Source organism: uncultured Amnibacterium sp. (genome assembly GCF_964245895.1).
In the GTDB taxonomy this organism is placed as follows: Bacteria; Actinomycetota; Actinomycetes; order Actinomycetales; family Microbacteriaceae; genus Amnibacterium.
The window spans coordinates 1-51847 of the sequence record NZ_CAXTOQ010000007.1; the positions used below are offsets into that span (position 1 = coordinate 1).

Below are 51847 nucleotides of genomic sequence, written 5' to 3' on the forward strand. Positions count from 1 at the left end.
CGTTCCGACGAACACACGGCCGCGATAGCCCCCCTTGGTGATCTACCCGGATCACGCCCGGCCGTGAAGAGGCCCCCGTGCAGCACACCCGTACCCATCTCACGTTCGGCGTCCCCGCGTGAGCCGCGTCTCCAGCGGTGCCGAGATCGTCCGGCTGCCGTCGTGGACGGACGCCGTTCCGAGCACCGCGCCGCAGGCACCCGTCGGGCGGACCGACGCGCTCGTCGGCCGAGCCGGCGAGCTGTCCGACCTGCAGCGCTTCATCGACGACCGCAGCGAGCCGGTGCTGCTCCTCGCCGGCCCGCGCGGCAGCGGCCGCACGAGCCTCATCCGCGGCCTGCACGAGCTGCGCCCCGAGCAGACCGTGCTCGTGCGCAGCCGGACCGTCGCGACCAGCCACCCGTGGACCGGGTTCGCGACCGTGCTCTCGGCGATCGACGAGTCCTCCGCGGATCTGCTGAGCGACGACGCTCCGCAGCCGGAGATCGGATCCCGCGAGCACCTGCTCCGCACGCTCGGCCTGATCGCGGCGGTCAAGCAGGCCGCCGTCGACCCGGTCGTCGTCCTGATCGACGACCTCGACCTGCAGGACGAGGAGAGCCAGGACGCGATCGCCATGCTCGCGGTGCGGCTGGCCGGCAGCCTCGTCCGCGTCCTCGCGGGCATCACCTGGCCCGCCGTGCACGAGCGCTACGCCGACCTGCCGACGCTGCGCCTCGACCCGCTCTCGGAGGAGGATCTGCGGTCGATCGCCGGCGCCCTGCCCGACCGCCGCATCGACCCCGTGACGACCGACCTGGTCGCCCGCCTGAGCGGCGGCGTCCCCGGCGTGCTCACGCAGCACCTCGAGCGCCTCACCCCCGCGCAGCGCTCGGGCGGTGCGCCGCTGACCGTGCCGCTGCCGGCCGCCTACCCCCGCGAGACCGCGATCGCCCAGGTGCGCCTCGGGCTCGAGGCGGAGGAGTGGCAGCAGCTGCAGCGCATCGCCACCGCGCCGATCGTGTCCATGCAGGCGGTGCCCGAGCTGCTGCAGCCCGAGCCGGAGCACCTCGAGCACCTGATCGCCCGCGGCCTCGTGACGCGGGAGAGCGGGTTCGTCTCCATCCCGCTGCCCGAGCTGCGGTCGCAGCTGTACTGGGAGATGACGTCCGCCACCCGGCGCGCCGCGCACGCGGCTGCCGCCGACGCGGAGGCGAGCGGCGATCCCGACCTGCGCGACTGGCATCGCAGCCACCTCGTGCTGGACGCGACGACCTCCTCCTCCCTGTACGCCGCCGCGGCCTCGATGCTGCGCAAGGGCCAGACGGCCGGTGCGCTGGAGGTCGCGGAGCGCGCCCTGGGGCTCGCCGGCGTCGTCAGCCCGGTGCAGCAGCAGCTGGAGTTCGCACGCGAGCTGCTGCTCCACGGCTGCGCGGAGCTGACGAGCCGGCACCTGCCCTCCGACCGCGCCGTGATGACCCGCCGCCAGGCGTTCCAGCGGGCGCGCCTCGAGCTCGTGGTCCGCGCCTCCATCCACGAGGACCTCGCGATGGAGGCGGTCGACGCCCTCGTCGGGCGGTACCGCATCGACCTGCCCGAGGAGTGCGCCGACCTGCTCTCCCTCGCGGGCCTGCTGCTGCTCATGGACGGCGCGCTCGAGGAGGGGGTCCAGCGCGTCCACGCCGCGGGCCTGCTCTCGACCCCGGATCCCGACGGACGATCGCTGCACCACTGGGTCGAGCGGCTCAGCACCGCGCTGCGGAGCGGCAGCCGCGGCGACCGGCCGGTGCGGCACGAGCGCGTGCCCGCCGACGCCGACGTGGAGATCCGCGTCGCCGCCGCGCTGGCGCTGATGTGGGAGGAGCGCAACGCGGCTGCGCGCGAGCACCTCGCGATCCTGATGAGCGGCTGGCACGGCGCACGATCGCTGTGGTCGGTCCGGGCGCAGGTCCTCGCCGTCGAGAACGAGCTGCGCGCCGGCGAGATCGGCCGGGCCATCGAGCTCGCCGACCGGCTCGAGCGCTCCCCCGGGCCGCGCTCCTTCATCGAGCGGACGACCCTCGCGTGGATCGCGCTGCAGCAGCAGCGCTTCGACGACGCCGAGGCGCTGATCCGCTCGTGCGAGGACGACAGCGACCTGCGGCGCCGTCGGACCGGGCTGCAGTCGATCGCCCGCCTGCGCGGCACCGCCGCGCTGCTGCAGGGCGACCCGGCGGGCGCCGCGGCCCGCCTCCGCTCGGTGGTGGAGGCGCGATCGGACGTCAACCCGGCGCTGCTCTGGGTCCACCCGGACCTGGTCGAGGCGCTCTGGCGCACCGGTGACCGTGACGGCGCGGTCGCGATCGCGGACCGCCTGGCTCAGGGCGTGGCGCGGGCGCCGTCCCGCTGGGGCACCGTGGTGCTCGCCCGCTGCCGCGCGATGGTGGCGGACGACGTCGAGGCCGCGTTCACGGAGGCGCTGCTCGCCTTCGACGGGGCCGAGCTGCCGTTCGAGCGCGCCCGGACGCACGGGATCGCCGGGCTCGCGGCCGCCAGGGCGGGGATCACCGACATGGCGCGCGAGGAGCAGCAGGCGTCGGCGGAGGCGTTCAGCCGGCTCGGCGCGACCGCCTGGGCCGAGCTGATCCGCTCCCCCTCCGCTCCCGGCGTCGGCGCGACGCGGGAGATGCCGTCGCTCACCGACACCGAGCTGGCGGTGCTGCGGATGGCTCGGCGCGGCGCGCAGAACCGCGAGATCGCGGCCGCGCTGTTCATGTCGCTGCGTTCGGTGGAGCTGCGGCTGACGCAGATCTACCGGAAGTTCGACGCCCGGTCCCGGGCGCACCTGTTCTCGCTGCTGCCGGACGGCTGGCCCGGCGACGGCCGGGGCGGATCCGGCTCAGTGGACGACTGAGCCGGCCGGCACCGGCAGCGCCTCCTCCTCCAGCACCTCGATGATCGCCCGGCGGGCGGGGCTGACCCAGACGCCCGACGACCGGGAGAACAGCGCGACGCCGAGCCGGTGGAGGCAGAGGGCGGCGTCCACGAAGCGCACGAGCGGGAACACGAGGCCGAGCAGCAGGAACAGCGGACGGCGGGCGATGACCGCGGCGACGATCGTGATCAGGAAGTCCGGCACCAGCGCCCCGGTGACCAGCACGGGGACCGGCAGCGCCTCGCTGACGACCGCGCCGAACCCGGGATCGATGCCGCTGTCGACGGTGAACGACGCGATCGACGAGATCACGACGGCTGGCACCACGAGCAGGAACGACAGGCAGCCGATCACCAGCTCCACGATCGACACGGACAGCGACGCCCAGAACCGGGTCGGGCGGAAGCGGTGCCGCTTGACGGTCTGCCAGAAGCCGAGCGACCAGCGGCCGACCTGCTTCGAGTAGTCCGCGAACGTCGCCGGGTCCTGCGTGTAGGCCAGGGCCGCCCCCGGCCGGAACTCGATGCGGCCCAGCTTCTTCGCGTGCACCTCGAACGTCATGTTGAAGTCCTCGATCGCGAGGCCCTTCGCCGTGATGTCGATCGAGCTGAGCACGCGCGATCGGTACATGCTCGCGAACCCGGGCACGATCGGCACCACGTTCGCGTACCGGGCGGCCTGGCCGAACTTCTGCAGGTACTGGAACACGATGTAGACCCGCTCGCGGTACGCGACGAGCACCTGCGCGAGCAGCCCCGGCGCCTTCGGCTTCGGGTTCGTCGCCGCCGTGCCCGCGACCGCGATCACATCCGGAGCGGCGAACAGGGGCAGGCCGGTCTCCATGTAGTCGTGGGCGAGCTTCGTGTCCGCGTCGAGCAGCATCACGACCTCGAACCGCTCCGCCAGCGCGAAGTGGTCGATCGCGGCGGCGAGCGCCCCCGCCTTCCCGCGGTTGGGCTCGACGTCCAGCACGTTCGCCCCGAACGACCGCGCGATCGCGGAGGTGCGGTCGGTCGACCCGTCCGACGCGATGAAGATCTGGCCGGCGTCCACCTGCTGCGTCGCGCTGCGCAGCGTCGCGGCGATGACCGACTCCTCGTTGTGCGCGGCGATGAGGATCGCGACGTCCGTGCGGTCGGGCACCCCGTCGACCCCGAGCGCGAGCGGGCGGTGGCGCCGGAACGCCCGGCCGACACCGACCAGCGACCAGAACGGGATCGAGATGCCGGCGATGAGCAGGACGATCACGACAGCGGTGATCAGCTGGTGCGAGGCCATGGGTCGGCCCTCCCTCTTCTACGTCCACGGCCGATTCGGGTTCGGGCGCGCGGACTGGACGTCCGGGCGAGCGTACGAAGACCATTCCGCCACCGCACCGCATGCGGACCGCACCGGCCCGCATGCGGACTTGCGGTCCGCAGGTACGCCGCCGCGATCCCGCAACACCGGGCCCCTCGTCTTCCGGCCGGGCCCGAAGTCGTCGACCGTCGTTCCCCGAATGCCTCACCCGCATCCGTCTGTCCTGCCCGGAAGGAACCCATTGACCCTCTTCGCCGACCCGCCCCGTGTCACCGGCGACACCTCGGGTGTCGTCCTCCACCCCGCCGACCACGTGACCCCCGTCGCGGAGGCACCCACCTTCGCGTACGACGTCGCCATCGTCGGCCTGGGCTACGTCGGCCTGCCGACGGCCATCTCGTACCACACCGGTGGCAACCGCGTGCTGGGCCTCGACGTGAGCGCCCGCCGCCTCGCGACCATCCGCGCCGGCAAGGCCGACCTGCTCACCCGCGACCAGGACCGGCTGGCGGTCGCCCTCGAGGGCGACGCGCTGCAGCTGACCGACGACCCCTCCCGCCTGCGGGAGGCCGCCGCGATCGTCGTGTGCGTGCCGACCCCGGTCGACGAGCACCTGGTGCCCGACCTCGGCATCCTGAGGAGCGCGTGCGACACCGTCGTGGCGAACGCCGTGCCGGGTCAGACGATCATGCTGACGTCCACCACCTACGTGGGCTGCACCCAGGACTTCCTGGTCACCCCGCTGCGCGAGCGCGGCCTCCGCGCCGGCACCGACCTGTTCGTCGCGTTCAGCGCCGAGCGGATCGACCCGGGCAACGACGCGTTCGACCAGTCCCTGGTCCCCCGCGTGGTCGGCGGCGCGACCGCCGAGTGCCGCGCGGCCGCCGTGGACCTCCTGCAGCGCTACGCGCTCGAGGTGCACCAGGTCGGGTCCCTCGCCGCCGCCGAGATGACGAAGCTGCTCGAGAACACCTTCCGGGCCGTGAACATCGCGCTCGCGAACGAGTTCTCCGACATCTGCGAGCACCTCGGCATCGAGGTCAACGACGTCATCGACGCCGCGTCGACGAAGCCCTACGGGTTCATGGCCTTCCGGCCGGGCCCCGGCGTCGGCGGCCACTGCATCCCGTGCGACCCGCACTACCTGCTGTGGCAGCTGAAGCGCGACCGCGTGGACGCCCCGCTCATCGAGCGGACCATGACCGAGATCGCCCAGCGCCCCGGCCGCGTCGTCGAGCAGGCCAAGGAGCGCCTCGCCGCCAACGGCGCGTCGCTGCGCCGCTCGAAGGTGCTGGTCGTCGGCGTCTCCTACAAGCCGGACGTCGCGGACCTGCGCGAGTCGCCGGCCCTGGAGATCCTGGAGCGGCTCGAGCAGAACGGTGCCCGCATCGGCTACCTCGACCACCACTTCGACACCCTGCGGCTGCCGTCCGGCGCCGAGCTCGAGGGCACGACGGACCCGGCCGCGTTCGGCGCGGACCTCGTGCTGATCCACACCTCCCACCGCGACGTCGACCTCTCCTGGATCACGCCGTCGCAGACGGTGCTCGACACCCGCTACCCGGCTCGCCGGGTCGTCACCGAGGCGGCGATCTGATGCGCACCCTGGTCACCGGCGGCGCCGGCTTCATCGGCGGTCACCTCGTCGAGCACCTGCTCGAGCAGGGCGACGAGGTCCTGGTCCTCGACGACCTCAGCACCGGCTCGCTGTCGAACCTGCGCACCAGCAGGCGACACCCGGGCCTCGAGGTCGAGATCGGGTCGATCCTCGACCCGGTCGCCGTGAACGATGCGGTCGGCCGCGTCGACCGCGTGTTCCACCTGGCGGCCGCGGTCGGCGTGAAGCTGATCGTCGAGCACCCGCTGCAGTCGCTGCGGACGAACATCCACGGCACCGAGAACATCCTCATGGCCTGCACGGAGAAGGACGTCCCCCTCCTGCTCGCCTCCACGAGCGAGATCTACGGGAAGAACACCGCCGACAAGCTGAGCGAGGACGCCGACCGCATCCTCGGCTCGCCGCTGAAGTCCCGCTGGACGTACGCGGCCGCGAAGGGCATCGACGAGTCGTTCGCGAAGGCGTACCACGACGAGCACGGCCTGCAGGTCACGATCGTCCGGCTGTTCAACACGGTCGGCCCTCGGCAGAAGGGCCGGTACGGCATGGTCGTGCCGAACCTCGTCGGCCAGGCGCTGCGCGGCGAGCCGCTCACGGTGTTCGGCGACGGCCGCCAGACGCGCTGCTTCTCCTCGGTGAACGACATCGTGCCCGCGGTGGTGCGGCTGGCGGAGACGCCGGCGGCCGTCGGCCAGGCGTTCAACCTGGGCGGCCAGCACGAGATCGCGATCCTGCACCTCGCGTCGCGGATCCTCGAGATCACCGGCAGCCACAGCGGCATCCGTCTCGTGCCCTACGACCAGGCCTACGCGCCCGGCTACGAGGACATGCGGCGCCGGGTGCCGGACAACGCGAAGGCGCGCGAGCTGATCGGGTTCGACCCGCAGACCAGCATCGACGACATCATCGCGGGCGTCGCGGCCGGGCTGCTGAACAGCGTGGACGAGGACGACTGGGTGATGTCGCAGGCGGGCGCCGACCTGCAGGTGGCGACCTCCTGATGTGCGGGATCATCGGCTGCGTCACGAGCGGCGAGGCGGCACCCGTGCTGCTCCGCGGGCTCGCGGCGCTCGAGTACCGGGGGTACGACTCCCTCGGGATCGCGGTCACGACGGAGGCGGGCGGTGTCGCCCGCCTCCGGTCGGTCGATCGGCTGCAGGGCCTCCGCGACCGCATCGCCGACTACCGCGGCCCGCGCCTGACGGGCACGGGCGTCGGCCACACCCGCTGGGCGACGCACGGCGGCGTGACCGAGGCGAACGCGCACCCGCACGCCGACTGCACCGGCCGGGTGTCGCTGGTCCACAACGGGATCATCGACAACGCCGACGTGCTGCGGGCGGAGCTGGCCGACGACGACCACGTGTTCGCCTCGGAGGGGGACAGCGAGGTGATCGCCCACCTGGTGGAGCGCCACCTCGCCCTCGGCGAGGACCTCATCGACGCCGTCCGGCTCGCCGTCGAGCGCCTCGAGGGGTCCTGGGCGATCGTCGTGCTCGACACGACGTCCGGCCGGCTCGTCGCGGCGAACCACAAGGCGCCGCTCGTCCGTGCGCGCTCCGACCACGGCTGGTTCGTCGCGAGCGACATCCGCGCCGTGGCCCCGTGGGTCGACGCCTTCCACGTGCTCGAGGACGGCACGGTGATGGAGATCGGCCCCGACGGCACGGTCCTCGTGGAGGAGACCGCGTCCCCCATCCCGGCCCACTGGAACGACGACGAGCCCGAGCGGCTGGGTCACCCCGACTACATGTCGAAGGAGATCGACGAGCAGCCCGAGGTCGCCGCGAGGATCCTCGACGCGGTCGCCGGGCGCATCGCCAGCGGCCTGCTGTGGCGGGACCTCGGTCTCGCCCCGTTCACGGGCGTCGCGATCGTCGGCTGCGGCACCTCCTTGAACGCCGGCGGCGTGATCGCCTCCGCGCTGCGCCGCTTCGGCGGCGTGCCCGCGCAGACGATCATCGCCAGCGAGGCGTCGGAGGCGGTGCTGCGCCCGGGCACGCTGGTCATCGCGATCAGCCAGTCCGGCGAGACCGCGGACGTCCTGGCCGCGATCGACGAGCCGGGCCTCGCCGGGCTGCCGCTGCTGGCCCTCACGAACGCGACCTACTCGACGCTCGCGCGCCGGGCCGATGCCGTCGTCGACTGCAGCGCCGGTCAGGAGATCGGGGTCGCGGCGACGAAGACGTTCATCGCGCAGGTGCTGACCGGAGCGGCCATCACGCTGTCCGCGCTGTCCGACAGCGGCCGCATGGCCCGCTCCCGGGCGGTGACCGTCGGCGAGGACCTGCTGCGGATGCCGGACCTGCTCGCGCAGGCCCTCAGCGTCGGCAAGCACACGATCCCGGCGCTGATCCCCGACCTGCTCGGGCAGAGCGGGTTCCTGTTCCTCGGTCGCGGCACCGGCGTCGAGTACGCCGCCGAGGGCGCGCTGAAGCTGAAGGAGCTCACCTACCGCTGGGCCGAGCACTACCCGGCCGGCGAGCTGAAGCACGGCCCGCTCGCGCTGGTCGAGTCCGGCACGCCGGTGGTCGTGGTCGACTGCGACGACCCGCGCATCGCCGGGAACATCGCCGAGGTCGCCGCCCGCGGCGGCCGCATCATCGGCATCGGCGGCTCCGGCGCCGCGATCCCCGCGATCGGCCGCAGCCTGCACGCCCCCCGCCCGGACGGCTTCAAGCCGTGCGGGCCCCTCGAGAGCGTCGTACCGATGCAGCTGCTCGCCCGCGAGCTCGCGGTCGCGCTCGGCCTCGACGTCGACAAGCCCCGCAACCTCGCGAAGTCCGTCACGGTCTCGTGACCCGATGCCGTTCCACCCGAAGAAGGAGCATCATGACCCACCGTCCCCCCAGCCGCCGGAGGCTGAGGACCGTCCTCAGCCTCGGCGCGGCGTCCGTCCTGGTCGTCGGCCTCGCCGTCGGCGGCCTGGCGCCCGCGGCGGTCGCCGCGACGCCGCCGACCCCGGCCCCGGCCGCCTCGACGTCGACCTCGGTGACGACCACCGCGGCCCCGAAGTCCGCGCTGCAGCTGCTGCTGGAGAAGATCGCGGCGGCGCTCAAGGCGAAGGCCACGCCGACGCCGAAGCCCACCGCGACCGCGACGCCCAAGCCGACGGCGACCCCGACGGCGACGCCGAAGCCGACCGCGACGCCCACGGCGACGCCCAAGCCCACCGCGACGCCGACCCCCACCGCGACGCCCAAGCCGACCGCGACGCCGACCCCCACGCCGACCCCCACGCCGACTCCGACGCCGACCGCGACGCCCAAGCCGACGCCCACGCCGACGCCGACGCCGACGTCGACGCCCACCCCCACGGCGAAGCCGGTCGTGGTGAGCCTGACGTTCGACGACGGTGACGACGACCAGATCGCCGCGGCCAACACGCTGAACGCCGCCGGCCTGAAGGGCACGTTCTACATCAACTCCGGCTTCCTCGGAGCGGCGGGCTACATGACGTCGTCCCAGGTGCAGGGGCTGTACGCGGCGGGCAACGAGATCGGCGGCCACACGGTCAGCCACCCCGACCTGCCGTCGATCAGCGCGGCGGAGGCGAAGCGGCAGATCTGCCTCGACCGGGTGAACCTGACGAACATCATTGGTGCGAACGTCGTGACTGACTTTGCCTACCCCTTCGCAAGCACGAATGCGTCCGTCGAGTCCATCGCCGGCAGCTGCGGCTACAACAGCGCCCGCGGCCTCGGTGACCTGAAGTCGCCGTACAGCTGCCCGACCTGCTCCGTCGCGGAGACGATCCCGCCGGCCAGCCCGCTGATCACCGCGGCGTCCGACGAGGTCGAGTCCAACTGGACGCTCGCCGACCTGCAGTCCCTGGTGACGAACGCGAAGTCGACGGGCGGCTGGGTGCAGTACACCTTCCACCACATCTGCACCGCGGCGACCTGCCCCGACCCGTACATGTCGTCGGCGCTGTTCGGCCAGTTCGCCCAGTGGCTGGCGCAGACGTCGGCCAACCCGGCGAACAACGTCACCGTGAAGACGGTCGCGCAGGTCATCAACAAGCCGGTCCAGCCGCTCGTGCAGCCGGCCTACCCGGACGCAGCCGGTCCCGGCGTGAACGCGATCGCGACGAACCCGAGCCTCGAGACGTTCGACTCCCTCTACAACAACCCGACCTGCTTCCAGCAGGGCGGCTACGGAGCGAACACCCCGGCGTTCTCCTGGGCGGGCGCGGCGCACACCGGCACCAAGGCGGAGACGCTGACCGTGTCGAACTACGCCGACGGCGACGCGAAGCTGCTGCCGATCCTCGACCTCGGGCAGTGTGCGCCGACCGTCGTCCCGGGGCACACCTACTCCCTGCGGGAGTGGTACACCTCGAGCGCCGTCACGCAGTTCGCGGTCTACCTCCGCGACTCCACCGGCAAGTGGACGTACTGGACGTCGAGCCCCTGGTTCGCCGCTTCGGACACCTACGCGCTGGCGGAGTGGACGACCCCGACGATCCCCGCGGGATCCACCGGGCTGACGTACGGGCTCAACCTCTTCTCGAACGGCACCCTGGTGACGGACGACTGGGCCATGTACGACACGGTCGGTGCTCCGGCGATCACGCCGGCGGCGACGTCGACCACCGAGGTCGTGCCGAACACCAGCTCGCTGGTGCCGGACAACGCCGAGAAGAAGGGGACCGTCCAGGTCCCCGACGCGGTGGCGACCGCGGGCGGCGAGACGGCCACGCCGTGACCGCCCGCACCCCCCGACGCGCCGCCTGACCGGCGCGCCTCCACCCCACTCGGTCCTCCCGGCCCCCGCCCGGGAGGACCGAGTGGTGCGTGCGGCGCGGGGCTCCCTCCCCTCCCCGTACCCGTCCACCTCCGTCCGAAGGCGGTCATCCCATGCAGCGGGAGTCGCGGCTCGCCGTCCGAGCCCCCTGGTTTCCGGCCGCCGGAAGCGTCGGAGGGGCGGGCCGACGGGTGCTCCAGGCCGTTCCTCCCAGCAACCACGCGGGTTCCGAGGGCGCGGCACCGTTCACGGCTCGCGCCACGCCGACGATCGGCGAGTCGCCCCTCCTCGCCGACGGCGCACCCGTGCCCGACGATGGGGCGATGGACGACATGGGGAACGCGCCGGCGCGGACGACGTCCGGCGGAACCACGGACGAGCAGGAGTGACGGCATGCGGCGTCTGAGCGGTGTCCTCCTCGGCTCGGTCCTCCTCGCGGCGCTCGCGGCAGGCGGGCTGAACGGCTGCTCGGCGCTGCCGAGCCTGCAGCCGACCCCCTCCCCCTCCGCCCCGGCTCCCTCGGCGAGCGGCTCGGTCGTGATCGGCTCGCCGGCGTCGGTGGGACCCCGGCCCTCCGCGTCGTCGACGAAGAAGCCCAAGCCGCACAAGCCGACCAAGCCGCACAAGCCCAGCACGCCGGCGAAGCCGCGGACGCCGGCGACGCCCCGTACCGCGACAGGAGGAAGCACGTCCACGTACCCCTGGCACACCGACATCGTGTCGACCACGTTCTGGGTCGGCGAGATCTTCGACCCGAACGCCTCCGACGGCAGCCAGGTGCTGTCCACCTACAACTCGCGGTGGATGAAGGACTACGGCGGCTGCGACGGCAAGCAGAGCGGCGGCGACTGCAGGACGGAGCGCCGGACCGCGGCGAACGACTGGTTCCCGACGTCGATGACGCCGAAGGAGAACCCCTTCTACCTCGACCTGCCGTTCGACGACATCAACGACCGCACCGGGCTGGCGACGCGCGCCGACGTGATCCCGTGGGCGCACGAGGCCCGGTACGCGTCGATCCTGAACGACCGGAACCAGAGCCTGATGAAGAACCGGTGGGTCGAGCTGCGCAAGGGCTCGAGGACCTGCTTCGCGCAGATCGAGGACGCCGGACCCGGCCAGTACCACGACGCCGCGTACGTCTTCGGGCACGACGACGCCCGGCCGGCCAACCAGCGGTACGGCGGCGCCGGCATGGACGTGTCGCCCGCCGTCAACGGCTGCCTCGGGTTCGCGGAGCTGGACGGCGACACCGACCGGGTCTCCTGGCGGTTCGTGGACGACGAGGACGTGCCCTCCGGCCCCTGGACGAAGGTGATCACCCGGTCCGGGGTGCGCTGAGCCGGCCGCCTCGGGCGCTCGGCGGACGCCTCGGGGTCGGCCGCCTCACAGGGGCCGCCTCAGGCGCTCGGCGGGCGCGCGACGAGCAGGACGCCGCTGCCCGACGCCTCCACCTCGCCCGCTCCCGCGGGCAGCACCACCGTCGCCCCGCGGGTCAGCCGGAGTCCGCCGAGCACGACCGAGCCCTGCTCGACGAGCACGACGGCGAATCCCGCCGGCAGCGCGCCGGCCCCCGCGATCGGGCGGCGATCGACGGTGAAGAACGCGCTCGCCGCGGGCGGGAGGACCGGGCCGTCGACGATGCCGCGGGTGACGAGCGCGTCGAGGGCGTCCGGATCGAGGCGGGTGCGCGACACCGCCTGCAGCGCGACGTCGAAGCCGAGCCCGAGGTGCCCGTCGCTCGCTCCGTCGAGGTCGAACCCGTCCCACTCCAGCAGGATCGACAGGTCCTCGGGCTCCTGCACCTCGAGCAGCAGCACCCCCTCGCCGATCGCGTGCAGCCGGCCCGCCGGCACGAGCACCGCGTCGCCCGGCCGCACGTCGATCGCGTGGAGCAGGCCGAGCAGCCGCTCGGTGCGCTGACCGTCGACGAGGGCCCGCAGCTGCTGCTCGTCGATGTCCTCGCGCAGCCCGAGGTGGACCGTGCCGCCGGCGAGGATCACCCACGCCTCCGTCTTGCCGTGCGCGTGCCCGAGGTGCCGCTGCGCGAAGTCGCCGTCCGGGTGCGCGTGGACCGGGAGGCGCTGGCCCGCGTCGAGCAGCTTGGTCAGCAGCCTCGTGTCCGCGCCCCAGCGCGCGACGTGGGCCTCGCCGAGCCAGCCGACCGGATCCGCGGCGACCGCGGTCGCGAGCGTCGTGCCGTCCGCGAGCGCCGTCTCACCGACGCCGGGCCGCCCGAGCACGTGGGTGGTCGAGGCCACCCAGTCCTCCGGCTCGTGGCTCCCGGCGGGCGGGTCGCCCCTGAGGTCCGTGATGCGGCGCCCGCCCCGGTAGAAGCGGTCGGCGGGCCGGTTCGACGGCAGCCTGATCGGGACGTCGGGCATCGCGCTCCTCGGGTTCGTGGATCTCTCGTTTCGCGGTTCCGCAGTTCCTGAGCGACACGCCGGTTCGTTGCGACCGGGCACGGCGTGTCGGACCAGAAGTGCGGAACGGCGAGACATCTGCGGATCCGCGAACCGGTGCGGGTCAGGCCGCGTCGGCGGCGAGGCGGAAGCGGTCAGGGACCGATCCGCCTCCGGTCGCGGCGTCGGCGATCAGCTCGCCGAGCACCGGCGCGAACTTGGCGCCGTGCCCCGAGCACGGCGACGCGATCACGACGGGCCCGACGCGGTCGATCACGAAGTCCTCGTTCGCGGTCCGCGTGTACAGGCAGGTCGCCTCCGCGTAGGGCGTCGCGTCCACCGTCGGCAGCAGCCGCCGCACGACGTCGACGATCCGTGTCCGCGACCCCGGGTCGACCAGGCCGTCGCGGCCGGAGGCGGTCGTCGGCGTGCCCCGGTCGTGCTCGGCGATCTTGAAGCCGACGTCGCCGGCGTCGCGGCCGCCTGGCAGCGAGTAGACGCTCATCGGATCCCCCCAGATGAACACCGGCCAGTCGGTCGGCTGCCGCGGCTGCTGCGGGAACGGGAAGTGGAACACCTGCTGCTGCGTCACCTCGAGGGCCGGCAGCCGGGCCGCGACGCCGGACGGGAGCGCCGTCGCGAGCTCGGGCAGCCAGGCGCCCGCGGCGATCACGACCGCGGACGCCGGGAGCGCGCGTCCGGACCGCAGGTGGACGACCGCGCCTCCTGCGGCGTGCTCGACCCGGTCGACGCGCTCGCCCAGCAGCACCTCCGCGCCGTGCCGCTGCGCCAGCGCGACCATGCCCTCGACCGCGGCGGTGGGGTCGATGACTCCCGCCTCCGCGTGGTGCAGCACCGGCGAGTCGGCCGCGAGGTACGGCCAGCGCTCCCGCGCCTCCGCCGCGCTCAGCAGCGCCGACCGGATCCCGTGCACGGCGAGCGCCGACGCGACCGCGCCGAGGTCGCGACCGGGACCGAGGTCCAGTCCGCCCGTCAGCGTGAGGATCGGGCGGCCGGACGACGCCTCCAGCTCGTCCCAGCCCGCCCTGGCGCGCTTCGCGAGGCCGACGTACAGGGGGTCCGGGTAGGCGTGCCGGAAGATCCGGGCGCTGCCGTGCGAGCTGCCGCCGGCGTTCGCCGGGGTGCTCGCCTCGACGAGCACGACCTCGCGACCGCGGGCGGCGAGTCGCCACGCCGTTGCGGCGCCGGCCAGCCCGGCGCCGACGACCACGATCGGCGCGCTCATCGGACGGTTCGCCGGCGAGCGCCGGTCACCCGATGGCCTTCTGCACCACGGCCTGGACCTTCGTGGCGAGCGTCCTCTCGTCCGCGGCCGTCAGGTCCGTCGCGGAGTCGGCCTGCTGCGCCGAGGCCGGCAGCCACCCCTCGCGCATCGGGTCGATCCAGGTCGCCTTCGCGATCGCCGCCGAGCTCTTCAGCGTGGCCCGGAGGGAGGTGAGCGTCGCGGTGCCGACGCCCCCCGAGATCGCGGGGCCGATGACGACGATCTCGGCGTCGGGCGCCTGCTGCTTGGCGGCCGCGTAGGCCTGGGTGGCGGCTCGCGCGACCGAGAGCGTCGCCACGTCCTCGTCGGCGGCCCCGCCGAAGAACACCACGACGTCCGTGTCCGCGGGGACCTTCGCGGCCGCCGTGACGAAGGTCACGCCGGCGTCGCTCTTCGCCGCGTAGCCCATGCCCGCGGCCGCGTCGGTCGTCACGGTGCCGCCCAGCGCGGCCTCGAGCACGCCCGTCCAGCGCTGCGCGGCGGCCACGCCGGACGCGGCCTGCGTCGTCGTGCCATCGCCGATGACGACGACGGAGGGCCCGGTCGCGGCCGGTTCCGGCGTCGGGAGGGCCGGAGGCGTGTAAGCGGCCGCCTCCGCGGCCGCGATCGCGGCGTCGTCGCGGGTCTTCAGCACGACGGCGGTGATCAGCGCGGCGCAGACGAGCGCGAGCACGACCAGCACCGCGATCCCGATGCCCTCACGGCCGATGCGCTCACGGGCGCCGCGCGGTGGACGGCGCCTCGGCGGCGGCGGGGCCGGCCGGGACGGCGGTGAACCGACCGCTCCGCGGCCGAGGGCGGGCACGGGAGTCGTCCCGCCCTCAGCGACGGCGGGCTCGTGGTCGTCGGGATCGCGTGCCGGCTGCGCATCGAGGACCGGCCGCGGCTCCGGATCCTCCTGCTCAGGCGCGGCGTCGCGCACCGGCACCGGCTCCGGCTCCAGACCCGCCGGCTCGGGCTCGACGTCGCGCACCGGCCCCGGTTCCTCGTCCGGCTCGATGTCGCGCTCCAGCTCGCCGTCCTCATGCACCGGCGCCGGCTGGGGTTCGGCGTCCGGCGAGGCGTCCTCGGGCTCCGGCTGCGGCTCGGCCTCCGACTCGGCGAACGACTGCTCGGGCTCCGACTCGGCGACCGCCCGCTCGGGCTCGGCTTCCTGCTGCTCGGGCTCCACGTCGCGCTCGGGCTGGGGTGTCCACTCCTGCTCGGCGGGCGCCGGATCGTGGACCTCCCGGTCGTCCGCGGGCGCGAGGACGGCCGCCGAGCTCGCGTCGAACGGGACGGCGACGCCCCGGTCCTCCGGAGTCGTCACCGCGAACGAGTCGTCGAGCTGGAAGAACGGGACGACCGGTCGGACGGGGTCGTCGGCGGGCTCCTCGCCGGGGTCGTGCGCCGGTACGGCGTGCTCCGCCCGCGGCTCGTCCGGCGCGGGCGCGGCGTCGGTCTCGACCTCGCCGATCACCTCGATGCGGTGCTCCGCGTCCTCGATCCCGAGGCCCTCGACGCCGTCGTCGCCGGTGAGGGTCTTCAGCCCCTCCTCGTCCCAGCCCTCCCCCGCTTCGTCGCCCTCGTCGCCGCTGCCCTCGTCCGCGTCGTCGTCGGGCTCGGGCTCGGGCTCCCGCTCGGGCTCCGGCTCGGGTTCCGGCTCGCGTTCCGGCTCCGGCTCCGGCTCCGGCTCGACGTTCGATCGCGGCCCGTCGTCCTCGAGCTCGTCCGCCTCGTCGTCGACCGGGTCGGTCGTCGCGTCGAGCACCGGCAGCGCGGCCGTGATCCGGGCCTGCTCCCTCGCGCGGTTCGCCTCGCGCAGCTCGAAGAGGGCGGCGAAGACGTCCGCCTGCGCAGACAGGGGCACGGGTGCGACCGCGTCCGTGGCGCGATCGGCAGGACCGTCCTCCGTCGGCGCGTCGGCCGGCGGCGCCGGCGGCTCGGCGACCTCGGCCGGCTCGTCGCCCTCCGGCTCCGGCTCCGGCTCGATCGTCGTGTCTGGAAGCACCTCGTCCTCGGAGCCGTCCTCCGCGTCCGACCCTGGTTCCGCGTCGGCGGGCGCCTCGTCTGCGGGCTGCCTCGGCTGCTCGACCCACTCGACGTCGTCGGGTGCGCGCTCCCACCAGGGCGTCGGCGCGCTCCCGGCGGCGGGCTGCCGCTGCTCGTCGGCATCGTCCATCGGCGGCTCTCCCGCGACCTGCACGCCGGCCGCGGCATGGGCGGGGCCGTCCGGCAGGGGGGACGACGGACCGGGCTCGGCGACGCTCGGGCCGTCCTCGAGCACCCGCCGCAGCTGCGGCTGGTCGACCGGGGCCGCATCGTCGATCGCGTCGTCGACGAACGCGCGATGACGGCTCGGGCGACCGGGCAGCAGCGCGTCCTTCATGCCGCGCCCGAGACCGCGGATGACGATCGGACCGGTCAGCAGCACGTTCGCGGACTGCTCGCCGTCCGTCGACCTGTCGTGCCGTCCGCTCACGGGCGCGTCACTCCCATCCGGCGCGCCGTCGCGGCACCGTGTCCGTCGACCCGCGGCATGGCGCGCCGTCCTGCCTCCACCGGATGCCTCCGCCCCGCTGCGTGCTCCCCGTGGACGACCAGCGTAGCGAGACGCGCGCGGCCGACGGCCCGGCGGGAGGGGGGTCAGAGGACGGGCGGGTCCTCCCGCAGCGGCGCGAGGCCCCACACCCTGGCGACGCCGATCACGACCGCGGTGCCGACCAGGAGGATCAGCGGCAGCCACTCGGGCGAGCCGATGGCGATCCCGCCGGGGACCGCCAGCGCGAACACGAAGAACGTGAGCGTGGTGATCACGAGCGCCGCGACGAGCGGCCGGGTCTGCCGCACGGTCAGCTCGCGGCGGGAGAAGTCCTTGAACTTGTCGCGGAACGAGAGCCAGACGAACGCGGCGTTCGCGACCGCCGCGATGACGAAGAGCACCCAGACGGCGGCGACCTTCTGCCCGCCCGTGCCGGTCGTCTGCACGAGGTTCACGCACGCCACCCCCGCGAGGTAGACGGTGAGCGCCTCCGTCGGCACGTAGGAGACGAGGGTCGCGAGCCCGCTGCGCTCCCCCTCGCCGATGACGGCGCCCGGCTCGATCTGCGGGATGAGCGGGCCGCCCTCGGCGACCGGCGTCGCCGCGACGGACGGCTCGGGACCGGTCGCGCGGACCGGCACCCCGAGGGTCCTGCCGGTCGTGATCGCCGCGATGCGACCGGCCGAGCGCGCGCTCACCGGGTCCCGCCGAAGGGGTGCGTGGGCATGATCGTCCTCGATCGGTCGTGGGGTCGTCGCCGCGGGGAACGGCGGGGCCTCGACCCTACTGCGGCCCGCTGCCCCGTCCCGAGGGCTTCGGCAGGACAGGACGGCGTCAGCAGGCGAGAACCGGCCGGATCGTCCTGCTCAAGACGTTCTGTCCTGCTCGAGCCCGAAAGACGGGAGGGGGCGGCTCAGGCCAGGACCACCTGGCCGCACTGCGTGCAGGACCAGTACGGCTCCCCGCTGGGCGCGGCCACCGCCTCCATCCGCAGCAGGCAGGCGGGGCAGTTCGGGGTGTCGAGCACGGCGTCGTCGAAGGCCGCGGGCTGCTGCGGGGCTGGCGGCAGCGGCCGGCCGTCGTCTCCTCCGTCGCGCATGCCCCATGGTCCCGCATCGCACCGACGGAAGCCACCTCCACGCCGATCGCGGACCTGGACGAGCGAGTCGAAAGCGTCCCCCGATCAGGGATCTGTGCACCGGGTCCCGGCGCGGGCAGCATGGCCGGGTGATCGCTCGCCGACTGCAGCACGTCCTCGCGGCGTGCGCGGTCGCCCTCACGGCCCTGACCGCTGCGGCGCCGTCGGCCCCGCCAGCGGCCGGCTCGGCGCCGATCGCCTCCGCCGCGCTCGCGAGCAGCACCGCCTCCGCGTCCGGCCGGTACGAGCTGCGCTCGGTCGTCGACCCCTCGAAGCCCGTGCGGTGGCTCGCCTGCCGGCCCGTGGAGTTCCGCATCGACACGGCCGACATGCCGCCCGGCATGATCGCCACCGTCCGCACGACGATGGCGGGGGTCGCGAAGCAGACCGGCGTGCGGTTCCGCTACGCCGGCCGCACCTCCCACGGCTTCGACGCGACCACGCACGCGGACGTGCCGACGATCTACTTCGCCTTCACCCGGGCCCGGCACGCCGCCGGCCGGACCTTCGGCGGCGCAGCCGGAGGCGGTGAGGTCGGCGTCGGCGGCCCGGCGGCGGCCTGGTACCGCGACGGCTCGGGGAGGACCTTCGAGGCGATGACCTACGGCCGGGTGCTGCTGTCGAGCCGCTTCGACGCCCCGCGCCTCGGCGCCGGCGTGACGTGGCAGACGCTGATCCTGCACGAGGTCGGGCACGCGCTGAACCTCGCCCACCGCGGCGGCCCCTCGTCGGTCATGCACCCGATGCTCACAGCGGCCTCGCCCGCCCGGTACACGGCGTCGGAGGCCGCCGCGCTGCGCCGCGTGCTGCAGACGACCGGCTGCGACTACGCCGCGTGGTCGCGGCTCTGACCTGTTCGGCCCGATCCCGCCCGATCGGCCTCATCCCGCCCGATCCAGGACCGAACCCGCTCGATCCGGCCCGATACCGCTGGATCCGCGGCCGATGGTTGCCCAGGTCAACACGGGCACGCGTGCCCGCGGACCCGTCGGAAAGTGTCACGCTCAGCGCGACCCCAGTTCACTCGCTTCACGAGGTTCACGGAGCCTGCCGATGCCGCAGATCGCACCGCCCATGGTCGGGCGCGCCGCGCTGCTCCAGGACGCGTGCCGGCGCGCTCTGGACGGGGTCGGTTCGGTGCTCACCGGGCCACGCGGCTCGGGAGGCGGTCGGCTGCTCGCCGAGACCGTGGCGGCTCTGCGCCGCTCGGGCGCCGCCGTGGCGGTGCTGCCGGACTCCGCGGCCTCCCCCGAGCACGCCTTCCTCTCCCTGCTCGACCGCGCGGACGCGGTGCGCATCGAGGCGGCGGGTCCGCCGAGCCGCGGCGCGCAGCTGGGCGCCGCCCTGGAGGCGCTGCGGCTCGACGCCCTGGCCGTCGACGCGGCCGCGATCGGCGGGCTCGCCGCCGACCTGCTGACCGCGCTCGCCGAGACCGGCACCGCGCTGGTCGTCAACGCGACCGGGCGCACGTCCGTGCCCGATGCGCTGCTCCCGCTCGAGGCGGCCGGCCGGCTCGAGCAGGTCCCCCTCCCTCCGCTGACCGATGCGGAGGTCGCCGCCCTCGCGGAGCACCTGCTGCTCGACCCCGTCGACGCGGAGCTCGCCCACGCCCTCGCCGACCTGACGGGAGGGCGTCCCGGCACGCTGGCCGAGGTCGTGCAGGACGCCGTCGGCACCCGCGCCGTCCGCCACACCGACGGCGTGTGGCACCTCGTCCGCCCGCTGCCCTCGCCGCGGTCGGTCCGCAGCGAGGTGCGCGACGCCTTCTCCGGCCTGCCGCCCGACCAGCGGGGCTGGATCGCGGCGGTGGCGATCGCGGGGACGATCGCCGCGGACCTCGCCCCCCGGATCGCCGGCCCCGCCGCCACGGAGGGCGTCGACGCGGCCGGCTGGACGGTGACCGAGGCCGGCCACGTCCGCATCGCGACCGTCCCGGCCAGGACGTCGGTCACCGACTCCCTCGACCTGCGCGCGCGGGTCGCGGTGCTGCGCCGCCTCGTGGAGGCGGTCGGCAGCGCCGATCGCCGGCTCACCGACGACGAGCGGGTCGCGCTCGCGCGCTGGCGGATCGAGCTGGGCGAGCCGGTCGACCCGCTCGAGGCGCTGCAGCTGGCGGACCGCGGCGGCACCCCCCGCGAGACGCAGGAGCTGCTGCTGCGGGCGGCCGTCGAGTCCGGCGGGGCGCCGGCGGGCGCCGCGCTCGCCGACCACCTCCGCCGCACCCGGCGCCCTGGCGAGGCGATCGCGCTGATCCGCGCGGCGATGCCCGGCGCGGCGACGGCCGACGAGCGCGTGCAGCTGGTCCGGGTGGAGGCGATGACCGTCGGGGTCGTCGAGCGGCGCAGCGCCGAGGCGCTCGACGCGCTCGACGAGTACCTGCGCGAGTACGGGCCGCACGCCGACCTGCTCGCCGTCCGCGCCGCGCTGCTGCTGCTCGAGGCGCGACCGCAGGAGGCGCTCGACTCGGCGGGCCTCGCGCTCGCGGATCCCGGGCGCGGCGCGTTCGCCGACGGCTTCGCCCTGCTGCAGGTGCCGCTCTGCCTCCGCGAGCTCGGCCAGGTGCGCCGAAGCCGCGAGGCCGCCGAGCGGTTCGCGGCCGACGATCGCGCCGCCCGCGCGTTCCCGGAGGGCGGCGCCCTGGCGAGCTGGCTGCCGCACGAGCTCGCGGTCGCGGGCGGGCTCGACCTCCCGGTCGCCGACGCGGCGCTCACCTCGCTGCACGCGAACGCGAGCGCGGACCGGCTCGCGACGCACCGGCCGCTCTACGCCTACACACTCGGCTGCGTCCGGACGCAGCAGGGCGACCCGGTCGCCGCGGCCGAGCTGCTGCGCGACGCGGACACCGGCGCCGGCGGCTGGCGGGACGGCTGGCGACCGCGGATCCTCGCCGAGCTGGCGGTCGCGCAGGCCCTCGCCGGCTCGACCGCGGAGGCCGCCGCGACCCTCGACCGACTGATCCGGATCGGCTCCCCTCCCGTGCAGCACGGCCGGCTGCGCCTGGCGCAGGCGCAGCTGGCGGCGGCTCGGGGCGACCGGCAGCGGGCCGCGACGCTCGCCGCGGCCGTCGCGGCCCGGGGCGTGCAGGCCGGGCTGCGGCTCGACGCGTTCGACGCGGAGTTCGCCGCGCTCCGCCACGGCGACCGTTCCGCCGCGACCCGGCTGCTCGCGCTCGGGCCGGATCCCGCAGGAGAGGGCCGGGACGCGCAACGGGCGTACGCCGTCGCCGTGCAGGCCGCCGACCCGGCCGCGATCGACGACGCGGCGGTCCGGCTCTGGGCCGCCGGCCAGCGCCTCCACGGGATCGAGGCCGCGTCCGTGGCGGCGGAGGCGGGCAGCGCCGTCGCCGCCAGGCGGCTCGTCGCGTGGCTCGCGCGCACCCCCAACCTGCGCCGTCCCGCCGGGTCGCAGGGCGGGTCGATCGGCCTGACGACGCGGGAGCGCCAGGTCGCGGTGCTCGCCGCGGCCGGCGCCTCCGACCGCGCGATCGGCCTCGAGCTGGGCGTCACCCTCCGGACGGCGCAGACCCATCTCGCGCGCGCGTTCGCCAAGCTCGGCGTCCATCGGCGCGCGGACCTCTGCGGCCTCGTCGACGAGCAGTGAGCCGCCGCGACGGCGTCCGGGCGAGCGGAGCACTGGACAACGGTCGAACGGGAACTGCATGATCGCTGAACCGAGATCGGGGCGCCCCGGCTCCCCCTCGGGGCACCGCCCCGGTGCCACCCACCCGGCGACGACGCCGCCCACCGACACCCGCAGGCCGATGCCCTCACCCGCTCCCCGCTTCGTCGGACGCTCTGCCGTCCTCGAGACGGTGGTGCGCCACGCCGCGACCGGTCGCAGCACGATCGTGACGGGCCCGCCCGGCAGCGGGCGCAGCCGGCTCCTGGCGGAGGCGGCGGCGCGGCTCGACGAGCAGGGTCTGCGCGTCGAGCGGCTGATCGCGACGGCGTCCGCGTCGACGGTGCCGTACGGGGTGTTCCTCGGCCTGCTCGACCGGCCGACGATCCTGCGCGTCGGCGCCGCGGACCCGCTCGGCCGCGCCGCCGTGCTCCGCGGCGCGGTGCTCGCGCTCGCCATCGACGTGCTGACGGTCGACGAGGCCTCCCTGATCGACCCGGCCTCCGCGGCCCTGCTGCTCGAGCTCGCGGAGGCCGGCACCGCGGTCGTCGTCGCGACCACCTCCGGGCGGCCGGTCCCGGATGCGGTGCACGCCCTCGTGCGCCAGGGCACCGCCGCCTCCGCCCGGCTCGACCCGCTGGAGCCCGCCGACTGCGCGCGACTCGCGGAGGCGGTGCTCGACGGGCCGGTCGAGGGCTCGCTCGGCGCCGCGCTGGCGGACGTCGCGGAGGGGCACCCCGCCGCGGTGCAGGAGGTGCTGCGCGCGGCCACCCGCACCGGCGCGGTCGTGCTGGTCGACGGGCTCTGGCGGCTGCGCGGCGAGCTGTCCGCCCCGCTGGCCGCGCGGCGGGCCACCGGCGCCCGCTTCCTCGCGGCGGACGAGGCCGAGCAGGAGTGGCTGCTCGCGGTGGCGGTCGCGGTCGAGATCGCCGACGACGTCGCCGAGGCGCTCTGCTCGGACGAGGTCGCCGACCGCGTCGCGCGCGCCGGGTGGACCGTCCACGACGACGGCGCGGGCTCCTCCCGCCTGCGCCGGCCGGCGCAGGCGGAGGCGGTGCTCGACGCCGCGGGGGCGCGCCAGCGCAGGTCCGCCGCCCGGCGCCTCCTCACCGCCGTCGACTCGCTGACCCGCCCGCCGGTCGACCGCGAGCGCATCGCCCGCGGCGCGTGGCTGCTGCAGCTGGGCGAGGAGCTGCCGGTCGCCGAGGCGGTCGAGCTGGCGCAGCTCACCTCCCTGTCCGCGCCGCAGCTGAGCGAGCAGCTGCTGCGCCACGCGGTCGCGCACGGGGGCGGCACCGCCGCCGAGGTGGCACTCGCCGAGCACCTCAAGCGCACCAGCCGCCTCGACGAGGCCGAGCTGCTGCTCGGCGCCACGCAGCGCACGGCCGGCGACCGGACCGGCGCCGACGAGGCGGCCGGCATGCTCGCGATCGTCTCCGGGTTCGGCGCACGTCGCGGTCCGCAGGCGCTCGCGGCGCTCGACGCCCATCTGCAGCGCTTCGGCGAGGGACCCGACCTGCTGGCCCTGCGCGCCGGGCTGCTCATCAACGACCTGCGGCTGACGGAGGGGCTGGCGCTCGCCGAGCGCGTGCGGCGCGGGCCGGCCGGGTTCGGATCCGTGATCGCCGGGCTGAACGAGGTCGTCGCCCGCGCGGAGACCGGCGACGCCCGGGGCGCGCTGCAGGTCATCGACGCGCTGCGCGCGCCCGTGACCCGGACCCTGGATCGCCTTCCCGAGGGGCCCATGGCCCTCGAGCACGACGCGGCCTGGGTGTGGGCCGCGGTCTGCCTCGACGTGCGCGCCGCCGCGGAGTCGGCCGAGCGGGACTACGAGCGGATGGTCGCGGAAGGCGTGCACACCCTCCGCGCGCCGTTCGCGCACCTGCTCGGCACGGTGCGGATCCTGCAGGGCGCGCCGGGCGACGCCGTCCGGCTGCTGCGGGAGGCGGAGGGCCTGCCGGGGTTCTGGCGGGACGCGCAGCTGCCGACGATCCTGGCGGGCCTCGCGCTCGCGCTGGTCCACGACGGCGACCTCCCCGGTGCGCGCACCGTGCTGGAGCGCGTCCGGGCCGAGTCCGTGCCGCGGCTGCAGGCCCCTCGGGTGCGGCTCGCGGAGGCGGAGCTCGCCGCCGCGGAGGGCCGCCGCGACGACGCGATCGACCTCGCCAGGGAGACCGCCGCCGCCGCCCACCAGGCGGGTGCCGCGGTCACGGAGTGGGACGCGCGCTACGCCGCGATGCGGCACGGCGACCCCGCCGCGATCGACGAGCTGCTCGCGCTCGACACGCTGCCGGGCGTCGCGCGGGGCTGGCAGCAGGACCAGGCGTCCGCGCTGCGATCCGGCGACCTGGCCGAGGTGGACGCGGTCGCACGACGGTACTGGTCCGTCGGGCTGCGGCTGTACGCGATCGAGACCGCGACGGAGGCGATCAGGCGGCGGGCCGATCGCGGGCTGCCGACCACCGCCTCCACGGAGCGGCTCGCGCAGTGGACGGCGGAGGTGCCGGCGCTGCGGCTGCAGGGCGTCGCCGTGCCGGCGAACGGGCTCACCGCGCGCGAGCGCGAGGTCGTCGACCTCGCGGCGCGAGGGCTGCCGGACCGGGCGGTCGCCGACCGGCTGGGCATCTCGGTCCGGACGGCGCAGACGCACCTGTCACGGGCATACACGAAGCTCGGCGTCCATCGTCGGGCCGAGCTGGCCGCCCTGCTGCGCGAGGGCGGCTGACATTCAGGAGAGGACGCGGGCGCGAGCGCGCACCGGCGTGGCCACCTGCGGCCGCCTCGCCATGCGGCGACGCTGGTCGCCGTCGGCCAGCTGCACCGCGCGGCCCAGGAACAGCGCGAGCACCACGGACACGGCCAGCCAGGCGCCGAGCACCAGCAGCACGATCGTCAGGATCGACATCCGGAACCTCCCCCAAGGTCGGTGCCCATCCTGTCGACCGCGCGGGAGCGCCCCCATCCCCACTGCAGGGGGCATGCGGCGTGGCGACCGCTACCGGCCGGCGAGGAAGTCCAGGCTTCGCCCCACCTCCGGCAGCGCCTCCGTCGGCGGGATGTTCAGGTGGCCGTGCAGCATCCCCTCGGCGACGGTCAGCGCGGCCGTGACGCCGACGGAGGCGAGCTGCTGCGCGAACAGCTCCCCGCTGCCACGGAGGTCGTCGAACTCCGACACCACGATCCGCACCGGCGGGTAGCCCGTCAGGTCCGCGAGCCCGGGCGACTCCGCGGCCGGGATGGCGGTGATCCGGCCGAGGTACGCCGCGAAGATCGCCGTCGCGACGCCCGGGGTGAACCGCAGCGCCGACGGCAGGGTGCGCAGCACGGCCGCGGTCGCGTCCTCCACCGCAGGGGTCGGGAAGTGGATCGCGGGGTAGGCCAGCAGCACCGAGGCCGGCGGGCGCCCGGCCGCGACGGCGCGCAGGGCGGCGGAGGCGGCGAGGAACGCGCCGGCGCTCGCGCCGCCCGTGGCGATGCGAGCCGGGTCGACGCCCAGCCGCTCGGCGCTGCCCACCAGCCAGTCCCAGGCCGCAGCGACGTCGTCGACGGGGACCGGGTGGTGCACGGCGTCGCTCGCGAGCCGATAGTCGACGCTGACGACGACCCCACGGAGGCGGGCGGCGAGCTCCATCGACACGACGTGCGCCTCCGGCATGTCCAGGTCGCCGCCGGTGAACCCGCCGCCGTGCGCCCACAGCAGGGCGCGGGCGTCGGGGCCGCGGTCCTCCGCCCGGTAGATGCGCACCGGGATCGCGCCGTGCGGACCGTCCACCGCCGTGTCCTCGATCGCGACGGCCGGCGCCCGGTAGTCGCCGTAGGGCAGGCCGAACGCGAGCGCAGCCTCGGGCAGCTGCTCAACGGGCGTGCCGGGCAGGACGTCGGCGATCAGCGGGAAGCGGGCGGCGATCAGCGGATGCACGGGCATCCCGTCATCCTGCCAAGCCGTGCGGGGGCGTCCGCCGGACCGGCGAGGATGGACCGGTGCGCCGATCCGTCCGAACGGCAGCCGTCGCCGCGGCGCTGCTGCTCGCCTGCGCCGGCTGCACGGCGACGCCCGACTCGGCGCCGCCCGTCGCGCCGACCGGCGGGCCGACCACGACCGCGGTGCCGACGCCGGCGCCGACCGGGCCGCCCTCCACGGTCGCGGTGCTCGGCGACTCGCTGTCCCGCGGGTTCAACGCCTGCGCGCACTACGGCGACTGCCCCTCCGTGTCCTGGGCGGGCGGCACCGACCCCCGGATCGGCAGCATCGCCACGCGGCTGGGCGCGATCACGGACGGCCCGGTCGCCGTGCACAGCTTCGCTCGGTCGGGCGCGACGGTCGACGACCTGCGCCGGCAGGTCGCTTCCGCCGTCGCCGTGCACCCCGACCTGATCACGCTGCTGATCGGCGCGAACGACGTCTGCCGCGCGACGCTCGGCGAGATGACCCCGACCGCTGGCTACGCCGCCGCGGTGACCTCCGCGCTGCAGCAGATCAGCCTGTACGCGCCCGACGCGGTCGTGCTCGTCGCCTCCGTGCCCGATGTGACCGCGCTCGTGGCCGTGGCGGGCACGGACCCGACCGCGCGGTTCCTGTGGAGCCGGGCCGGCGGCTGCGCGACCGCGCTCGCCGATCCGGAGTCGACGACGTTCGACTCGGTCGAGCGTCGCCGGGCGGTCGCCGCCCGGATCACCGAGTACGACACGGTGCTCGCCGGCGCGTGCATCGCGGTGGCGCGCTGCGTCTACGACGGCGGCGCGCTGAACGCGGACCGGTTCACGCTGCCGCAGCTGTCGGCGCTGGACCGGTTCCATCCCTCCGTCCGCGGCCTGCAGGCGCTGGCGCTGCTCGAGTGGCAGGCGCTCAGCGCGGATCCGCGCGCGGTCCCGCTGTTCGAGCGCGGGTAGCCGCGCGTCGAGGGCTCAGGAGGCGCGCAGCGCCCGGATCGCCGTGGCGGCGTCCCGCACCGTCGACGCGACCTGGTCCACGGCGAGCTCGTGCTCCTGCGGGCGCCGGCCGTGCCCGTCCACGATCGTGAGCGCGTCCTCCGGCTCGACCGGACGCTGCCACCACCGGCGCCGGGGCGGCGGCGCGGCCGGGATCGGCACGATGCCCCGCACCCCGTGCAGCGCCGCGGCGAGGGCGCGCGCGTCCGACGGCTGCGGAGCGCCGCGGTCCGCGAGCCCGCGGCTCAGGGCCGCCACCTCCCGCAGCGTGAAGACCTTGCTCTGCGACCCGGGCGAGAGCCGGACCGCGGCGGCGCGGTGCTCGCGCTCGAGCGTGACGACCAGGTCGGAGCCGTCGACGAGCGACCTCGTCAGCTGCCGGGCGACGTGGGCGTCCGCAGCACCTCGCGGCAGGCGCGTCGCGGAGACGGTGCACATCGCAGCCCCGACCGGCGCCTGCACGCCGGCGCTCAGGACCTGCAGGGCGGGGAAGGCGTCGGCGAGCAGCGCCGCCGCGAGGGGCGAGCGGCACACGTTCGCCGTGCACACCACCAGCACCCGGCCGTGCAGGCCGTCGTCCGCGCTCCCCACGCCCCGATCCTCCCACCGGGGCTCCCGCGCCGCGGCGCCCCTCCGGCAGCGCACCGGGCTTCTCCCCGCCCCGGTCAGCGGCTAGCCTGCCCGGAGCCGGGCCCGCCGGTCGACTCCTCGCCCCTCCGTCCGACGGGAGCCCGCGCATGCACCCCCACCGCGACGACGCCGTGCGGGGCGCCCGCTGATGGGACGCCACAGCTCGATGCCGCCGCAGGACGGCGACTTCGCCGCGACGACCTCGGCGATCACGCGGGCCGTCGTCCGGCGCCACACGGGCGCGATCCCGGTGCAGGACCCCGGCGCCCCCATCGCGCCTCCCGCCCCGCCGCCTCCGCCCGCGCCGCCGGTCGAGCCGGAGCCCCTCCGCGCCGCCGTCGCGGACCCGTTCGACGACGAGGTCGACGACCTCACCGCACCGCCCTTCACCCCGGTCACGGCCGGCACGGCGATCGCGCCCGGTGCCGAACCCGCCTCGATCGAGGACCTGTCCCCGTCGTCGGCGAGCCTGGTGGGCATCCCGCTGCTGCCGGAGCGGCCCGCGGACCGGCGCCTGCGACGGTTCGGGATCGCGTTCGGCCTGGTCGTCGTGGCGGTCGTGGTCGCGGTGCTGCTCGTGTCCTTCCTCCCCGGGGTCGCCGCGGGCGGCTGAACCCCGGGCTACGGCGTCGTCGCCACCATGACGTCCGCGGAGCCCGAGAGCACCAGGTGCTGCTCGTCCGGGCTGACGTAGACCGCGTCGCCCCGCGCGAGGCTGAACGAGCCCTTGGCGCCGGACACGGTCAGCCCGCCGCTGAGGCAGAGCGCGACGGCCGGCCCGGTCAGCTCGATGCGCACCTCGTCCGGGCCGGCGAGCCGCTCGCCGTGCACGGCCCCCGCCGCCCCCACGTCCACCCGGTCGAGCACGAAGTCGTCGGCGGAGGCGCGGAACCGCTGCACCCCGTCGGCCGTCGCCTCCGGCCGGACGATCGGCGGGGACGACTGCTCGAAGCGCACCACCTGCAGCAGCTCGTCGACGTCGACGTGCTTCGGCGTGAGGCCGCCGCGCAGCACGTTGTCGCTCGCCGCCATCACCTCGATGCCGAGGCCGTCCAGGTAGGCGTGCACCACGCCGGCCGACAGCGCGAGCGCCTGCCCCTGCGCGAGCGAGATGCGGTTGAGCAGCAGCGAGAGCACGATGCCGGGGTCCCCCGGGTAGTCGTGGGCGAGCAGCCCGACGGTGGCGAACTCGCGCGCGAAGCTCGATGCCTGCGGGGTCCTGGCCGCCGCCGCCGTGACCGCGACCACCGTGCCGTCGACCTCGTCGCCGCCGTGCAGCAGCCACGCGACGGCGTCGGCCAGCGGGTTGCCGCCGCCGCGGTGCGCTGCGGTGGTGTCGGCGGAGGCGGGCATGCCGTCCCGGATCACCTCGCCCGAGCTGCCCGTCGAGGACGCGACCGCCGGGTCGCCTGCGGCGAGCCGCTCGGCGAGCGCCGCGATCGGCCGCCGGTCGTCGCGGGAGGCGGACAGCTGCAGCTCGGCGAGCAGCATCCGCGCCTCGCTGAGGTGCCGGAACCCGGCGAGCGCCTCGAACGTCGGCGACAGGGCCAGGATCAGCTCCGGCTTGTGGTTGTCGTCCGCGTAGTTGCGGGCCGGGTCGGTGAGCGGCACGCCGGCCGCCTCCTCCCGCGCGAAGCCCGCACGCGCCTGCTCGAGGTCGGGGTGCACCTGCAGCGAGAGCGGGCCGGCCGCAGCGAGCACCTTCATCAGGAACGGCAGGCGGGACCGGCCGCCGCCGAGCAGGGCGGGCTCCGCGGCGAGCACGGCGTCCAGCGAGCTGCCGGCGAGCGCCGGGGTCGCGGCGGTGACGACGCTGGGCGAGGCGCCGTGCGCGCCGAGCCACAGCTCCGCCTCCGGCCCGCCCGACACCGGCCTGCCCAGCAGCTCGCCGATCGCGGTCGTCGACCCCCACGCGTAGTCGCGCGGCGTGTTGGTGATCCCGATGAACATGCGCCTGTTCTACCGCCTCCGCCCGGACGGCAGCCCGGCCCGCGGAGGCGCGGGGCGCGCGCGGGGCGGGGTCTCGACGCTCGCTCCGAGTCCTGCAGCAGGAACGATCGAGTCCTTCAGCAGGAAGAACTCGCTTCAGCAGGAACAAGTCGGCTGATTCTTCCTGCCGAAGCGGATCGTTCCTGCCGTCGTGCTCGAGAGCCGGCCGGGAGCGCGGTCTCGAGGCGAGCTTCGCTCGCAACTGGACCAGCGAGGAAGGTCGGGCCGCGCGGCTAGGGTCGGGCGGGTGCGGCGGCAGCGGGCGAGGACGGTCTTCGCGTTCGCCGCCCTGTTCTCGCTGTGGGACGGCGACGGCGTGCGCGACGCCCTCAGCTGGTGGGGGTTCAGCGCGGTCTCGCTGGTGCTCCTGGTGCTGAGCGTGATCATGATCGTGCAGGAGCGGCGGGCGCTGCGGCGCCTGCTGCTGTCCTGGTCGGCGGTGCCCGTGCTCGCCTTCACGGCGATCTGCCTGCTGTCCACCGCCTGGTCCAACTACCCGCTCGTGACCGCGCTCGCCTGCCTGATCCAGATCGGCACGTCCACCATCGGCCTCGCGGTGCTGCTGTCCGGGCCCCCGCGCCACATCGTGTTCGTGTTCGGGCTGATGCTGCACGTGCACCTCGTGCTGGCGCTGCTGTTCGAGGTCGGCGTCGCCCTGTCCCCGGCTGGGCAGATCCTGCCGCTCTGGACGAACTACGGCGCGAACGTGCCCGGCGCCTACTACTGGAGCCAGGGCCTGATCTTCCAGGGCGGCCGTATCCAGGGGATCGTCGCGAACGCCAACCTCACCTGCTTCATCGCGCTGCTCGCCCTGATCCTGCTCGCGGCGCTCGTGCGCGCGCGTGCCATCCGTCCCCTGCTGCTGATCCCCGCCGTGGTCGTCGACGTGCTCGCCATCGCCCTCACGCGCTCGGCGACGGTGCTGATCGCCGGCGGGCTGGTCCTCGTGACCGCGCTGATCGTGCTCGGCTACCGCCGGTTCGGGCGCCGGGGGCGCATCGCGCTCGGGGTGGTCGCCGTCGGCACGGTCGCCGCCGTCGGCCTGGGCTCCTCCCGCCTGTTCGCCCCGCTGTTGCGGGTGCTCGGCAAGGGCGACGACTTCACGGGCCGGTTCGAGATCTGGCGGCTGGTCTGGGAGAAGGCGCAGGAGCGGCCCGCGCTCGGCTGGGGCTGGATCAGCTACTGGGCGCCGTGGGTGGACCCGTACCGGCGGCTGGTGATCCGCGACGGCGTGCAGTACCTGCAGGCGCACAACGCGTACCTCGACGTCGTGCTGCAGGTCGGCCTGCCCGGGCAGGTCGCGCTGGTCGCCATCGTCGGATCGGTCGTGCACCGCTCGCTGCGGCTCGCGCTCGTGCCGGCGCCGTACACGGCCCTGCCGCTGCTGCTCGTCGTCGCGCTGCTGACGCAGGCGCTGGCCGAGAGCCGGCTGCTCATCGAGGGCAACTGGGCGCTGCTCGTCATGCTCGCCGTCGCGGTGCCGTCGGTCGACCGGAGCCGCGCGGCCGCCGCCGCGCTGCGGGCCGCGGAGGCCCCTGAAGACGGGGCTGCCGTCCCGGCTCCCGCGCTCTAGGCTGCCGATCACCTGTCCCCCCGCGCGGTACCCGCCGCGCCCGAAGGACGGGCGCACACCCCCTACCCGTCCCGCTCCCACCCCGGAGCGTCCGCGTCCCCTCCTTCCCTTCAGGCGGAGGCGCACCCCCCTGAGGGACCCCATGACCTCGCTGCAGGCCGCCGCACCCCGGCACCGCCACCCCGTCCCGCCGCTGCGCATCGCGCTGCTCGGCGCCCGCGGCCATGCGGCCACCGAGCTCACCGTCGCGGAGGTGGGGCGCCGGCTGGAGCTGGGCGGCCACGAGGTGGTCGTCGGCGAGACCGGCGGAGGGAACCAGGCCGTGCGCCGGGCGGCGACCGCGGGTCGGTTCGTGCTCAGGCGGTTCGACGTCGCGCTGCTGCTCGACCCCGCCGACATCGCGATCGCACCGCTGATCCGCTCGCGCGGCGCCGCGGTCGCGGTCCGCATCGACGGCCGGCTGCACGAGCAGCTCGCGGCCACCCGCCGCGGTCGCGCGGTCGAGCACCGCGCCGCCCGCGAGGCGGACGCCGTGGTCGTCGACGCCGTCGGGATCCAGGATCACTACGCCGACGAGTACGCACTGCAGACGGACCTGATCGGGTACGGCGCCCGGATCGTGCGGCACGTGCCGACGGACCTGCTCGAAGGGCTCGGGATCGTGCCGCGGCACTTCCACCTCGTCGTCGTCGGGTCGGAGCCGGAGGCGCACCTCGACGAGGTCGTCGAGGGCTACCACCGCTCCGCCGCGCGCCTGCCGCTCGTGCTCGCGGCGACGACGCCCCTGCCGATGCCCGCCCTCGCGCGCGTCCGGGCGCTCGCCGGCCGGGACTCCCGCATCCGGCTGCTGGACGGCGTGCCCGACGACCGGCTGCTCGACCAGCTGCACGCGCACGCGAGCGGCTCCATCCACGGCTCGACGATCGGCGCCGCCGATCCGACGCTGCTGCGCGCGATGGGCGCGGGGGCCGCGGTAGTGGCGTGGGACACGACCCGCAACCGGGAGATCGCCGGCACGGCCGGCTCCTACTTCGCCTCCCCCGGCGACGCCGCCCGCCGCATCGAGGAGATCGAGCGGTACCCGTTCCGCTTCCGGGACATCGGCGAGCTGATGCAGGAGCGCGCCCGGCGCTTCGACTGGGACGTGGTCGGCGAGCAGTACCAGGCGCTCGCCGCGAAGCTGGCTCGCGGCTACAGCACGCGGGGGCTCGCCTACCGCCGCAGGGGCGCGCCCGTCGCGGTGCCGGCCGAGGTAGCCCTGGAAGGCCGACGTGACTGAGGCCGTCGCCGCCGGGCGCACCGCCGTGGTGGCGCATCCCGACTCGGCGCTCACCGCGCGCGGCGAGCTGGCGCTCCAGAGCCTCGTCGGCCTGGTGGAGGCGGGCTGGCGCGTCGTGCTGGCCCTGCGGTCCCCCGGCCCGCTCGGCGAAGCAGCGCGCGCGGCGGGCGCAGACGTGGCGGTCCTGGACTTCTCCGCGCTGCGGACCGCGAGCGGACCGGCGTCGGCGGTCGCGGAGGCGCTCAGCGAGCCCGGTGCCGCGGGCCGGCCGATCGCGGACCTGCTGCGCCGCGTGCGGCCCGACGTCGTCTACGTGACCTCCGCCCGCCTCCCGCTGTGGATCGTCCACGCGCGGCTGCTGCGGCTACCGGTCGTCGTCCACGTCCACGACCCGGAGGGAGCCGCCTCCCGCCGGGTCCGCGGGGCGATCGCCCGCACGATCGGCGCGGACGGCGTCGTCGTCGTCGGCAGCGAGGCGAGCCGCGCGGGCCTGCTCGGGGCCGCGCCGGGCCTCGCGGACCGCGCGGTCGTCGTGCACAGCTCCTGCGTCCATCCGCCGCTGATCCGCCCCGCGCGCGAACGGCTCGAGGGGCGGCTCCACCTGCTCGCCGCGGGCGACGACCAGGCCGGTCTCGCCGTCGCCGTCAACGCGCTCGGCCTGCTCCTCGGCCGCGGGCTCGACGTCGACCTCGAGGTCCGCTGCGGCTCCGGGCACGAGCCGGATCGATGGACGGCGCTGCGGGCCCGCGCGGACGTGCTCGGTCTGGGCGACCGCGTCGCCTTCCACGCCCTGGAGGCCGAGTCGTGGGAGGCGATCGCCGACGCGGACATGGTGCTGCTGCCGTCGGGCGCGCACGGGTCCCGCACCGACATCGCCGTCCAGGCCCTGGTCAGCGGCAGGCCGGTCGCGGTGAGCGAGACCGGCAGCGTCACCGAGACGATCACGGGGTTCGCCTCCGCGATCCCCGTCCCGCCCGGCGACGCGCCCGCGCTCGCCGCCGCCGTGGAGCGCGTCGCCACGACCTGGACGGCGTTCAGGAGGATGGCGGCCGCGACGGCCCCCATGGCGATGCGCCAGTACTCGGCGGTCGCCTACCGACGGGCGATGGTGAGCGAGCTCACCCGCGCCGCCCGCTCCGCCGAGCGACGCGCCTCCTGAAGCGCGGAGGGATCAACCGCACTTCGCGGACGTGATCGAGACGGGCACCTCGCGGACCTTCGGCGTGTGGCTCACCTCGACGGTCTTCGACAGCTCCGTGCCGCCGACGAACACCGCCCTGACGGTCATCGAGGAGGCCGGCCCCATGTTCAGGCTGACGACGCCGACCGGCCGGTCGTACATCTCCCCCTTGACCGCGGGCCGGTGGTCGGCCTGCCCGGTCGCGTCGAGGTTGGTGTTGAACTTGTAGCTGAACGCGGTGCCCCACGACACCTTCTCGCCGTCGATCGAGACGGACTTCAGCTTCGCGCCCACCGGTCCGTACAGCTGCACCCACTGCCGGTCGCCCCCCTTGACGATGCGCGGCTGGTTCGCCGCGACGTAGCCGGGCAGGGAGTCGACCTTGGACAGCGGCAGGGTGTTCGTCACCTTCGCCTTGACCGTGAACGTCGGCGTCGCCGAGCAGGTGTTCGTCGTGACGTCGACCTTCTCGTCCATGTAGTAGCTCATCTTCGAGGTCGCGTCGTCGTTGTTGTAGACGCCGAGCACCGTCTTCTCGGTGTTGTCCGCGGGCAGCATGTTGCCGAGCGGCGACTCCATCAGCAGCCGCTCCTCGTCGGGGCGGACGCTCCACATCTTCAGCCGCTGCTGGTCCATCATCGGCTGCACCTGCGCCAGGTACGCGGAGGGGCTGCCCTGCCCGCTGGTGACCGCGGAGAAGATCGCCTGCGCGGAGGAGGCGAACACCGCGTCCTGCACGAACGGGTTCGGGTACTTGAAGTAGACCTCGTTCAGCAGGAACGACACCGCGTTCGTGGCGTCGATCTTCGTGCCGTCCTGCAGCGTGACGGGGCCCGTCGCCTGCAGCAGGTACGACAGGGCGACGGGGTCGAAGGAGATCACGCCGTCGACCTTGCCGCCGAACTGGCCGCGCCACATGGCGCGCGCCAGCTTCGCGGTGGTCGGGAAGTCGGGCGTCATCGTGATGTTGGTGACGTACGTGGAGGCGTAGTCGGTGTAGATCTTCGGCCAGTCCTCGTTCTGCGGACCGGACGGCTGGTACGGGGCCTTCGCGTACGGGCGGGGGAAGCTGCTCGAGTTGCCCTGCGTGCCCAGCTTCACCTTGCCCTTGTTCACGACGAGCATCGCCATCGAGGCGGGGTTGCCGCCGCTCGCCCGCTCCTCCGCGTTGTTCTGGAAGATCAGCAGGTAGTGCCTGGCCCCCTCGCCGCCGAGCGCGGGGTAGAGCACGGGCATGATCTCGTGCAGCTCGTGCACCGTCGGCGCGTACTGGCTCAGCATCGACTGCACCGTGCCGATCGGCCCCTTCAGCTGCGGCAGCACGTCGGAGGTGTCGATCGCGGCGGCGCGCTTGTCCGCGACGGTGATCGCGGCGTCGAGGTCGCCCACCGCCGGCGTCAGGGTCTTCAGCGGCTCGATGTTCACCGCGCCGTTCGTCGGCTTCAGGCTGTCGATGCTGATCCCCTCCGCCGCCTTCGCGATGGGGCCGACGCCGTCGTGCACCAGATCGTCCACCAGGACGGTCGTCTGCCGGAACGCCTTCAGGTTCGGCCCGAGCACCGGGATGTGCTCGTAGAGGGACCACACCGGGTCGTCCACCTGCTCGGCGGCCTTCGCGGTGTTCGCCTGCAGCTTCGCGTACAGCTGCGTGGTGCTGGGCGCCCCCGGCTGGCCGACGACGTCCTTGAAGGAGGTCAGCTGGCCCTGCGCGGCCGTCAGCGAGTCCTTCGCGATCAGCGCGCGGTTGCCGACGTAGACCGTGAGCAGCACGACGGCCACGAGTCCGAGGAGCAGCGCGACGACACCGCCGATGGCGACGCGTCGCCGCGTCCGCTGGGCGGGGGTCCGCTGCTTCTTGGTCCTCTGAGCCTTGGGCACGGTCGGGCTGCGTCCTCTCGAGTGGTCGCGGTCGGTCGAGCGGATGCACCTTATTCGAGGGCCGCGGCTTCGCCGCGTTCTGTCGCCGGAGCGTCGCGCCCGCCGTTCAGGTCCGCGACATCCGCCTCCCGCCCGCCCCGGATACCGGGGGCGTCGGCGCGCCGATGGCGACCACGCCGCGCCCAATCCCGGGGTGTCACCCGTCCGGGGGTACTTTCGCGCAGTCCGACGAGGGGCGGCTGCGCCGTCGCCCCGCCATGAGGAGAGCGCCATCGCCACCCTGGCCCCCCACCCGACCGCCCGCCCGGAGACCGTCCCGGAGCGCGGGCGCCGCCTCCGGCTGTCCGCGGAGCCCACCCCGGCGCTGCGCTGGGTGCTCGCGCTGCTGCTGCTCTGGCTGCTCGTCGGCCCCCGCGTCGAGCTGCCCGCCGCCCTGCACGGGCTGCGCGTCGAGGACCTCGTGTTCGTGGCGCTCGGCGCGCTGTGCGTGCTGCACCTGCGCGTGCTCGGCCGCCCCGGACCGCCGACCCTCGCGATCGCCGGCGTCGCCGCGGCGGGCCTGATCTCCGCCGGCGTCGCGTCGGCGCGCGGCATGGTCGAGCCCGTCACGGCGATGCTGTACGCCGTCCGCCCGCTGGAGTACTGGATCGCGTTCCCGGCCGCCCTGCTGCTCCTGCACGGCACGGGAGGCCTCTGGCGTCGCCGCATCGACTCGCTGCTCGTGGTCGTGACGGTGCTGCAGACCCTGTTCGCGGTCCTGCAGTACTACTTCGCGATCCCGATCGGCTTCTCGCACGCCGCGTACACCCGTGCCGCCGGCCTCACCGTCGGGCCGTACGAGCTCGGTGCGATCAGCGCCGCGCTCGCCGTCTACTGGCTGTCCCGCGGGCGCTGGGCGATGGTGTCGCTGTCCGTGGTCGCGCTCGCCGCCTCCATCTCGCGCATCTCCATCCTCGGCGCGGCGGTCGGGATGGCCGTGTTCAGCGTCATCTGGCTGGTCCGGATCACCCGCCGGGCGCGCCGTGCCGGCCTGCGGACCGCGCTGCAGCCCTACCGCCGGTCGCCGCTGCTGATCGCGGGACAGGTGCTGTCCGTCGTCGTCGCCGGACTGGTGCTCGCCTTCACGGTGGGCCTGGTGCACCTGCCGGAGCTGCCCGCGGCGCAGCCGCCGGCCGCCGAGGAGCCGGTGATCACGGCCGCGCCGAGCGACGAGCCGACCGACGACACCGAGCCCGAGGCCGAGACCCCGCCCGTCGTCGCCGCCCCCGTCGATCCGCAGGCGCCGACGGACTCCATCGCCACCCGGCTCGAGTCCACCTCCGTCCTGGGCAGCTGGAACGCGGCGGGGGACATGGCCAACCGCGTCCCGCACCCGCAGACGTCGGGGGACTACCTGTTCGCGGCGTACGCGGGGATGAACATCTACGTCAACGCGAACACCGCGGCCGACGCCCACGTCGAGGCGAGCAACCTCGTCCGCTTCTTCCGCTGGCACCTGATCCTCGACACGTTCGACGACCCCGCCGACGTCGTGTTCGGGCTCGGCCCGTCGTTCGCCGGGCCGAGCGTCGACGGGTCGTACCTGCGGTTCTTCGCCGACGGCGGCCTGCTGGGCGTGCTGGCCTGGCTCGCGCTGATCGTGCTGTGGCTCCGCCGCACGCCGGCCTGGATGGTCTGCGTCACGATCTCGCTGCTGGTCGGCGCGCTGTTCATCGACATCGTCTACGCGCAGCGCCCAATGGTCCTGTACTGGCTGCTGCTCGCGGTCGCACTGACGGCGCCGAGGCCCACCAAGGGGCATAGGGCGGAGGCAGCGGCCGCGGAGGCGGCACCCGCGCCCGGAGCCGCGCCCGGGTCGGCGGCGTCGCCTGCGCCGGGAGCCGCGACGGAGTCGCGTCCGGTGGAGGCAGATTCGGTACACGCCGCGCCGGCGCGACCCTCGATGGAGGCGGAGCCGGCGCGAGCGTAGGCGTCCGGGTGCCCGGTGTCCCCCGACGGGGGACACCGGCCGCTGTCCCCCGGCGGGGGACACGTCGGTCGCGCGGTGGTCCGGGCCTCCACGCGGTAGGTGCACCCACCGCGGGAGGGCGCCGCTACCGCGCGACGGGGTGCAGGCACCGCGCGACGGAATAAGCCGGCGTCCTGAACCGACGGCACGGGCGCTTCCGGCCCGTCCCGAGCGTGAGCGGCCGCCCCGGTCGGGCCGATACCGCCCGCGCTCAGGACGGCGCCCCCGCCTCTACCCGTCGCGCGGTACTCCGCACCTCCACGCGGTAGGTCCACCTACCGCGCGAGGGTGCAGGCACCGCGCGACGAGGTACGCCTTCCGCGGCAGGGTCGGGACGCGCGGCGGGGAGGGTCGTGGACGGACGCCGGAGGGCCGTGGAGCTGCTGCTCCACGGCCCTCCGTCGTCCCGTGCGTCAGCCCGCTGCGCCGCGCGGGGGCTTCTTCGCGCTGATCCGCTTGCCGAAGAAGTCGGTCTTGACGCTCTTCGGGATCGCCACGCCCTTCTTGAACGACGAGGGGTGCGCCGGCTTGTAGCCCTTCAGCGTCTTGAAGCCGTTGCCGCCGGTGCCCGGCTTCTTCAGGCCGGGAGCCGCGTAGCTGGTCTTCGCGTCGCGGGGACGGCCGGAGCCGTGGTTCCCGATCAGCGTGTTCGACGAGGTCGTCACGGACTTCGTCGGCCACTGGTACACGCCCGTGCCGTAGCTGTAGATCACGTTGTTCTTGAACGAGACCTTCGACCCCTTGATCGCGCCGAAGGTGCGCACGATCTTCGCCTTCGACGCCCGCGACACGTAGACGGTGTTGTTGTAGAACGCCGTGTTCGTCGAGGGCGCCTTGCCGTAGAAGGTCAGCGCGCCCTGGCCGTTGTTCTCCAGGATGTTGAACCGGATCGTGGAGTTCTTCGCACCGGTCAGCAGCACGCCGCCGCCCTGGTTGTCGTGGGCGTAGTTGTACTCGAGCACCGTGTCGACCGATGCGCGGTCGATGTCGAAGCCCTCGCCGTCGCCGCCCGTGTTGCGCGTCTTCGACACCTCGTTGTGGTCGATCCGCACCTTGCTGGTGTTCGACGGCCAGATGCCCGCGCTCGCGGTCGACGGCCCGCCCAGGCGGCCGCAGTGGGAGCAGGACCCGAGGTCGCCCGCGCCGGTGACGACGTTGCCCGTGATCCGGCTGCTCTTCGCGCCGATCAGGACGATGCCGTCGCCGCGCACCGACTTCACCCGGTTGCCCGAGATCAGCACCGCGGAGTCCCACGACCCCGGGTAGGCGTTGTTCGAGACGATGATGCCGGTGCGGGACGAGTTGGTGACCGAGCTGCTCAGGATCCGCAGGCCGTCGTAGCTCGAGCCCTTGCCGAAGGTCAGCGCCGAGATGCCGCCGTACTGGCGCGTGTTCCCGTTGCCGGGGTTGCTGCGCACGCCGTCGACCGCGACCCGCTGCACGGTCAGCCCCGAGAGGCGCCCGCCGTTGCTGTTCAGCAGCAGCAGCCCGGACCGGTAGGTCTTCGGGTTCGCCTCCTTCGTCGTGTTCGTGATGTGCAGGTCCTGCACGGTCCACCAGGCCTGGTTGATGATCTGGACCGCGCCGGTGTAGTTATAGGTGCCGCCGCCCGCGATCGTCGGCCGGGTGCCGCTGGCGGGGAAGGCGCCGATGACGATCGGCGCGCCCTGCGTGCCCGAGCCCGTCGGGGCGAGCTGGCCCTTGCAGGTCGTGCCGCGCTTCAGCAGGATGCGCTCGCCCGGCGCGAAGGCGCCGTGCGCGTTCACCGCGGCCAGCGAGTTCCACGCGGTCGCCGCCGAGACGCCGTCCCCGTTCGTGCCGTGCGAGCAGTCCACGTAGTACGTGGCGGCTGCGGCGGAGGCGGTGAGCGGTGCCGCGAGGATCGCGCCGCCGGCGAGCGCCGCTGCGAGCAGGACGCCGAGGCCGGCCCTGGCGGGCGAGGGGGCGTGGGAGAGGAATCGCATGCAGGAGGGCCTTCGGTCGGAGGATCTGCGGGAGCGCCGCGCCGGTCGAGCCGCACGGCGAGCAGCCACCATGCCATCGGATCGGACCGCGACCAGGCCGGTCGGGCGGCGAGGCGCCACATCCGTCGCGACGCCCTGATCGATCGTCCCCGCTGCAGCGGATCGGCGCGTCCCCAGTTCGGGGGACCCCGTGCCGCGTGCCGGGTCAGGCGGGCAGGAGGTCCGCGCCGCGGTAGGCGCCGACGAGGTCCCGCGCGGTCCGCGCCCACGTGTACTCGGCGCGCACCAGCCGGACCGCCTCCTCGTCGACGCCGAGCCCGAGCGATGCCGCGACGACCGAGCGGAGGCGCTCCGCGTCGATCGCGGGGTCCACGTAGGTGGCCCGGTCGCCGAGGTAGTCGCGCAGGTACCCGTTGGCGCCCGACACCAGGCGGCACCCGTAGCCGACCGCCTCCAGCTCGGACAGCGACACCACCTCGAAGTGGCTGACCGACAGGAACACGGACGACCGCGCGTACATCGAGCGCAGCTGCTCGAGCGGCACGTGGGGCACGTGGGTCAGGTTCGGGTGCTGCGCCACCAGCCGGTGGAACGCCGCCGTGTACGCGGCGTTCCGGGGGTTGTCGCCGCCGACGAACGTGACCCGGACGTCGGTGCCGGCGAACGCCTGCGCGACCGACAGCTGGTTCTTCCGCTCCTCGATGCGGCCGGCGAGCAGCACGTCGATGTCCCTATCGCCGTCGATGCGCACCGCGTCGTCGACCTCGACCCCGTTCGGCACCCAGACGGCCTTGTCCCCCAGGTCGACGCCGAAGTTCCGCTGCACCTCCGCCGTCTCGGACGGCGCCTGGACGACGACGAGCGCCGCGGACGTCAGCGCCTGCGCGATCGCGGCGCGCGGGTCGCGGATCAGCGCCTCCGCGACCGAGCGGCCGGTGCGGTTCCGCATCGCGTGCTTGATGCGCTCGCGGCCGAACGGACCGCGGCCGGCCCTCCCGATGACGCCGAGCGGCCCGCTCCGCACGCCCGACTCGAACCGATCGACGGCGCCCATCGGGTGGTGGATCGGCGCGACGACCAGCGGCCGGCCGGAGGCGCGGATCCGGCGGGCGGAGGCGACGAACTCGAACCAGCGGTCGATGTTGAACACCTGCGCGACGCCATCGCGGTCGTCCAGCCCGGCGGCGGACAGCGGCTCGAGCCGCGCGTCGAGGCCGACGCCCTGCAGCGCCCCCTCGTACGCCCGCGCGAGCACGAGGTCGCCGCCGGACTTCGCGGGGTAGTCGTCGCGCAGCAGCAGTCGGATCCGCATCCTCCGACCCTCTCAGACGGAGGTGGACGCCACCGTCCGCGCCAGCTGCTCGCCGATCGCGACATGGGCGCGCCGGACCCCCTCCTCCAGCCCGGTGAAGGCGAACGCGCCGAACTCGCCGGTGTACCGGCCGATGCCGAGCACGACCTCGTCGACGAACGTCGCCGGCTTCGGGCGGTCGACGACGTCGAAGTCGACGCCGGTCACGCGCCGCACCGTGTCGAGCACCTCGTTGACGGTGTGGCCGGTGCCGCTGCCGAGGTTGTAGGTCGTGTGCGCGTGCACCCGGCCGACCATGCGGGTGATCATCTCCACCAGGTCGCCGACGTACAGGTAGTCGCGCACCATGCTGCCGTCGCCCAGCCGGATCACGGGCTCGCCCGCGGCGACCCGGCGCAGCGCGATCGGGATCAGCCCCTGCACCCGGTTGGTCTTCTGCCGCCCGCCGTACGGGTTCGAGATGCGCAGCACCGTCGCCTGCAGGCCGTGCGTCGCACGGAAGTAGCTGAGGTAATTCTCGATCGTCAGCTTCCCGATCGCGTACGGGGAGACCGGCAGCGCGCGGTCGTCCTCCACGTACTGCGCCTTGCCCTGGTCGCCGTACACGGCGCCGCCGGTCGACGCGAAGTAGAAGTGCTGCACCGACGCGGCGACGCACAGCTGCAGCAGCTCCACGGACTGCGCGACGTTCGTGCGCAGGTCGAAGGTCGGGTCGCCCTCCGCGGTCGCCGGCGTCGTGGTGGACAGGAAGTGGAAGACGACGTCCTGACCGGCCACCGCCTGCTCCAGGTCAGCGCGACTCAGGAAGTCGCCGGCCAGCACCCTCGCGCCGCCGACGTCGAACGCCGGCCGCTCGCTGCGGTACCGGTCGAACGCGGTGACCTCGTGGCCGGCTGCGGCGAGCGCGTCGACGAGGTGGGAGCCGATGAACCCGTTCGCGCCGACGACCAGGATCCTCGCCACGGCTGAGCCCCCGTCGTCCGTCCGGCGGTGCGAGGCACGGGCCCGGCGCGCGGCTCGACCGGCGCGACCTCGAACCTAGCCGCCGGTCACCCCGCGTAGGCCGCAGCGAGGCGCGTCGCCGCGGCGTCCCACGTCGCGTCGTACCGCACCGGGGGCGGCGGCTCGTCGCCGGCGGCGCGCGCGGCCGCCGCGCGCAGGAGCGCATCGATCCCGCCGTCCGGCACGTCGGTGACCACGTCGCCGAGCCACTCGGCCGAGTGGCCGGTGCCGGAGGTCACGACCGCGCAGCCGAGCAGCGCGGCCTCCAGGTCGACGAGGCTCTGCACCTCCACCCACGACGCGTTCAGCAGCACCCGGGAGGCGCCCATCCGGGCCAGCACGTCCGGGCGCGGCATCGCACCCTCGTGCAGGACGAACGGGGACGTCGCCGCGAGCGCGGCGAACTCGCGGCTGAGCGCGGTGCCCTCGTCGGTGTGCGGGCCGATGAAGCGCACCGGGATGCGGAGGCGGTCCGCGGCGCGCGCGACCTCCAGCTGGCGCTTCCGCGGCTCGATCCTGCCGACGACGAGGATCGAGCCGACCGGCCGGTCCGCCCACGGCAGCCCCGCCGCGCCCCCGTCCGCGTCCGGCCGCCCGTTCGGCACCAGCGCGCGGTTGCGGCCGTGCCAGCCGGAGAGCGCCATCAGGGCGGCGCCCTCCCCCTCCGCCAGCAGCGCGACCAGGTCGGCACGATCGAGCACGCGACCCGCCCGGCGCCAGACCCCGGGGATCTCCGCCAGCGCCACGAGCGCGACCTGCACCCCCGCGGCGAGCGACGCGGGGCCGTCCGCCGCCCGCACGGCGCGCCGCGCGGTGCCGAGCCACTCGCGCACCGGGTCGGGCAGCACGCGGGTGAGCACACTCGTCATGCCGCGGTCGCGGTCCGCCCGGCGCATCGCGAGCACGCGCCCGGCGTCGTGGTGGATCGGGCTCACGATCAGCCGGTGCCCGCGGGCGGCGCGGGTCGCCGCCAGGAAGTCGTGCGGCCGGTCGATGTTGACGACGTGCACGACCGAGCCTGGGCGCAACCGCATCCGGGGAGCGAACGGGACCACCCGTACGTCGAACCGGGCGGGATCGAGCCGCCGGACGTACTCCTCGACCTGCACCATGTCGCCGCCGGTCGTGCGCTCGGCGTCGGCCCGCACGACCAGGTCGACCGCGAGTCGCCCGGGCTCCGCCATGTCGTGGCCGTCCTTCCTCGTCGGGCGTCCGACGCGCTGCGGCGCGTCGCACCGGCGCCGGACGACCGGCTGGATATTACGCACCCGCCTGCCGGGCGGGTCCGCGCACCGCGATCCGCTACCGTGCCCGTGATGACCGGGGACGCTCGCGGGTTGGTGACACGGCTGCTGTCGAAGGTCCGCCCGCAGTCGGCGGCCGCCGCCGCGGTCCCGCTGCCCGCGCTGCTCGGCTGGTACGCCCGGCGCGGGCTGCTCCCCGCCGTCCGCGGGCTCACCAGGCTGCCGTTCCTCGCCTCCGCCCGCCTGCCGCTGTTCGTCGGCCGCGGCGTCGTGATCGAGTACGCGCGTCTGCTGCACGTCGGCCGCGGCGTGCAGCTGGGCGCCGGCCTGCGCGTCACCGCGCTGTCGAAGCGGGGCGTGCATCTCGGGAACGGGGTCACCGTGCGCGAGCAGGGCTGGATCCAGTGCTCCTCGCACCCCGCGAACCCGGGCGACGGATTGTGGGTCGGCGACCGCACGTACATCGGCCCCCGCGCGACGATCGGCGTCGGCGGCCCGATCCGCATCGGCCGCGACTGCCAGCTCGGCGCGAACGTCACGCTGATCGCGGAGAACCACGAGGTCACGGAGGAGGGCGCCAGCGCCCACGACGTGCTGCGCCGCGGCATCCGCATCGGGGACGGCTGCTGGCTGGGTCACGGGGCGACGGTGCTCGACGGCGTCGAGCTCGGCGACCGCTGCGTCGTCGGCGCCGGCGCGGTGGTCACGAAGAGCTTCCCGGCGGGCACGACGCTCGTCGGCGTGCCCGCGAAGCCCGTCCGGCGGCGTAGCGAGGAGGCGGAGGCATGACCGACGTCCTGCTGATCACCTCCCGGCGGCTCGACGCCGACGACCACGGCGCGGGCGTCCGCACCGCCCGCATCGCGGCGGTGCTCGCGGACCGCTACCGCGTCACGGTCGTCGAGCCGGCGGGCGACGGCGACGTGCCCGCCGACGGCGTGATCACCTTCCCGCCACGGCCGCTCGACCTGCGGCTCGCCGCGTCCCTCGCCTCCACCGAGGGGGCGTCGGTCTGGAAGGCGATCGAGCCGGTCCTGCCGCGGCTCGAGGCGACGCGCGCGCCCGTCGTGTTCTGGGCGGACGCGATCCTCGCCTCCGCGGGTCTCGGACGCGTGCTGCCGGTCGCCGTGCACGTCGTCGAGTTCGCGAACATCGAGAGCCGCCGCTACCTCGCCATGACGCTCGACGGCTCCGTGAAGCGGCGCGCGTTCGCGGTGCTGGAGGCGGCGAAGGCGGTGCGCTGGCAGCGGTCGGTGGCGGCCCGCTCGGACGCCGTCGTCGCGCTCGCCCTCGGCGACGCCCGCGCGCTGCGGACGAGCCATCCGAAGCTGCTGGTCCGCAACGGCATCCAGGCTCCGGCGCGCGCGCCGGAGCCGTCCGCTGGTGCGACCGTGCTCGCGGTGGGCAGCTGGTGGTACGGCCCCAACCGCCACGGCATGCGCCGCTTCCTCGAGCGGGACTGGCCGCGGGTGCGGGCCGAGCTGCCGGAGGCGCGGCTGCGGATCGTGGGCGCGGGCGGCGACGACCTGACGACCGCACCGCCGGCGGGCGTCGAGGTCGCGGGGTTCGTCGACGACCTCGAGGCCGAGTACGCGGCTGCCGCGGTCGTGCTGGCGCCCGCCCGCTCCGGCGGCGGCAGCCAGCTGAAGCTGGTCGGCGCGCTCTCGCACGGCCGGATCGTGGTCGGCCCCGCGTTCCTCGCCCGCGAGCGCACCCCCGACCTGCCGGACGGCGCGTTCCGCACCGGCGACGACATGGCCGGCGCGATCGTGGGGCTGCTCCGCTCCCCCGCCGAGCGGCACGCGGTCGAGCAGCGCATCCGCGACTACTGCCTCACCTCCACGTGGGGGCACGCCGCGCGGCCGCTGATCCGGTTCGTGGATCGGGCGCTGCAGCGGTCCGCGGCCGCGGAGGCGGCGCGGTGATCCGCCTCCGGAGCCTCTGGTACCGCCTGCTCGTGAGCCTGTCGACGCGGGGGCGCGTCACCTTCGGGCCCGGCGCGATCGTGCTGAAGCCCGAGCTGGTGCAGGTCGCGCGCGGCGCGCGGCTCGTGCTGGAGGCAGGCGCCGTGCTCAACGTCGGGGCGCGCGTCGTCGTCCGCGACGGCGTGCTGCGGATCGGGGAGGGCGCGTACGTCGGGCCGCACGCGACCCTCGTCGCGTTCACCGACGTGACGATCGGGCCGCGGGCGCTGATCGGCGAACGGGTGTCCATCCACTCGGAGGACCACGGGCCCGCGGGCGACCGGGACGCCTTCCGCGTGTCGCCGGTCGTCATCGGCGCCGACGTCTGGCTCTGCGCCGGCACCGTGGTGTCGAAGGGCAGCGTCGTCGGCGCCGGCTCGACCGTCGGCGCGAACTCCTTCGTCCGCGGCGAGATCCCGCCCGGTGTGCTCGCGGCCGGCGCGCCCGCTCGGGTGGTGCGGCAGCTCGTCCCCTGAGGGCGGCGCGGCTTCCGGCTGCGGTGCACGGCCGGTCAGAACGGGCACTCCACCTCATCCTCGGCGTCGGCTTCCATCCAGGCGCCTTCTTCCGCACCGACCGATCGACGCCCTTCGCGCGGTAGCCCTGACCCTCGCGCGGTAGGTCGACGCACCGCGCAGAGGTGGAGGTACCGCGCGAAGGGGTCGGAGCACCGCGCCGGGTTGGGGCCGCGAGCCCGCCGCCGCCGCGTCGACCGGCCCCTCGCGGCGGTCCGGCCGGTATCGTGGCGTCATCGCCGCCCCGCCGATCGCACCCGCCGTCGTGATCCCCGTGCACGACCGGGCCGACCTGCTGCGGGCGGCCCTCGCGAGCGTCGCCGCCCAGACCCTGACGCCCGCCCAGGTGATCGTGATCGACGACGGCAGCACGGACGGCAGCGCCGCGGTGGCGCGGGCAGCCGGCGCGACCGTGATCAGCCAGCCCGCGAGCGGGGTGAGCGCCGCGCGGAACCGCGGGCTGCGGGAGGCGACCGTCCCCTCCGTCGCGTTCCTCGACTCCGACGACGAGTGGGAGCCCGGCCACCTCGCCGCACTCGCCGCCGCGGCGCCGGGGCACGCCCTGGTGTCCACCGCCGCGCTCACGAGCGACGGCGCGCTGATCGGCTCCCAGGCGCGCGAGCCCCTGACCCTGCGCGGGCCGGACCGGCTGGTCTGGCCGGACAACCCGGTCGTCACGAGCGCGGTGCTGGTGGATCGCGCGCTCGCCCTCGACGTCGGCGGGTTCGACGAGGCGCTGCGCCACAGCGAGGACCTCGACCTGTGGGCGCGGCTGCTCGAACGCGGCCCTGGCGTGGTGCTGCCCGAGGTCACGGTGCGCTACCGCACGCATCCCGGGCAGGTGAGCCTCGACGTGGAGGCGATGCGGTCGGGCGCCGCCCTCCTGCTGCGACGGGTCGCCCCCGCCACGGCGCGGGCAGTCACGATCCGCGACCGGTGGGACCGCCTCCGCGCGGCGGGTGCCAGGTCGCCGCGGGCGCTGCTCTGGTTCGCGGCACCCGCGCGCGCGGTCGTGCTGGCACGGCTGCTCGCGCACCGCGCCCGCGGGCGGCGCATCGCGGCGGAGGCGGCGGGAGCGCTGCGCTCGCCGTGAGGCCCGCGCGCCGGCGGGTCCGGGGCGCCGCCGCGCTCCTCTGCGTCGCGGTCGGCCTGCTGCTGGCCGGGTGCGCCCCCGAGCAGCCGACTCCCTCCCCCTCCCCGTCGCGGACCGCCGGCGCCGCGGTCTTCCACGTCGACTGCGGCGCGCCCGCCGGCGGCGACGGCAGCGCGGGGCGGCCCTGGAACGCGCTCGCGACCGTGAACGAGCACGGCGCCTTCCTGCCCGGCGAGCGGATCCTGCTCGCCCGCGGCACGGTCTGCAGCGGGCGGCTCACGCCGCAGGGCTCCGGGACGAACGGGGACCCGATCGTGCTGGGCGCCTACGGCACCGGAGCGCAGCCCGTCGTGCACGGCGGCGGCACGCCCGACCAGACGGGCGCGGTGCAGCTGACCGACCAGCACGACTGGATCGTGCAGGACCTGCAGGTCACGAACCTGGACGCAGGAGGGCCGAGCGACGCGCTGCGGGCCGGGATCCTGGTGCTCGACGACGGCAGCGGGGCGCTCGGTCGCGTCGTCGTGCGCCGGACCACCGTGCGCCAGGTGACGAGCAGCCCGGCCGGCGCGACCGCGGATCCGCACGAGTTCGGCGGCATCTCGGTCCTCGTCCGCGGCACGGCGACCCGCGCGGGCGCGCTGACCGACATCCGGTTAGAGGACAACCTGGTCGACCACGTCGGCCGGACCGGCATCGTCGCCTGGTCGGACGCGTGGCCCGCCTCCCCGCTGCGGGGCGTGTCCATCACCGGCAACCGCGTCGTGGAGGCGGAGGGGGACGGCGTCGTCGTGTGGGGCGTCGACGGCGGGGTGCTCGAGCACGACGTGGTCGAGGGCTTCGGCCACCTGCCCGCCTGCCCGCGCTGCGCGAACCCGACCGCGAACACCGCGAGCGCGGGCATCTGGCCGGTCATGTCGACCCGGATCCTGATGCGCTACGACGAGGCCTCCGGCGGCGGCGCGGGGGGCGGCGACGGGCAGGGGTTCGACCTCGACGACGGCACGTCCGACGTCGTGCTGGAGGGCAGCTGGTCGCACGACAACGACGGCGGCGGCGTGCTGATCTGCGGCACCAGGGGCTCGGAGATCCGCAGCAACGTGTTCGCGGACGACGGCGGCGGCGAGATCACCTTCAGCTGCCCCACGCAGCGGGACGGCGTCCGGATCGTGGACAACACCGTCCTGCTCGCCGCGGGCAGCACGGCGCAGGTCGTACGGCACAACAGGACCTCCGGGACGGACCCGGTCGTCTTCGCGAACAACCTCGTGATCGACCTGAACGGCGGCGGCTACGCGTGGCCGGTGCCGGTGACGGCCCAGGGGAACGTCTACGCCGGCACGCTGCCCGCCACGAAGCCCGCCGACGCGACCGCCGCCGTGGACCCCGGCCTGCTCGCGCCGGGCACCGCCGGCACCGGGCTCGACTCGGTGCGAGGGTTCACGCCCTTGCCGGGCACCGCCGCCGCCTCCGGAGGCGTCCAGCTGCCGGATGCGGGCACTCTCGACTACTTCGGGCGCACCCGCACCGGGGAGGCCGGCCGCGGCGCGATCGCGGCGACCTCCTCCCCCGCAGCCCTCGCACCCGTGGTGCCGACGGCGGCCAGGGCCGACGGCGACGTCACGCTGACGTGGTCCGCCGATCGCGGCACCGGCTGGCTGCTGCAGCGCAGCGAGGGCGGCGGCGCCTTCCGCGCGATCAGCGGCGTGCTGCGCGCCGGCGCGTTCGTGGACGCGGACCCGCCCGCCGGCGCGGTGCGCTACCGGCTCGTGCAGGCCGGCCGGGACCGCTCGGGTGACCCCTCCGCCCCGGTCGGCGTGCCTGCCGGCTGAGAGTCCGGATCCGGGCGGGTTCCGCCATTCCGGGCGTGAATTCGCGCCCGGAATGACGGAAGCCGCCCGGAGCCGCTCAGGCGGGGACGCGGCGGCGGAGGCGGGTGCCGGCCGCGTCCTGCACGACGCCGCGGAGGACCGCCGCGTCCGCGCGGACCCCCGGCAGCAGCATCATGAGCGGCACGACCACCGCCGCCGGCACGGCGACGCCGACCAGCAGCTGCACGACGGGCCCGCCCGCGGCCGTCAGCTCCACCGCGGCGAACGCGAGCAGGCCGATGATCGCGGCGACGGCCAGCGGGCGGATCGTGCCGGCGAGCAGCGACCCGGCGGCACCGATCGCCTTCGCGGTGCCCCAGGTGGCGGGGACGAGCCACTCGACGAGCAGGCCGGCTGCGGCTCCCCAGGCGACGCCCGTCGTGCTCTGCGTGGCGCCGACGATCACGAGCACGACCGCGATCGGCTGGGTGATGAAGGTGCACACCAGGTAGACGCGCATCGCGCCGGACGACACGAACATCCAGTAGTAGACGACCCCGAGGATCTGGAACAGGCCGCCGATGCAGAGGATCCGGAACAGCGGCACCGTGGCGGACCACTGGGGCCCGAGCGCGACGGTCGTCAGCGGCTCGGCGAGCGCGATCATCAGCGCGAAGCCCGCCAGTCCGACGTAGACGGTGACCAGCTGCAGCTTCAGCAGGCGCCGGAGGTAGGCGCGAGGGTCGTCGCGGACCTGCGACAGCACGCTGATCGCGAGGTTCGCGAACGGCGTGACGCCCTGCATCACGGGCTGCGAGTACAGCTGGAACGCCTTCGCGTACAGGCCCAGCCACGCGGCGCCGAACAGGCGTCCGACCAGGATCTTGTCGAGGTTCGAGCTGACGTAGGAGATCAGCTGCACCGACATCAGCTGCCCGCCGAACCCGACGAACGGGCGGATCTCCCCGAAGCCGCGCGGCCGGCCGGGCAACCAGCGCCCGAGCAGGAGCAGCGCGACCAGCATCGTGAGGCCGAGCAGCACGGCCTGCACGACGAGGGCCCACGCGCCGGCCCCGACGGCCGCGAGCACGATCGCGCCGGTCAGCGAGACGCCCTGCCCGGCGAGGTCCACGACCGCGAGGTCCCGAAAGCGGCCGCTGCGCGTCAGCTCCACCCGGTACTGGGCGCCCGCGCCGTTCAGCGCGAAGGTGAGCGCGGCGACGCAGACGAGCGGCGCCAGGTCGGCCCGGCCGTAGAACCCGCCGATGACCGGGGAGGCGGCGATCGCGACGAGGGTGAGCGCGACGCCGATGCCGGTGCTCGCCCAGAAGAGCGCCGTGCGCTGCGACGTCGAGATCGACGGCGCCTGGATGGCCGCCAGCGAGAGGCCGAAGTCCCGGAACAGCTCGCCGATGCCGACGACCGCGATGATCATCGCGTAGACGCCGAAGTCGGCGGGCGGCAGCAGCCGCGAGAGCACGACGATCGAGACCAGGCTGACGGCGATCTTCCCGGCCTGCGACACGGAGACGAACGCGGCGTTGCGCGCGGAGCTCACGACTGGCCCGCCAGCGACGCCCGCGCCCGGCGCCCGACCCGCTTGGGCACGTACAGCGCCGCGGCGCGCAGCCACCAGCCGATCCGGCGGCCGCGGGTCAGGACCCGGACGCCGAGGTCGATCGCGTCGTCACCGAGGCGGGCGGCTCCGGTCAGGCCGAGCCGCTCGCGGCGCACCTCCCGCAGCAGCCGGGGCACCTCCGCCGCGCGCTGCGCGGACAGCCCGCCCTCGAGGTAGGAGATCGCGACGCGGCGGTCCTGCCCCGGCGCGCCCGCGAGCCCGAAGCGCAGGATCAGGTCGAAGTCGCCGACGAAGGAGTGCTCGAGGCTGTGGCCGCCGAGCGCCTGGAACGCGGTCCTGCGGAACCAGGTCGCCTGGTGGCAGTGCGGCTGCAGGCCGTGCGCGTGGGCCCACCGGCGGTGCGGCACGTTCGCGATGACCTGCCCGTCGACCTTGCCGCCGACGTAGGCCGCGCCCGCGACGAACCAGTCCCGACCGGCGGCGTCGGTCTGCGCGAGTCCGCGCAGCACGCGGGCGAGCGCGTCGTCGGAGGCGAACAGGTCGCCGGCGTTCAGGAAGTGCAGCCAGGTGCCGGAGGCGCGCGCCGCCCCCTTGTTCATGGCGTCGTAGATGCCGTCGTCCGGCTCGCTGATCACCAGGTCGGGCACGGCCGAGCGCTCGGCGACGGCCACCGTGCCGTCGGTCGAGGCGCCGTCGACGACCACCACCTCCACGCTGCCGGCGGCCGGGCGCTGGCGCTCGATGCTGCGGAGCGTCGCGTCGAGCGCGGCGGCGTCGTTGCGGACGGCGACGACGATCGACACGTCGGGCGAGGGCGTCTTCATGGGGTCGGTGTCCAGTCCTGGGAGCGCAGGGGTCATCGGAGCGGGGCTCGGCGAGTCCCCGCGCGCTGCGGGACCGCGAGGCGGGGCAGCCGGCGGGACCGCAGGTCGGCGATCGCCGCCGGCAGCGCGGACCACGCCCCGACGGCCAGCACGACGACGAAGGGGAGGTAGAGGTAGACGTAGCGGGATCGCGTCTCGAACAGCAGCTGGAAGCAGAGCAGCGCCAGCAGCGCGAGCCGGGCGCCGTCGATCGCGCGGCGGCGGGTCGGGGAGGCGAACCGGGCGACCGGCAGCGCGGCGCCCGCGAGCAGCAGGAGCCAGCCGGCCTGCCAGAGGCTCGCGAGGTACAGGTGGTCTGAGCCGTCCCGCGCGTACCACTGCCGCACCGTCGTGCTGTAGGCGCCGGTCCAGAACCAGTCCGGGTAGTTCTCCCCCTCCTGCCCCCAGTAGAAGGAGCCGTCGGCGAACGTCCGCAGCGCCTTCTGGCCGAGGAACACCGCGTACCCCTCCGGCCCCATCGCGGCGACCCGGTCCTCGTACACCTGCAGCGCCGCGTTCGCCCGCTGCGGCTGCGGCACCGCGAAGGTCGACTGCACGTCGGCGTAGTCGAACCCGCCGGTGCCCTGCGCCCCCATCTTCATGAAGTGGGTGATCGGCGCGCCGCCCTTCCACCCGGCCACGTCGAACCGGACGAGCCCGGAGGCGTCCGTCGCGGCGGTGACCGCGGCCGACGTGCCGACGCCGGCGAGCAGACCGACCCCCGCGACGGCGGCGGCCGCGACGAGCACGGACCTGCGGCGCAGCGCGCGCCGCGAGCGGACCGCCTCCACCAGGACGAGGGCGATCACCGCGAACAGCACCGTCGGCTTCAGGGCGATGCCGAGCGCGGCCACGCCGCCGAACGCGGCGGCGAGCGCGAGGCGGGCACGCGGGCCGCGGGCCGCGCGGAGGTGCAGCCCGACGAGCAGCAGCCCGATCGGGAACAGCATGCCGAGGGTGTCGGAGTAGGGCGTGTTCAGCCAGGGGCTGAGCGTCGTGTAGACGGCGGTCGCCGCGAGCGCGAGGAACGCCGTGCGGGTGCTCCAGAGCCGGCGCGCGACGAGGAACGTCAGCAGTTCGACGACCGTGAGCGCGACGCAGTTCATGGCGACCGCCAAGAAGACGTACGTGCGCAGCCCGTCGATCCCGAGCAGGTGCGCGACCGAGAACAGCGCCGTGAAGAGGCTGCCGAGCGCGAGGTTGTTCGGGTACATGCCGAAGTACGACGCGAAGAGGGCGGGGTCGTACGGCGGGGTGACCGCCTCGGGGAACACGCGGTGGTACGCGGCGAGCAGCACGATGCCCGAGTCGAACCCCGGCACCTTCAGCAGCCCCGCCGCGATCGTCAGCTTCGCGCCGAGCAGGACCGCGAGGACGACGGCGACCACGACCGGCAGGCGCGGGGCGTGCCGGAGGCGCCCGGGAGCCCGGCGCGCGACGAGCACCCCGGTGAGCGCCAGCAGCGGCAGCAGCACGAGCACGAGCACCGGGGAGGAGTTCGAGGGGAGTCGGGG

General features: G+C 75.0%; 38 protein-coding genes. 20 read left to right on the top strand and 18 right to left on the bottom strand.

Annotation, left to right across the window (positions count from 1 at the left end; genetic code table 11):
- Positions 1 to 118: 118 nt before the first annotated feature.
- Positions 119 to 2872, top strand: a complete 2754-nt coding sequence (locus tag ACFE60_RS02150) for an AAA family ATPase (RefSeq protein WP_375387192.1) — start codon at positions 119 to 121, stop codon at positions 2870 to 2872.
- On the opposite strand, the gene ACFE60_RS02155 is transcribed toward ACFE60_RS02150, so the two are convergent.
- Positions 2858 to 4171, bottom strand: coding sequence for a glycosyltransferase (locus tag ACFE60_RS02155; RefSeq protein WP_375387193.1), 1314 nt, complete (start codon positions 4169 to 4171; stop codon positions 2858 to 2860). The genes ACFE60_RS02150 and ACFE60_RS02155 overlap by 15 nt on opposite strands.
- Before the next feature lie 262 nt (positions 4172 to 4433).
- Between ACFE60_RS02155 and ACFE60_RS02160 the strand changes: the two genes are divergently transcribed.
- The 5 genes from ACFE60_RS02160 (at position 4434) to ACFE60_RS02180 (ending at position 11897) form a co-directional block, all read left to right on the top strand.
- Positions 4434 to 5789 carry a nucleotide sugar dehydrogenase gene (locus ACFE60_RS02160; protein WP_375387194.1) on the top strand — a complete coding sequence of 452 codons (1356 nt, stop codon included), beginning with the start codon at positions 4434 to 4436 and terminating at the stop codon, positions 5787 to 5789.
- On the top strand, positions 5789 to 6811 hold the full coding sequence (locus ACFE60_RS02165; protein ID WP_375387195.1) for an NAD-dependent epimerase/dehydratase family protein: 1023 nt from the start codon (positions 5789 to 5791) through the stop codon (positions 6809 to 6811). The genes ACFE60_RS02160 and ACFE60_RS02165 overlap by 1 nt, the downstream gene beginning before the upstream one ends.
- Positions 6811 to 8610, top strand: a complete 1800-nt coding sequence (gene glmS / locus ACFE60_RS02170) for a glutamine--fructose-6-phosphate transaminase (isomerizing) (RefSeq protein WP_375387196.1) — start codon at positions 6811 to 6813, stop codon at positions 8608 to 8610. Before ACFE60_RS02165 ends, glmS begins: the two co-directional genes overlap by 1 nt.
- A gap of 32 nt (positions 8611 to 8642) precedes the next feature.
- Positions 8643 to 10517 carry a polysaccharide deacetylase family protein gene (locus ACFE60_RS02175; protein WP_375387197.1) on the top strand — a complete coding sequence of 625 codons (1875 nt, stop codon included), beginning with the start codon at positions 8643 to 8645 and terminating at the stop codon, positions 10515 to 10517.
- Positions 10518 to 10949: 432 nt separating this feature from the next.
- Entirely contained in the window at positions 10950 to 11897 is a 948-nt protein-coding gene (locus ACFE60_RS02180; RefSeq protein ID WP_375387198.1) for a hypothetical protein, read from the top strand.
- A 59-nt stretch (positions 11898 to 11956) separates the two neighbouring features.
- Here ACFE60_RS02180 and ACFE60_RS02185 read toward each other — a convergent pair whose 3' ends face one another.
- From ACFE60_RS02185 to ACFE60_RS02205, 5 genes are all read right to left on the bottom strand, one after another.
- Positions 11957 to 12940 carry a class I mannose-6-phosphate isomerase gene (locus ACFE60_RS02185; protein WP_375387199.1) on the bottom strand — a complete coding sequence of 328 codons (984 nt, stop codon included), beginning with the start codon at positions 12938 to 12940 and terminating at the stop codon, positions 11957 to 11959.
- A 142-nt stretch (positions 12941 to 13082) separates the two neighbouring features.
- Positions 13083 to 14204, bottom strand: a complete 1122-nt coding sequence (locus ACFE60_RS02190) for an FAD-dependent oxidoreductase (RefSeq protein ID WP_375387200.1) — start codon at positions 14202 to 14204, stop codon at positions 13083 to 13085.
- Positions 14205 to 14229: 25 nt separating this feature from the next.
- Entirely contained in the window at positions 14230 to 16704 is a 2475-nt protein-coding gene (locus ACFE60_RS02195; protein WP_375387201.1) for a hypothetical protein, read from the bottom strand.
- Positions 16705 to 16868: 164 nt separating this feature from the next.
- Complete coding sequence (locus tag ACFE60_RS02200; protein WP_375387202.1) at positions 16869 to 17462, bottom strand: hypothetical protein; 594 nt, start codon at positions 17460 to 17462, stop codon at positions 16869 to 16871.
- Between the two features lie 215 nt (positions 17463 to 17677).
- A complete protein-coding gene (locus tag ACFE60_RS02205) occupies positions 17678 to 17863 on the bottom strand; it encodes a hypothetical protein (RefSeq protein WP_375387203.1) in 186 nt (61 codons plus the stop codon).
- A gap of 128 nt (positions 17864 to 17991) precedes the next feature.
- On the opposite strand from ACFE60_RS02205, the gene ACFE60_RS02210 reads away from it, so the two are divergent.
- The 3 genes from ACFE60_RS02210 to ACFE60_RS02220 all read left to right on the top strand — a co-directional run bounded on the left by ACFE60_RS02210 (position 17992) and on the right by ACFE60_RS02220 (position 24245).
- Entirely contained in the window at positions 17992 to 18753 is a 762-nt protein-coding gene (locus ACFE60_RS02210; protein WP_375387204.1) for a hypothetical protein, read from the top strand.
- A 202-nt stretch (positions 18754 to 18955) separates the two neighbouring features.
- Positions 18956 to 21502, top strand: coding sequence for a LuxR C-terminal-related transcriptional regulator (locus ACFE60_RS02215; protein WP_375387205.1), 2547 nt, complete (start codon positions 18956 to 18958; stop codon positions 21500 to 21502).
- A gap of 160 nt (positions 21503 to 21662) precedes the next feature.
- Positions 21663 to 24245: a LuxR C-terminal-related transcriptional regulator gene (locus tag ACFE60_RS02220; protein WP_375387206.1), complete on the top strand. Its 2583-nt coding sequence runs from the start codon at positions 21663 to 21665 to the stop codon at positions 24243 to 24245.
- 3 nt (positions 24246 to 24248) lie between these two features.
- On the opposite strand, the gene ACFE60_RS02225 is transcribed toward ACFE60_RS02220, so the two are convergent.
- Together ACFE60_RS02225 and ACFE60_RS02230 are read right to left on the bottom strand one after the other, a co-directional pair.
- Positions 24249 to 24425, bottom strand: a complete 177-nt coding sequence (locus ACFE60_RS02225; protein ID WP_375387207.1) for a hypothetical protein — start codon at positions 24423 to 24425, stop codon at positions 24249 to 24251.
- Between the two features lie 90 nt (positions 24426 to 24515).
- A complete protein-coding gene (locus tag ACFE60_RS02230) occupies positions 24516 to 25445 on the bottom strand; it encodes an alpha/beta hydrolase (protein WP_375387208.1) in 930 nt (309 codons plus the stop codon).
- A 56-nt stretch (positions 25446 to 25501) separates the two neighbouring features.
- Between ACFE60_RS02230 and ACFE60_RS02235 the strand changes: the two genes are divergently transcribed.
- Positions 25502 to 26410 (top strand): GDSL-type esterase/lipase family protein, encoded by a 909-nt coding sequence (locus tag ACFE60_RS02235; RefSeq protein WP_375387209.1) that lies wholly within the window; start codon positions 25502 to 25504, stop codon positions 26408 to 26410.
- Between the two features lie 15 nt (positions 26411 to 26425).
- On the opposite strand, the gene ACFE60_RS02240 is transcribed toward ACFE60_RS02235, so the two are convergent.
- Positions 26426 to 27040, bottom strand: a complete 615-nt coding sequence (locus ACFE60_RS02240) for a hypothetical protein (protein WP_375387210.1) — start codon at positions 27038 to 27040, stop codon at positions 26426 to 26428.
- 187 nt (positions 27041 to 27227) lie between these two features.
- On the opposite strand from ACFE60_RS02240, the gene ACFE60_RS02245 reads away from it, so the two are divergent.
- Positions 27228 to 27692, top strand: coding sequence for a hypothetical protein (locus ACFE60_RS02245; RefSeq protein WP_375387211.1), 465 nt, complete (start codon positions 27228 to 27230; stop codon positions 27690 to 27692).
- A gap of 8 nt (positions 27693 to 27700) precedes the next feature.
- Here the strand turns inward: ACFE60_RS02245 and manA are convergent, their stop codons facing one another.
- Entirely contained in the window at positions 27701 to 29029 is a 1329-nt protein-coding gene (manA, locus tag ACFE60_RS02250) for a mannose-6-phosphate isomerase, class I (protein ID WP_375387212.1), read from the bottom strand.
- A gap of 286 nt (positions 29030 to 29315) precedes the next feature.
- On the opposite strand from manA, the gene ACFE60_RS02255 reads away from it, so the two are divergent.
- The 3 genes from ACFE60_RS02255 to ACFE60_RS02265 all read left to right on the top strand — a co-directional run bounded on the left by ACFE60_RS02255 (position 29316) and on the right by ACFE60_RS02265 (position 33079).
- Positions 29316 to 30641: an O-antigen ligase family protein gene (locus ACFE60_RS02255; protein ID WP_375387213.1), complete on the top strand. Its 1326-nt coding sequence runs from the start codon at positions 29316 to 29318 to the stop codon at positions 30639 to 30641.
- 142 nt (positions 30642 to 30783) lie between these two features.
- Complete coding sequence (locus ACFE60_RS02260; RefSeq protein ID WP_375387214.1) at positions 30784 to 31920, top strand: glycosyl transferase; 1137 nt, start codon at positions 30784 to 30786, stop codon at positions 31918 to 31920.
- The gene (locus ACFE60_RS02265; protein WP_375387215.1) at positions 31913 to 33079 is read left to right on the top strand and encodes a glycosyltransferase; all 1167 of its coding nucleotides are present in this window, start codon (positions 31913 to 31915) and stop codon (positions 33077 to 33079) included. The genes ACFE60_RS02260 and ACFE60_RS02265 overlap by 8 nt, the downstream gene beginning before the upstream one ends.
- Positions 33080 to 33091: 12 nt before the next feature.
- Here the strand turns inward: ACFE60_RS02265 and ACFE60_RS02270 are convergent, their stop codons facing one another.
- On the bottom strand, positions 33092 to 34978 hold the full coding sequence (locus ACFE60_RS02270; protein ID WP_375387216.1) for a DUF4012 domain-containing protein: 1887 nt from the start codon (positions 34976 to 34978) through the stop codon (positions 33092 to 33094).
- A 193-nt stretch (positions 34979 to 35171) separates the two neighbouring features.
- On the opposite strand from ACFE60_RS02270, the gene ACFE60_RS02275 reads away from it, so the two are divergent.
- The gene (locus ACFE60_RS02275) at positions 35172 to 36947 is read left to right on the top strand and encodes a hypothetical protein (RefSeq protein ID WP_375387217.1); all 1776 of its coding nucleotides are present in this window, start codon (positions 35172 to 35174) and stop codon (positions 36945 to 36947) included.
- A 452-nt stretch (positions 36948 to 37399) separates the two neighbouring features.
- On the opposite strand, the gene ACFE60_RS02280 is transcribed toward ACFE60_RS02275, so the two are convergent.
- The 4 genes from ACFE60_RS02280 to ACFE60_RS02295 form a co-directional block, all read right to left on the bottom strand.
- Positions 37400 to 38950, bottom strand: a complete 1551-nt coding sequence (locus ACFE60_RS02280) for a right-handed parallel beta-helix repeat-containing protein (protein ID WP_375387218.1) — start codon at positions 38948 to 38950, stop codon at positions 37400 to 37402.
- Between the two features lie 205 nt (positions 38951 to 39155).
- Positions 39156 to 40262: a glycosyltransferase gene (locus ACFE60_RS02285; protein WP_375387219.1), complete on the bottom strand. Its 1107-nt coding sequence runs from the start codon at positions 40260 to 40262 to the stop codon at positions 39156 to 39158.
- Between the two features lie 12 nt (positions 40263 to 40274).
- Positions 40275 to 41225 (bottom strand): NAD-dependent epimerase/dehydratase family protein, encoded by a 951-nt coding sequence (locus tag ACFE60_RS02290; protein ID WP_375387220.1) that lies wholly within the window; start codon positions 41223 to 41225, stop codon positions 40275 to 40277.
- An 86-nt stretch (positions 41226 to 41311) separates the two neighbouring features.
- A complete protein-coding gene (locus ACFE60_RS02295) occupies positions 41312 to 42448 on the bottom strand; it encodes a glycosyltransferase (RefSeq protein ID WP_375387221.1) in 1137 nt (378 codons plus the stop codon).
- Between the two features lie 132 nt (positions 42449 to 42580).
- Here ACFE60_RS02295 and ACFE60_RS02300 point away from each other — a divergent pair, with 132 nt between their 5' ends.
- From ACFE60_RS02300 to ACFE60_RS02320, 5 genes are all read left to right on the top strand, one after another.
- Positions 42581 to 43297: an acyltransferase gene (locus ACFE60_RS02300; protein ID WP_375387222.1), complete on the top strand. Its 717-nt coding sequence runs from the start codon at positions 42581 to 42583 to the stop codon at positions 43295 to 43297.
- Entirely contained in the window at positions 43294 to 44433 is a 1140-nt protein-coding gene (locus ACFE60_RS02305; RefSeq protein WP_375387223.1) for a glycosyltransferase, read from the top strand. Before ACFE60_RS02300 ends, ACFE60_RS02305 begins: the two co-directional genes overlap by 4 nt.
- A complete protein-coding gene (locus tag ACFE60_RS02310; protein ID WP_375387224.1) occupies positions 44430 to 44948 on the top strand; it encodes an acyltransferase in 519 nt (172 codons plus the stop codon). Before ACFE60_RS02305 ends, ACFE60_RS02310 begins: the two co-directional genes overlap by 4 nt.
- A 304-nt stretch (positions 44949 to 45252) precedes the next feature.
- Positions 45253 to 46080 carry a glycosyltransferase family 2 protein gene (locus tag ACFE60_RS02315; protein WP_375387225.1) on the top strand — a complete coding sequence of 276 codons (828 nt, stop codon included), beginning with the start codon at positions 45253 to 45255 and terminating at the stop codon, positions 46078 to 46080.
- Positions 46077 to 47912 carry a hypothetical protein gene (locus ACFE60_RS02320; protein ID WP_375387226.1) on the top strand — a complete coding sequence of 612 codons (1836 nt, stop codon included), beginning with the start codon at positions 46077 to 46079 and terminating at the stop codon, positions 47910 to 47912. The genes ACFE60_RS02315 and ACFE60_RS02320 overlap by 4 nt, the downstream gene beginning before the upstream one ends.
- A gap of 76 nt (positions 47913 to 47988) precedes the next feature.
- Here ACFE60_RS02320 and ACFE60_RS02325 read toward each other — a convergent pair whose 3' ends face one another.
- The 3 genes from ACFE60_RS02325 to ACFE60_RS02335 form a co-directional block, all read right to left on the bottom strand.
- Entirely contained in the window at positions 47989 to 49449 is a 1461-nt protein-coding gene (locus ACFE60_RS02325; protein ID WP_375387227.1) for a lipopolysaccharide biosynthesis protein, read from the bottom strand.
- Positions 49446 to 50294: a glycosyltransferase gene (locus ACFE60_RS02330; protein WP_375387228.1), complete on the bottom strand. Its 849-nt coding sequence runs from the start codon at positions 50292 to 50294 to the stop codon at positions 49446 to 49448. The genes ACFE60_RS02325 and ACFE60_RS02330 overlap by 4 nt, the downstream gene beginning before the upstream one ends.
- 32 nt (positions 50295 to 50326) lie before the next feature.
- Positions 50327 to 51847, bottom strand: a 1521-nt coding sequence (locus ACFE60_RS02335) for a hypothetical protein (RefSeq protein WP_375387229.1), incomplete at its 5' end; no start/stop codon positions are given.

What these genes read in the sequence shown, in the direction of transcription:
- ACFE60_RS02155 (WP_375387193.1), bottom strand. Translation starts at nt 4,171, where the DNA reads ATGGCCTCGCACCAGCTGATCACCGCTGTCGTGATCGTCCTGCTCATC.
- ACFE60_RS02165 (WP_375387195.1), top strand. Translation starts at nt 5,789, where the DNA reads ATGCGCACCCTGGTCACCGGCGGCGCCGGCTTCATCGGCGGTCACCTC.
- glmS (WP_375387196.1), top strand. Translation starts at nt 6,811, where the DNA reads ATGTGCGGGATCATCGGCTGCGTCACGAGCGGCGAGGCGGCACCCGTG.
- ACFE60_RS02175 (WP_375387197.1), top strand. Translation starts at nt 8,643, where the DNA reads ATGACCCACCGTCCCCCCAGCCGCCGGAGGCTGAGGACCGTCCTCAGC.
- ACFE60_RS02180 (WP_375387198.1), top strand. Translation starts at nt 10,950, where the DNA reads ATGCGGCGTCTGAGCGGTGTCCTCCTCGGCTCGGTCCTCCTCGCGGCG.
- ACFE60_RS02185 (WP_375387199.1), bottom strand. Translation starts at nt 12,940, where the DNA reads ATGCCCGACGTCCCGATCAGGCTGCCGTCGAACCGGCCCGCCGACCGC.
- ACFE60_RS02190 (WP_375387200.1), bottom strand. Translation starts at nt 14,204, where the DNA reads ATGAGCGCGCCGATCGTGGTCGTCGGCGCCGGGCTGGCCGGCGCCGCA.
- ACFE60_RS02205 (WP_375387203.1), bottom strand. Translation starts at nt 17,863, where the DNA reads ATGCGCGACGGAGGAGACGACGGCCGGCCGCTGCCGCCAGCCCCGCAG.
- ACFE60_RS02215 (WP_375387205.1), top strand. Translation starts at nt 18,956, where the DNA reads ATGCCGCAGATCGCACCGCCCATGGTCGGGCGCGCCGCGCTGCTCCAG.
- ACFE60_RS02220 (WP_375387206.1), top strand. Translation starts at nt 21,663, where the DNA reads ATGCCCTCACCCGCTCCCCGCTTCGTCGGACGCTCTGCCGTCCTCGAG.
- ACFE60_RS02225 (WP_375387207.1), bottom strand. Translation starts at nt 24,425, where the DNA reads ATGTCGATCCTGACGATCGTGCTGCTGGTGCTCGGCGCCTGGCTGGCC.
- ACFE60_RS02230 (WP_375387208.1), bottom strand. Translation starts at nt 25,445, where the DNA reads ATGCCCGTGCATCCGCTGATCGCCGCCCGCTTCCCGCTGATCGCCGAC.
- ACFE60_RS02245 (WP_375387211.1), top strand. Translation starts at nt 27,228, where the DNA reads ATGGGACGCCACAGCTCGATGCCGCCGCAGGACGGCGACTTCGCCGCG.
- manA (WP_375387212.1), bottom strand. Translation starts at nt 29,029, where the DNA reads ATGTTCATCGGGATCACCAACACGCCGCGCGACTACGCGTGGGGGTCG.
- ACFE60_RS02260 (WP_375387214.1), top strand. Translation starts at nt 30,784, where the DNA reads ATGACCTCGCTGCAGGCCGCCGCACCCCGGCACCGCCACCCCGTCCCG.
- ACFE60_RS02280 (WP_375387218.1), bottom strand. Translation starts at nt 38,950, where the DNA reads ATGCGATTCCTCTCCCACGCCCCCTCGCCCGCCAGGGCCGGCCTCGGC.
- ACFE60_RS02285 (WP_375387219.1), bottom strand. Translation starts at nt 40,262, where the DNA reads ATGCGGATCCGACTGCTGCTGCGCGACGACTACCCCGCGAAGTCCGGC.
- ACFE60_RS02295 (WP_375387221.1), bottom strand. Translation starts at nt 42,448, where the DNA reads ATGGCGGAGCCCGGGCGACTCGCGGTCGACCTGGTCGTGCGGGCCGAC.
- ACFE60_RS02300 (WP_375387222.1), top strand. Translation starts at nt 42,581, where the DNA reads ATGACCGGGGACGCTCGCGGGTTGGTGACACGGCTGCTGTCGAAGGTC.
- ACFE60_RS02305 (WP_375387223.1), top strand. Translation starts at nt 43,294, where the DNA reads ATGACCGACGTCCTGCTGATCACCTCCCGGCGGCTCGACGCCGACGAC.
- ACFE60_RS02330 (WP_375387228.1), bottom strand. Translation starts at nt 50,294, where the DNA reads ATGAAGACGCCCTCGCCCGACGTGTCGATCGTCGTCGCCGTCCGCAAC.